The organism is Vibrio clamense (assembly GCF_050337905.1).
GTDB classification, from domain to species: Bacteria; Pseudomonadota; Gammaproteobacteria; order Enterobacterales; family Vibrionaceae; genus Vibrio; species Vibrio cortegadensis.
Genome location: NZ_JAKJTJ010000036.1, coordinates 1 through 43,563 on the forward strand (window position 1 = coordinate 1; position 43,563 = coordinate 43,563).

The window sequence follows — 43,563 nt, forward strand, 5'->3', positions numbered from 1 at the left end:
AATCTGGTGCGTCTACCAATTCCGCCACGACCGCAGCAAGTCTTTTACTCTGACTAAGAGTATAGTTAAGAAGACTTATGGTTTGTCTAAATAACGTTGTAATGGCTGGGCTACCTGGATTCGAACCAGGGAATGCTGGCATCAAAAGCCAGTGCCTTACCGCTTGGCGATAGCCCAACAGTGATATCAWTTAAGAYATCTAAATAATGGTGCGGTCGGAGAGACTTGAACTCTCACACCTCTCGGCGCCAGAACCTAAATCTGGTGCGTCTACCAATTCCGCCACGACCGCAGCAARTCTTTATAGTTATATTAACATTGGTGGTTCAATATAACGTTGTGCTCTTGGTTTTCTATTTAGCTTAAAAACAAGCTAAGTAATAAACAAAGAGTTTAAAAATGGTGGCTACTGCGGGATTTGAACCTGCGACCCCATCATTATGAGTGATGTGCTCTAACCAACTGAGCTAAGTAGCCATATTTTCTAAGCGAGACAATATAATACAATCTTATCTCTAGTTCTACCCAGTTTAAGAAAAAATCTAAAACTCAATAAAACAAATGATGGCTGGGCTACCTGGATTCGAACCAGGGAATGCTGGCATCAAAAGCCAGTGCCTTACCGCTTGGCGATAGCCCAACAATGATATCATTTAAGATATCTAAATAATGGTGCGGTCGGAGAGACTTGAACTCTCACACCTCTCGGCGCCAGAACCTAAATCTGGTGCGTCTACCAATTCCGCCACGACCGCAGCAAATCTTTATAGTTATATCGACATTGGTTATTCAATATAACGTTGTAATTCTTTAAATGAAAAATGGTGGCTACTGCGGGATTCGAACCTGCGACCCCATCATTATGAGTGATGTGCTCTAACCAACTGAGCTAAGTAGCCATTTCCAATTTTTCTGCTCTCGTTGAATCGTTGCCTTATCGCTGAGAACGGGGCGCATTATGCGTAGTTGAGCTAAACCCGTCAATAGTTTTTTTGAATAAATACGTTTTAAAGGACTGTTCGCCCTTTTTTTAAACAAAGAGACGTATTTGTGATCAAAAACCACCAACAAAAACGGATCTAAACTCTAAATTAACGGTTTTCTTTTCAATAGAAAAAGAGATAAAAAAAAGCCAACGCGAACGTTGGCTTCTTATCATTAATCAATTTGACGATAATTCGTACATTACAATTTATACGTTGAAACGGAAATGAACCACATCGCCATCTTTAACGATGTAATCTTTGCCTTCTAAGCGCCATTTACCCGCTTCTTTAGCTCCGCTCTCACCGTTAAATTCGATAAAGTTGTCATAACCGACAACTTCAGCTCGAATGAAACCTTTCTCAAAGTCAGTGTGGATCTTACCTGCAGCTTGTGGTGCTGTTGCGCCAACAGGGATAGTCCATGCGCGAACTTCTTTAACACCAGCAGTGAAATAGGTTTGCAGTGTTAGAAGTTCGTAGCCAGAACGAATTACGCGGTTAAGACCCGGTTCTTCGATTCCCATATCCGCTAGAAACTCTTCACGATCTTCGTCATCTAATTCAGAAAGCTCAGATTCAATAGCAGCGCACACTGGAACTACTACGTTGTTTTCTTTTGCTGCGAATTCACGCACAAGATCCAGGTATGGATTATTCTCAAAACCGTCTTCACTTACGTTTGCGATGTACATCGTAGGCTTAAGTGTTAGGAAGTTTAGGTAATCAATGGCGATAAGTTCTTCTTTTGTTAGCTCGATGGTACGAGCCATGCCGCCTTCCGTTAGTACTGGAAGTAGCTTCTCAAGAACCGTGATTTCGAATTTCGCATCTTTATCACCACCTTTTGCTTTTTTAGCATTACGCTGTAAAGCACGTTCACAGCTATCTAAATCGGCAAGAGCAAGCTCTAGGTTGATGATTTCGATATCTTCAAGAGGTGAGATTTTACCTGCAACGTGAATGATGTTTTCATTTTCAAAACAACGTACCACGTGGCCAATTGCGTCTGTTTCACGGATGTTAGCTAGGAATTTGTTACCTAAACCTTCACCTTTTGAAGCACCAGCAACCAAACCTGCAATATCAACAAATTCCATTGTTGTTGGTAAGATGCGTTCTGGGTTTACAATTTTCGCCAGAGCGTCTAAACGAAGATCTGGAACTGGAACAACACCAGTGTTTGGTTCAATAGTACAGAACGGAAAGTTTGCCGCTTCAATACCAGCTTTAGTAAGCGCGTTGAACAGAGTTGATTTACCTACATTTGGTAGACCAACGATGCCACATTTAAAACCCATGATAATAACCTTATTCAGCTTTGAACGTATGTAAGCGATTTTGTGCTTTGGTCAGGCCATCTTTTAATAAGATGTCGAGGCTGCGTACTGATTCATCCACTACGGCCTCTATACACTCCTGCTCTTTAGCGGGAGCTTTGCCTAACACATAACCTGCAACTTTATCTTTATGCCCAGGATGGCCAATGCCGAGCCTGAGACGATAGAATTCTTTATTATTCCCTTGCTTACTGATGATGTCTTTCAGGCCATTATGACCGCCATGACCACCACCTTTTTTAAATTTTCCTACGCCAGGAGGTAAGTCTAGCTCATCATGAGCGACCATTATTTCTTCCGGCTTAATTTGGTAGAACTTCGCCAGTGCGGCAACAGATTTACCAGATAAATTCATAAAAGTGGTTGGGATCAGTAAGCGAAGATCTTCGCCATGCACCATGATGCGACCCGTTAACCCAAAGAATTTAGCTTCATTCTTCAGAGTGACGTTATGTACACGTGCTAACTCTTCTACTACCCAAGCACCCGCATTATGGCGAGTTTTGGCATACTCAGGACCAGGATTCGCTAGTCCGACGAGAAGTTTTATTTGTTGGCTCAAGGTTAGGATCTCTCAGGAATTTCAAAAAGCGCCGTATAGTAGCATAGAAAATGCTTAAGGGGCGAGAGTCACAAAACCCTCGCATATATAAAAAAACCACCTCATGTTTGAGGTGGTTTTTATATTCATTAAACCAAAGAAGGATTAATTGCTAAACATCGCAGAGATTGACTCTTCGTTGCTGATACGACGAATCGCTTCAGCTAGCATGCGAGAAAGGCTAAGTGTGGTTACTTTGCCTGTAGCTTCCATCTCTTTAGTCATTGTGATTGAGTCAGTTACGATAACTTGATCAAGCACAGAGTTGCCGATGTTGTCTGCGGCACTGCCTGAGAATACAGCGTGAGTCGCATAAGCAAATACGCGCTTCGCTCCACGTGCTTTCAGTGCTTCTGCTGCTTTACATAATGTACCGCCAGTATCAATCATGTCGTCAACGATGACACAATCGCGACCTTCAACATCACCGATAAGGTTCATTACTTCTGAAACATTTGCGCGTGGACGACGTTTGTCAACAATCGCAATATCGATATCACCTAGGGCTTTCGCAGTTGCACGAGCACGAACAACGCCACCAAGGTCAGGAGAAACCACTACTGGGTTTTCTAGACCACGGTTTGCCATGTCTTCAAGTAAAACTGGAGTACCGAAAATGTTATCAACAGGTACATCGAAGAAGCCTTGAATTTGCTCTGCGTGTAGGTCGATAGTTAGAACGCGGTCAACACCAACGTTAGAAAGGAAGTCTGCAACAACTTTTGCAGTAATTGGTACACGAGCAGAACGTACGCGACGATCTTGACGGGCATAACCAAAGTATGGGATTACAGCAGTAATACGGCCAGCTGAAGCGCGGCGCATTGCGTCAATCATTACCACCAACTCCATTAAGTTGTCGTTGGTTGGTGCACAAGTTGATTGAATGATGAATACATCGCTACCACGAACATTTTCATTAATTTGAACAGCGACTTCGCCATCAGAAAAACGTTCAACAGTAGCATCTCCTAGAGAGATGTATAGACGATCAGCAATACGTTGGGCTAGTTCAGGTGTTGCGTTACCAGCAAATAGCTTCATATCAGGCACGGTGGAAACCTCGGTTGCGTCCAGTTTTAAATAGATTGGGTTTGGGCTGATTTATATTCAGCCAGTGTCTCTTTTAAAGGTGAAGTGTTTCGACCTTTTGCAATGAATGCAGAGACAGTGTCAGGAAGTTTTTCTAGAACAGTTTCAGCGTTTTGTTTGCTATCAAACTCAGCAAATACGCAGGACCCAGTTCCTGTCAATCTCGACGGCGCGTATTGTAACAGCCAAGAAAGTTGCTTATCAACCTCTGGGTACAGCATTCGAACAATTTTTTCGCAATCGTTTTCGTATTTTTCGCTTAGAAGCGTTGTCAAGGCTCGCTTTGGCGTATTTCTAATTAATTTTTCATGCGTGAATATGTCTACCGTTGCAATGCTAACTTGGGGCTTGATCACTAAATACCATTTTTCTTCTGGTTCCGCTTTTATCAGTTTTTCGCCTACACCTTCTGCAAAAGCAGCATAGCCATGAACAAATACAGGTACATCTGCGCCCAATTTCAAACCTATCTCTGCAAGTTGTTCATCAGAAAGGTCTAAATCCCAAAGATAATTGAGGGCAACTAAGACGGTTGCAGCATTTGAAGAACCACCACCGATTCCGCCTCCCATAGGAAGGATTTTATTTAAAATGATGTCAGCCCCAAGCGAGCATGAAGCATACTCTTGTAGTGCTGTAGCGGCTTTCCAAATTAAATTATCTTGTGTCGCCACCCCTTTGATTTCTGGGGTAATGGTAATTTGAGCTGAGTTATTTGCAGTAATTAATAGGTCATCACCAAAATCGACAAATTGAAATAGGGTCTGCAATTCATGGTAACCATTGTCTCTACGACCTGTTATATAGAGAAATAGGTTTAATTTGGCAGGGGATGGCCAAGAGGTTTGTTTGGTTATCATTCCGTAATTTTCCATTTAGACACAACAATATTGATGGTGGTATCGGCTTGCGTAAATTTTAATTTTGACGGTAAAGGAAGCGGATTTACATCGGAATTTTCCGCTAAGTTAGTAGTTTCCTTGTAAGCTTGATATTCGAGTTGCCATTGACGAAGGCCCACTTTTTTATTTAAAGAGGCTAGAGTGTTGGTCTCATTTAACTGAAATTGGTCAGCTCCCGTAGGTAAGCCAAGTAACCATTGTGGCATATGATCGATTGGGATCATCAACCCTGTAAGGTTATAAACCAATTGTGTGGCACTCTCTCCAGTAAAGGTTTCGTCGTCGTAAGTGACTACTTTTGCCCCTTGAGGGGTGATCGTCAAATTGAGTGCTGTTTGCCCCAGAAATGTGGTTAATCGTAGATGGCTAAGCTTCTCTGAGTGTTTCCACTGAAAATTCAGACTTTGTCTCTGCTGTGGAGATATGTAGGCGAGTTTACCCGTAATGTTGTAACTGGTTATCTGTTTTAGCTTCGATTGATGAGATTGCCACTCAACGCTGGTGACTGTTTCTGGAATGCTGGAACACCCAAAAAGAAGAAGACTTGCAAAAAATAGGCTAAGGGCTTGGCGAAATTTGATCATGTTTGCTCACAACTTGCTCAAAAATGGGAAGAAAGCAGGGCAACTATAGCATTGAACTCACGAACTCAGTAAAACAAATCCTCCTTGCCCTTTAAATAGATCCCTCCATCAAGTAAAATTCGCCACTTATTTATGTATCTTGATCAGAGAACCTTCAATTCATGTCCTTGCTTGCTATTGGTATTAATCACAATACAGCCTCGGTAGATTTGCGAGAAAAAGTCGCATTTGGCCCCGATAAACTGACGGAAGCGTTAAAGCAGCTAGGTGCAAATGAGAATGTAAACGGAAGTGTTATCATTTCCACTTGTAATCGAACTGAAATTTATTGCGATATAAAAGCCGCAACAAAGAATAAGCTTATTGATTGGCTTTCTAACTTTCATGATATTAGTCCTGAAGAACTAAAACCAAGTTTATACATTTACGAAGAGCAAGCGGCGATTAAGCACTTGATGCGGGTATCGTGTGGATTAGACTCTTTAGTACTTGGTGAACCGCAGATCCTTGGTCAAGTTAAGCAGGCTTTTTCTGATTCGAGAGAATTAAAAGCCGTTGACGCTTCAATGGAAAAATTGTTCCAAAAATCTTTCTCTGTTGCGAAACGAGTTCGGACAGAAACTGAAATTGGCGGAAGTGCTGTTTCCGTGGCTTATGCTGCTTGTACTTTAGCGAAACAAATTTTCGAATCATTGGCTGACTCTACAGTATTACTGGTTGGTGCCGGTGAAACTATAGAACTTGTCGCGAAACATTTAGCGAGTAATGGCTGTACCAATATGATTGTTGCTAACCGTACTCGTGAACGAGCGTTAAGTTTAGCGGAAGAGTTCGGAGCAGATATTATTGGGCTACCGGATATCCCTGATTATTTACCGCGAGCCGATATTGTGATTAGTTCTACCGCGAGTCCTTTACCTATCATAGGAAAAGGGATGGTAGAAACAGCACTCAAAGCACGTAAGCATCAACCAATATTATTAGTAGATATTGCCGTTCCTCGTGATGTAGAAGCGCAGGTCGGGGATTTAAATGATGCCTATCTTTATACGGTTGATGATTTACAATCCATTGTTGAAAGTAATCTTGAACAGCGAAAAGTGGAAGCTATCCAAGCAGAAGCTATTGTTAGTGAAGAAAGCGCGATATTCATGACGTGGATGCGCTCGTTGCAAGCCGTCGATAGCATTCGAGATTTTCGGAAGTCGGCGAATGAGATTCGAGAAGAGCTTTTAAATAAAAGTTTGCAGTCTCTTGAGGCTGGAAATGATCCACAGAAAGTATTACTAGAACTTAGTAATAAGTTAACGAACAAATTGATCCATGCTCCCACTCGCGCGTTACAAAGTGCAGCCGAGCAAGGTGAACCAGCAAAATTAACAGTCATTAGACAAAGTCTGGGTCTTGATGACCCTAGCTAAGACTCATAAGAAGTAAGAGAAGTATGAAATCCTCGATTCTAGTAAAGCTTGAAAGCCTAGTTGAACGCTATGAAGAAGTTCAGCACCTACTTGGTGACCCTGGTGTTCTCGGTGACCAAAACAAATTCCGTGCTTTGTCGAAAGAGTACTCCCAGCTAGAAGAAGTGACTCAGTGCTTCCAAGCTTACCAGCAAGCACAAGAAGATCTTGTGGCAGCTGAAGAGATGGCCAATGAAGATGATGCAGAAATGCGTGAAATGGCTCAGGAAGAGATCAAAGAAGCAAAAGCGGCTATTGAAAAATTGACCGATGAACTGCAAATTTTGTTGCTACCGAAAGATCCAAACGATGAGCGTAACTGTTTCTTAGAAATCCGCGCCGGTGCGGGTGGCGATGAAGCGGGTATCTTTGCGGGTAACTTATTCCGTATGTACTCAAAGTTTGCTGAGAAGAAAGGCTGGCGCGTAGAAGTGATGAGCTGCAATGTGTCTGAGCAGGGCGGTTACAAAGAGATGATCGCTAAAGTAAGCGGTGATGGCGTGTTCGGTACTATGAAGTTTGAATCTGGTGGTCACCGTGTTCAACGTGTACCAGAAACTGAATCTCAAGGTCGTGTACACACTTCTGCATGTACCGTTGCTGTCATGGCTGAAGTACCAGAAGCGGATTTACCAGAAATTAAATCAAGCGATCTGAAAATTGATACTTTCCGCTCTTCGGGTGCGGGTGGTCAGCACGTTAACACGACAGATTCTGCTATTCGTATTACTCACCTTCCAACGGGTACGGTTGTTGAGTGTCAAGATGAGCGTTCACAACATAAAAACAAAGCCAAAGCGATGGCTGTTCTTGCGGCTCGTATTATCCAAGCAGAAGAAGCTCGTCGTGCTGCGGTAGTATCTGATACTCGTCGTAACCTACTTGGTTCAGGCGATCGTAGTGACCGTATTCGTACTTATAACTACCCACAAGGTCGTGTTTCAGATCACCGTATTAACCTGACACTTTACCGCCTATCAGAAACGATGGAAGGCGATCTACAAAGCTTGGTTGATCCTGTAATGGCTGAGCACCAAGCTGACCAACTTGCAGCATTAGCTGATAACCATTAATCGTTGGTGACGCAGAATTAATGAACGCTAACCGCACAATCGAACATGTGCTTAAAGCTACCATTAGCCAGTTTCAAGAGAGCGGCAGTGAATCGCCCTCTCTTGATGCGGCAGTGTTACTTTGCCATGCACTCGATAAACCTCGCTCATATTTACTGACCTGGCCTGAAAAAACGCTAACCGATGAACAGTGGATTGAGTTCAATCGTATTGTTGAAAGGCGACTAAAAGGCGAGCCTGTTGCCTATATTGTCGGGGAGAGGGAGTTCTGGTCTCTGCCATTAAAAGTATCACCTTCTACTTTAATCCCAAGACCTGACACCGAAAGATTAGTTGAAGTCGCTTTGGATAAAACCTTCGAACAGCAAGGTGCCATTCTCGATTTAGGAACCGGTACAGGGGCGATAGCATTAGCTTTAGCGTCAGAGCTACCTAATCGACAAGTCATCGGGGTCGATCTCCGTCCTGAAGCGCAACAGCTTGCGACTCATAATGCGCAACAACTTAATCTTTTAAATGCGACTTTTCGCCATGGCAGTTGGTTTGAACCGATTGATAACGGCATGAAGTTTGCTTTAATTGTTTCGAACCCGCCCTACATTGAAGAAAATGATCCGCACTTAACTCAAGGTGATGTTCGCTTTGAACCCATAACAGCACTTGTTGCTGAAGATGAAGGTTTGGCTGATATTCGCTTTATATCCACTCATGCTATTGATTATATGGAAAAAGATGCATGGTTGGTTTTTGAACATGGTTACGATCAAGGGCAAGCGGTTCGACAAATAATGATCGATCTTGGCTATTGTGATGTCACAACAGAACAAGATTACGGTGGCAATGATAGAGTGACTTTAGGTCGTAATATTAAATAGCCCCAAGAACGACAATCTTTGCCGCTGAGCAAATATTGTCATAAGAGCCAACAATAAGAGAGATAATATGTACGAAGCTCTAAAACACTTTCACCTTCTGACGATTGGTATTAGTGCCGTTTTACTTTCCGTTCGCTACTTTTTGATGATGGCGAACTCTCCAATACTTGAGCATGGTTTTCTAAAACGTTTTCCTCATATCAATGACTCTCTGCTCCTACTCTCTGGCTTTGCATTGATTGCAATTACAGGCTTTATCCCTTTCACACCTGAAGCGCCTTGGTTAACTGAAAAATTAACCTGCGTTATGATCTATATCGCGTTGGGATTTTTTGCACTACGATTAGGCCGTAATAAATTGCTGCGTTCATTCTCATTTTTTGGCGCTCTAGGCTGGCTGGCAATGGCAGGAAAGATTGCGATGACGAAAACGCCAACTATCTTTGGGTAATAAAGTATGCTTAATTTATTTGATGAAGATTTCGATAATATGGAATTGGTTGAAGGTGCTTTAGTTTTAAATAAAGCGGTAAATCCTGAAACTCAGGTTAATTGGGCTGAAGAAGAACTAGAGCGCTTGGTTAAAGAGGCCAAAAACTGTCTGAATCATGAAGTCAGTGATAAGCAGAACTTTGAATCCTTTCTGAATGTTTTCTACTCTGATTGGGGCTTTAGCGGTGATAGAGAGGCGTATTTCTCTTCCGAAAATGCGTTTATCGATAAAGTGCTTGAGCGTCGCAAGGGTGTACCTGTTAGTCTAGGTTCTTTGCTACTCTTTTTTGGGCGAAAGTTGGGTTTCCCTATCGAAGGCGTCACTTTTCCAACTCAGTTTTTAATTAAAGTCACATGGCCTGAAGAGACCCCCGTTTATCTTAATCCGTATAATGGTGAATTCGTTGCACAGCATACACTTAAAGCGTGGCTGATTGGGCATGATGGCCCTTTAGCTAATTTAGAGCCTGAACATTTCAATACAGCAGACAACCCAACCGTCATTGGACGTTGGCTTGCATTGTTAAAGAGTGCTTTGTTGCGTGAAGAGCGCTATACATTAGCATTAAGGTGCACGGATCTTGCGCTAAGCTTTGTTCCAGATGACCCATATGAGATTCGCGATCGTGGATTTATTTATCAGCAGTTAGATTGCCATCAGATAGCGGTATCCGATTACCAATACTTTATTGATCAGTGCCCTGATGATCCTGCGTCTGAGTTACTAAAGACTCAAGTTAATGCATTAAGTGAAAGTTCAATTACCATTCATTAGACATGAATGTTAACTACCTAATAATTTTGAGAGAAGATAATGGAACAGAAAACAGTTCATATTGGTGATATTCCAGTAGCCAACGACAAACCATTCACCCTATTTGCGGGCATGAACGTTTTAGAATCTCGCGATCTAGCGATGCAAATCTGTGAGCACTACGTAAAAGTGACGGAAAAGCTTGGCATCCCATACGTATTTAAAGCCTCTTTTGATAAAGCGAACCGCAGCTCAGTACACTCATACCGTGGCCCGGGCCTTGATGAAGGGATGAAAATCTTCCAAGAGTTGAAAGATACTTTTGGCGTTAAAATTATCACGGATATTCACACTGAAGCGCAAGCACAAGTGGTTGCCGATGTGGTTGATGTGATCCAATTACCTGCATTTTTAGCACGACAAACCGATCTTGTTGAAGCGATGGCAAAAACAGGCGCTGTGATTAATGTGAAGAAACCGCAATTCATGAGCCCAAATCAAGTAGGTAATATTGTTGATAAGTTTGCTGAGTGTGGCAACGAAAACATTATTCTATGTGAGCGTGGTTCATGCATGGGATATGACAACTTAGTCGTTGATATGCTTGGTTTCGGCGTGATGAAAAAATCATCAAATGGTAGCCCTATCATCTTTGATGTAACTCACTCATTGCAAATGCGTGACCCATCAGGTGCTGCATCTGGTGGTCGCCGTGAACAAACCGTTGAGCTTGCGAAAGCCGGTTTGGCGACAGGTATTGCTGGCCTCTTCATTGAAGCTCACCCTAACCCAGATAAAGCAATGTGTGATGGCCCTTCAGCGCTGCCTCTAGATAAACTAGAACCATTCTTGGCTCAAATGAAATCGCTAGATGACCTGATCAAGAGTTTTGCGGATATCGATATTAAGTAATTTAATCTGAAATTATATATTTAAAAGGCTGACGAAAGTTGGCCTTTTTGCTATCGGCTTAACTAGACGAGTGTAGCGAGGTGATCTTTATGCTTATTAAGCGTTTCTTCTCTCATTCTTCGTATTAATCGTCGATCTCACAGTAAAACGTTTGCCTGTGATCTTATTTAACCTTAAGTGCAAGTTACAGCACCTATTACACCTGCATTATCTTTTTAGTGTGATTGATTCGACATTAATATGAAAACAAAATGTTACTTGGACTCTGTTAATTTAAACTAGTTCATGTTTTATAGGTCTTTCAAGCATATACACTCTATTTGTAATATTTTGTCTGTAAGCCTATTTATAAAGTAGTGGACCCCTAACCGTTCAAAAGGTATGACAATGAAGCAAAGCCTTATTCTAAAGACTGCGTTAAGCGCAGCTATTCTTGCAACTCTTGGTGGTTGTGCATCTGAACCAACACACGACTGGAATGCAGATACAACGTACAAACTAACGGTTCTTCATACTAATGATAACCACGGTCGTTTTTGGCAGAATAAATATGGCGAGTACGGCATGGCTGCTCGTAAGACACTTATTGATGAGTTGCGTGCCGATGTACGTGCAGAAGGTGGTAGCGTGTTACTTCTTTCTGGTGGTGATATCAACACTGGTGTACCTGAGTCAGATCTTCAAGATGCAGAACCTGATTTCAAAGGTATGACTAAAATTGGTTACGATGCGATGGCACTGGGTAACCACGAATTTGATAATCCATTAGAAGTTCTATTCAAACAGAAAGAGTGGGCTGATTTCCCAATGCTTTCTGCGAACATTTACGATAAAGAAACTGGCGAGCGTCTTTTCCAAGCTTACCAAATGTTCGACAAGCAAGGTATCAAAATTGCCGTTATCGGTTTAACGACTGAAGATACAGCGAAAATTGGTAACCCAGAATACATCGGTGGTGTTGACTTCCGTGACCCTAAAGAAGAAGCGAAAAAACTGATCGCTGAACTTGAAGAGACTGAAAAACCAGATCTAATTTTTGCTGTAACACACATGGGCCACTACGAAGATGGTCAACGTGGTGTTAACGCTCCTGGTGATGTAGCTCTAGCTCGTTACTTAGATGAAGGTTCTCTGGATATGATCGTTGGTGGTCACTCTCAAGAGCCTGTATGTATGGAAGGTCCAAACGTCGCTAAGAAAAACTTCAAGCCAGGTGATGAGTGTAAGCCAGACGAACAAAACGGTACTTACATTGTTCAAGCTCACGAGTGGGGCAAGTACGTAGGCCGTGCTGATTACGAGTTCCGTAACGGCGAGCTAGAGATGGTAAGCTATGATCTTATCCCTGTTAACCTTAAGAAAAAAATTAAGGTAGACGGTAAGAAGAAGCGTGTTCTTATCCAAGAAGAGATTGCACAAGATAAAGAGCTTCTTGAGTTCTTACGTCCGTTCCAAGAGCAAGGCCAAGAACAGCTAGGTATTAAGATTGCTGAGACAAATGGCAAGCTTGAAGGTGACCGTAACGTCGTTCGTTTCCAACAAACTAATCTAGGTCGTCTGATTGCAACGGCTCACATGGAACGTGCAAAAGCAGATTTCTCTGTAATGAACTCTGGTGGCGTTCGTGACTCAATTGAAGCGGGTGACGTAACATACAAAGACGTTCTAACGGTTCAACCATTTGCGAATATCCTAACTTACGTAGACATGAACGGTGCGGAAGTAATGGATTACCTAAATGTTGTAGGTACTAAGCCTATCGACTCTGGTGCTTACGCTCAGTTCGCGGGTATCTCAATGACGGTTGCAGACGGTAAAGTATCTAACGTATTTATCGGTGGCAAGCAATTGCGCTTAGATGAGACTTACCGTTTCACTATCCCAAGTTACAACGCTGCTGGTGGTGATGGTTACCCTAAAATTTCAGGTCACCCAGGCTACGTAAATACTGGTTTTGTTGACGCTGAAGTATTAAAAGATTACTTAGAAGCGAACAGCCCTGTTGATGTTAATGCATATGCACCATCTGGCGAGATTGTTTACAAGTAATTAAGGAATAGTAGGAGAAAGAGTTTGACTCTTAGTCTCTGATATTTTTTACTAAAAGCGGTGCTTCGGCATCGCTTTTTTGTATTTAAAATTCAAGCAATGATTTCTTACTCTTACCCTGTGGACAGACGAATGACTCCTGCAATTAACCTCGCGAAAAAGCGAAAGGTTCCTCATATAATCCATCAGTATCAACATGATCCAAACCATAATAGTTATGGGTTAGAAGCGGCGGAAGTATTAGGCCAAGACCCAGACACGGTATTCAAGACATTGCTATTTTGTATCAATGGAGAGCCAAAAAACCTGGCGGTTGCGATTATTCCTGTAGCACAAAAACTCAATCTAAAATTAGCGGCAAAGGCGGCTAAAGCCAAAAAGGCAGAGATGGCCGATCCGGACATTGCACAGAAAACAACAGGGTATGTTGTGGGGGGGATCAGCCCACTAGGTCAAAAAAAAGCACTGCCAACGTTTATTCATTGCAGCGCAGAAACTTTGGATGCGATATGTGTCAGTGCGGGTAAGCGTGGGCTAGAAATTGAATTAGCACCACAAGATTTGGCAGCACTAACTCGTGGTCAATTTGCTGAGTTATGCTTATAAACGGGCTTGTAAGTGATATTCGATTGGTGTCAAAGCTACTTGAGTCAAAGCAATTTGAGCCACAGGCAATAAAAAATCGCGACGTATAAGCCGCGATTTTATCAATGTCTATGAGATTCGTTTATGAGATTACTTTTTCAAGCTCAACGTACCGCTGACTCTTTTAGATGCGGGTTTATTTGGGCGCTGCCCTGAATGGCTCGGACGTGAGTCGCGCTTCCCATTTGCATCTCGGCTTGAACGTCGGTTGTCATTACGATCATCATTTGAGTATCGACGGTTCTCTGAACGTCCGCCAGTTGAACGCCCATCACTTGAGCGGCCCTCACTTGAACGACCAGAACCGCGCTTGCTGTTTGGTGCGTGTCTGAATTCATCACTACCATGACCACTATAGATTTTATGCTTAGGTGCGTTCTCAGCCTGTTGACGCGCATCGTAAAGTTTTGCATCGGTCGCTTTTTTGATGCGATGTCCTTTGCCGTCGACTTTTGAAGCCTCTTCAGTGCCGCTAGAACCCTCACTCATACGCAGTATCTCAGACACTTCATCATCCGTTAAATAGCGCCATTTTCCATTAGGGATGCCATCTAAAGAGATATTCATGATGCGTACACGACGAAGCTTAAATACTTCAAAACCTAGCGCTTCACACATACGGCGAATTTGGCGGTTAAGCCCTTGCGTTAAAGTAATGCGAAAAGAGTATTGAGTCTCTTTGGTGACTTTACATGGCAGAGTGACAGTATCTAAAATTTCAACGCCAGAGCTCATTTTATCTAAAAAGTGCTGAGTGACAGGTTTATCGACACGAACCACATACTCTTTTTCGTGATTGTTCCCTGCGCGTAAAATCTTGTTCACAATATCGCCATCATTGGTTAGAAAGATTAAACCGTCAGATGGTTTATCTAAGCGACCAATAGGGAATATACGTTTCCTGTGACCAATAAAATCAACAATGTTGCCAGGAACATCACGTTCAGTGGTACAAGTAATACCTGTCGGCTTGTTGAGAGCGATATAAACAGGGGCTTCTTTTGATTTTACTGGTTTACCATCAATGCATACTTCATCGCTAGGAAGCACTTTAGTGCCCATTTCAGGGATAGTGCCATTGATAGTAACTCGACCAGCATCAATCAGTTTATCTGCTTCTCGACGGGAGCAGAAACCTGTTTCACTGATGTATTTATTGAGGCGTTTAGCTTGGGATTCTTGTGACATGAGGTTCTCTTAGCGTTTCACAACGATTGTTTGGATAAGAAATTAGGACGATTAAAAAAGCAACTACCGAGATAGTTGCTTTGATGCTTAGGTTAATTTTAACACTAACTTTAAAAATCAGCACGAACTTTAAAGTTGTGATGATTTATTGCTGGGATCAGCTCATTCGTTTTTGATGGCGCTCTCTATTTTCGAGTTTCTGCTCGGCACTTTTTCTCAATAAAACATAAACAGCGCCAAACCCACCATGAAAATGTTGTGCGCTATGAACGCATTGAACGTCTTTAATTTGTTGTAACCAGGTTGAAACGTAGCTTTTCATTAATGCTGGTGGATTAGAGCGTTCGCCTTTGCCGTGCACAATGACAACCGTTCTAATGTCCATCTTTAAGCATTGACGTAAAAAACGAACAACCTCATCACGCGCATCTTTCAACGTGTAACGGTGTAAATCAAGACGAGCTTGAATAGGGTATTTTCCGAGTCTTAATTTTCGGTATACCCCTTCTTGGACGCCATCTCTTTTAAATTCAATCATGTCGTCCGGTTTAAGCATGGTGGCATTATCAAGAGAGAGGTACTCAGGATCACTTTCAGTCAGCCATATCGCCGCTTCACGTTTAGCGAGTTGGGCTTCGGTGACTTGATGAACCTTGGTGTGCTCTGCAGTATCGTGAGCCATTGGAGTTACGTCACTCATCATCTGTTGAAACAGATCTAAATCTTGGTCTTGAGACATAAGTGCATCTCAGTTAGTCAGTCATAGTGAAATTATATCAATTGAAATTGAAAAAGGACCAGACGGATAGAGAAGTTTTCGAAGGCGGAAATAAAAAACCGGAGTGGATATGATACCGACTCCGGAGCAAAGCGATTATCTATTTATTGGTGCCATTTTTAGAAAAATAAATGTGGCGATTAAATAGGGCTAAGCGAGCTAGTGAGGAGATTTGTCATGCGTAACTTTGTAGATGATGAAACCGCCGTAAAACAGCATCAGACCTAGAGCACTAAGAATTACTATCATTGAAGATAGTCCCACAGCATTACCAAATAGGAGATCAAGCCAAAAGTCCATGTTTCCTCCAAAGTTCGTAGACAGACTTTAAAGTAATGTGTTCAGAAGTTGTTCACTCTGATCTGGATCAATAATGTTGCTAAGGTTAAGGGAATGTTTCTTGTGGTGTGTTTTTAATCACACTCTAGCGTTTTTTGGTGCTTATCTGAGCGAACGAAATAAAAAATTAAAAAAACAAAGAAAAGCACTTGCGTAACTCTTAAGAATCCGTAATATACGCATCCGTTGACAGGCAAAACGCCTAGTTCAAACGAGTTTATGAAAGATAAACATCTCGGTGAATAGCGCAGCTTGGTAGCGCATCTGGTTTGGGACCAGAGGGTCGGGGGTTCGAATCCCTCTTCACCGACCACATTAAGAAAAAGGCCTTATCGAAAGATAAGGCCTTTTTCGTTTCTGTCGTATAATTTTGAAGTATCGCTTCAGGTGTATAGCTTGAGTTAGTTGCTAACAAGAGTGGGGTTCGCCTAGTGTTTAAATCTGGCTCTTCACCGACGGCACTAAGAAAGGTTTTATCGAAAGATAAGGCCTTTTTCGTTTCTGTCGTATAATTTTGAAGTATAGTTTCAGACGTATAGCTTGAGATGATTAAAAGGCTAAAAGGCTCGTAGGGCTAAAACTCGCAGCCTGCAGGAGTACTTTTTGATCGTTGATGAATGGCGAATCCTTTCCGTTCTAATAACGAAAGCAAGTTGCGCTCTCCCGCTAAGTGCAAAGTACCGACAACAACCAAATATCGCCCTTTTCCTTGAATGAGTTGATCGCCATCGAGCTTATCTGCCCAGTCATGGTTGCGCTGAGAAACGAATCGCTCACTTATTACGTGGTTTATTTCAGATTCTTCAGACAGCTGTTGTAGGTTTTCAATATCACCAGCCTTCCAACTCTTGATTAAGCAGTGTGTAATATCCTCACCGTCATCCCACTCTTCGAGCCCGCTGGCTAATAATTCAATTCCACCATTTGGTAACTGAGTGATGAGATCGATTTGAAATTGAAGCGACTCTAAACCGATAACAGGCTTATCTGACAGTGTGGCTTGTATCACCAGGTTGTTATCGATGCCATATTCTGAAGAGTAACCAAGTTGCTTAAACTGTTTCGCCTGGATAGTCAGCGCCGTTGCCCACGGTGGGGATTGAAGTAGATGGTCGGGTGCAATTTCAAGTTGGCGTGCAATTGTTTTTAGTTTCTGTTGCTGCTTTTTAGATAGTAACTCTTCACTAGTAATAGTGGTTGATGGGTAGCGAATGCCATGATCCTTTCTCGTATCCGTTTCTACGATAAGTCCATCACTCTGCTTTAAGTATTGGAGGATAAAACTAGGAAGAGGGTAGAGAGATGCGTTGCCCACATGGACAGAGCCAAGAATGATAAGCTCTTTATCTCCTTTAGTTGCAGACCAGTAAAGAGGTTCTGCATGAGCCAAAGCTGAAATAAAGAAACTAATCCCAAGTAAAAACGTACGAACTCTAGAAGTCTTAATCACGATTTATCATCCATTCAAATCTTATTTATTATCATGATTGTCGCTAGTCCACATTCAGGTTGTCAATTCTATTCTCCTACAAAGCGAATGCTTATCAGATTAATGCTTCTAGATTGAATCCAATAACCACTTCTTACCTGGCATTTATCTGTTTATATCTCTCCAAGTGGGCACTTCTATGATCAAAAAAAGGAGCTCAACACATCTGCTGGCTCCTTTTGGTTAATCGAAATAATTACTTCTTTGCTTCATAATGACGGTATTCGTAAACTTGCCCCTTCTCGTTGAAGGCATACACCGAGTATTCATCTCGTTTATGTCCATACTCCATACCCGGAGAGCCCATCGGCATACCTGGAACGGCAAGCCCTTTGGCATTCTTTGGTGGGTTGTCTAAAAATGCTTGTATATCTTCAGCGGGTATATGCCCTTCAAATACATAGCCGTTAATTTCAGCGGTGTGGCAAGATGCAATTTCTGGTGTGATCCCTAACTTCTGTTTTACGGGATTCATGTTTTCATGCAGTTGCTCTTTGACGTTAAAACCCGCGTCTTTCATGTGCTGAGTCCACTCTGTACAGCAACCACAGTAAGGGGATTTATGGTTAAGAACATCCGTTGCTAAAGCTTGGCCAGAGACAAAAGTGAGCGCGGTTAATGCTAAAATTTTACTATTCATAAAAACACCTTATCGATTTGTGTCGTGAGTTTGTGGTTTGAACAGACGCAAGCGGTTTGCGTTACTCACCACGGTAATTGAAGATAGCGCCATCGCTGCACCTGCAACGACAGGGCTAAGTAAGAAGCCAAAAAATGGATATAAAACACCAGCGGCGATTGGAATACCTAGCGAGTTATAGACAAAGGCACCAAATAAGTTCTGTTGCATATTTCGAACGGTAGCTTTAGACAGTTCAATGGCATTTAGTACTGCGATTGGGGATGAGTTTAGTAGCGTCATTTGTGCACTCTCTATGGCGACATCACTGCCACTTCCCATGGCAATTCCGACATCAGCTTGAGCTAAAGCGGGTGCATCATTGATACCATCACCGACCATAGCGACAATTCCGTTATTACGTTGTAGCTGTTCGATATGTTGAGCTTTCTCATCAGGCAAAATTTGCGCGATAACCTGGTCAAGGCCTAATTCATCAGCAATAGCTTTTGCGACGTGTTGGCTGTCTCCGGTGAGCATGACGGTGCGAATACCAGCTTGCTTTAATTGAGTAATGGCGAGTTTCGCATCGGGTTTAATTGGATCTGAAATGGCGATAATGCCGCTGAGCTGGTTATCGATAATGACGACAACGGGCGTCCATGCAGACTTTTTACATTGAGAAATAGCATGCTTTGCTTCGGAAAGATCGGCGTTGAGCGTTTCGGCATGCTGAAGTGATGCGATGATAATATCCTTGCTATCGATTGTGGCTTGGATCCCTTTCCCACGCAGGTTGCTAAATTGGCTATGTACCAAAGGTTCTAAGTGCCGCTCTTGAGCATATTGGCATACCGCTTTCGCTAATGGATGCTCTGAATGACGCTCGGCAGAGTAGGCGAGGGTGAGCAAATCATTATCTTCAATGTTGAACGAAAACAGTCGTTGGACGCTAGGTTTTCCTTGAGTTAACGTTCCTGTCTTATCAAACACCACCGTATTAATCTTACTGGCAGATTGTAGAACATTAGCATCTTTAATTAATATTCCTAGTTCTGCTGCTTTACCAACGCCGACGGTCACCGAAAGCGGTGTAGCGAGACCTAAAGCGCAAGGACAGGCAATGATTAGAACGGTTGTTGCGACGACTAACATGTAGCTCGCTTTAGGATCTGGGCCGACCCAAAACCAAATAAGCGCAGAGATCACCGCAATAGCAACGACGACAGGGACAAACACCGCAGAGATAGAGTCAGCAAGTTTGGCAATGGCTGGTTTACTGCTTTGTGCTTGACGTACCATTTGAATAATACGGGCGAGCATTGTATCGCTGCCAACGCCTGTCGCTTCCATGACGAGGCTGCCGTCACCATTGATAGTACCCGCAGAGAGTGCGTCACCTAGAGCTTTGACGACTGGAACGGGTTCACCTGTCAGCATTGACTCATCAAGATAAGATTCGCCATCGAGCACTTTGCCATCGACAGGCACTCTTTCACCGGGTTTTATTCTCAAATGCATACCCAGTTGGATAGCATCAACAGCAATTACCTGTTCTGAGCCATGGTTAACTAAGGTTGCTTGCTGTGGTTGAAGGTTGATTAACGCTTGTAAAGATTGAGTCGTGTGCGCTTTTGCTTTTGCTTCAATATAGTGACCAAGTGAAATTAACCCGATGATCATTGCACTGGCTTCGAAATAGACATGACGAGAGGCCATCGGAAACCAATCTGGAATGAGCACGACAAATATAGAGTAGAGCCAAGCAGCACCAGTACCGAGCGCAACTAAGGTGTCCATTGTCGCCCGTTTATGTAAGACCGACTTCCAAGCATTGATGAAAAAGTGTTTCCCTGATGTGGCGAGTAACCATAAGCAGAGTAATCCAACCATTCCCCAAATCAGTTGATCGTGAGTTGTACGGATCATCATGTTGCCGCCTAGCACTCCCCAAAGCATCAGAGGTGCACCGAGTAGCAGCGCTGTGATCGCATTTTTGCGGTATATTTTCTGTTCTTCTTGTTGTTGCTCAAGCTGTTTTTGCTGCTGGATTTCAGGAGAATGAACAAATTCAGCGTGATAGCCAGCCGCTTCTATCGCAGCAATTAAAGGTGTTTGAATCACCTCTTGCTCGGATACCGAGAAAACTAATGCGCTCTGCTCAGCAAGATTAATCTGAACGTGTGATACCGCTTCGACAGAGAGACAAGCTTTCTCGACTGAAGAGACACAACTTGCACAAGTTAAGCCTTGCAGTAATAAATGATAACTGTGATTGGATTGGGCCTTTGCTGGTGGCGCGTCTGAATGAGGTTCTGCTATTAAATCATCACTTGCTAATGGTGTTGGCTTGATGACTTTCTCAGCGATTGATTGCTCATCGGCGGCAGTTTGCTTGTCTGAGGCTTCTGACTCAAGAAGAGGAGACGCTTGGTAACCTACAGATGCGACTAAGTCGATAATTTGCTGTGATTTCAGGTCGGTCACTAACGTTAATTCGGTTGTCGTGACAGAGAAGACACCAATATGAGGGTGCTGCTCAAGGTGTTGACTGAGCTTCTTTACACAGCGGCCACAATTTAATCCCGATAGAGAGAATTGAACCTTATTCCCAGCATGGTAACCGAGTGATTCTACAGTATTGATAATATCGGTCAGCGAAAGTGGCGTGTCTACCTCAAGCATTGTCGGGCTGATATCAATGACAGTGCTTTCAGAGTGCTCTACTAATGCTCGTTTGACTTTATTCGCGCACCCCATGCAATTTAATCCATGAAGCGGAAGGGTATAGTGGTTCATGAGACAACCTTAATGGTAAGACACACGATTAAGATAAACCTTACCTTAAGGGTAAGGTCAATGTTTGATGACAAAAAAAGAGATTGGTTAGAAAAACAGTCACAATGATGATGGAGGATAAGAAATTTAAAACAGCACGATCATTGTAGATTTGCTTTAGGGTGGTAAAATGTCGCCACTTTAAATCCTTGTACTCGTAGTGAGCTAACTGAAGTCTCGCTACCCATTTATTCCTAAGGAAATCAAATGACGGTTAAAACTCGTTTTGCTCCTAGCCCTACTGGCTATCTTCACGTTGGTGGTGCACGTACTGCATTGTACTCTTGGCTTTATGCTAAAAACCAAGGCGGTGAGTTCGTTTTACGTATCGAAGACACTGACTTAGAGCGTAACTCTCAAGAAGCGGTAGATGCGATCCTTGAAGGAATGCAGTGGATGGGTTTAGAGTGGAATGAAGGTCCTTACTTCCAATCTAAGCGTTTCGACCGTTACAACGAAGTCGTAGAACAGCTACTTGCAGAAGACAAAGCATACAAATGTTACGCTTCTAAAGAGTTGCTAGACGAAATTCGTGCAGAGCAAGAAGCAAACAAAGAGATGGCTCGCTACGATGCTAACCACCCTAAAATTGTTGCAGCAAATGCAGCAGCAACGGGCGATGAGCCATGTGTTATCCGTTTCCGTAACCCTAAAGAAGGTTCGGTTGTTTTTGATGATCAGATCCGTGGCCGCATTGAAATTGCAAACAGCCAGTTAGATGATCTGATCATTCGCCGTACAGACGGTGCTCCAACGTATAACTTCGTAGTGGTTGTTGATGATTGGGATATGGGCATTACTAACGTTGTTCGTGGTGAAGATCACATCAACAACACACCACGTCAAATCAACATTTACAACGCATTAGGCGCACCAGTTCCGACTTTTGCTCACTGTGCAATGATCCTTGGCGATGATGGTGCAAAACTGTCTAAACGCCACGGTGCTGTATCTGTTATGCAATACCGTGATGAAGGCTACTTGCCAAATGCACTAAACAACTACCTTGTTCGTTTAGGCTGGTCTCACGGTGACCAAGAAATTTTCTCTCAAGAAGAGATGATTAACTTATTTACTCTTGAAGCGGTAAGCAAATCAGCTTCAGCGTTCAATACTGATAAGTTACTTTGGTTGAACAACCACTACATTAAAACGTCTGAACCTGAGTATGTTGCAAAATACCTGCAATGGCACTTAGATAATCTAAACATCAACACCGAAAACGGTCCTGCTATTACAGACGTGATCACGCTAGTGGGTGAGCGTTGTAATACATTGGTGGAATTAGCTGAGCAATCTCGTTACTTCTACGAAGATTTCTCTGAGTTTGAAGCGGGCGCAGCGAAGAAACATCTACGCGGTGTAGCGAAAGGCCCACTAGAACTTGCTTTGGCAAAAGTGGAAGCGCTAGAAGACTTCACAACAGCAAACATCAAAGATGGTGTGATTGCAGCGGTATGTGAAGAGCTAGAAATCGGCATGGGTAAAATTGGTATGCCACTTCGCGTAGCAGTAACAGGTGGCGGTCAGTCTCCTTCTGTTGATGCGGTAATGGAGCTTGTTGGTAAAGAACGCGTGATTGCTCGTATCAAGATGGCTCTAGAGTTTATTGCTGAACGTGAAGCGAACGCTCAATAAGTTTAAGCAGTAACCAAAACATAAAAAGCCTCATAACTTATCGTTGTGAGGCTTTTTTTTGATTGTTAGTTGGTCTTAAATCTTGGAGCGTTTTGAATCTTAGCTAACCGTTATTTCAAATCAATACTGTGCAGTCGGCCCATAAATTCAAGAATCTTCAAGTTATCTTTGTGTGCCACAAGTAGTGCTTTTTTCGTTTGGGTATAAGCGGCAAGTTTTCCATGCTTATTGATAGAGCATACTTTGGTGCGATAGCGGTATTTCCCGTCATCGCATAACTCACGCCACTTTGCGATATAACAAGCGTCACGATGATCTGGGTCCGCCAGTGTCGGACTTGGTTTGTAGACAATGCTTGGTTCTAAATTATGAGGGAGACGCGTCATCAAGTAAGGATCTTTGAGTAATTTTCCCCAAAATTTCCCCCACATCTCTTTACCAAGCTCATTGCGCAATGCAATTGCTTTTTTTAACCCTTCTTTCTCACCTATTTTGATGAAACCAACAGAGCGGTGCATCACCGTATCATCAGGCGTATGAATATGAATTTTAAACGCGGTCTTGCTCTGTGAGATAAAGCGATGACCTGTACTGGTTTCTAGATTGCTTTTCTTCATAAGGCTTTATTGTTTACAGTTTTGTTAATTGTAAGAGGTAACGTCTAAAAGTAGAAGTATCAATTGAGTATAGGAAAGAAAAATTGAGAAGGTGATACAAGTTTGAGAATCGGCGAACGTTGAGTTATTACTCTTGGTGCATAAGAGGTTTTATGATTGTAACTCAACGTCCGTTTAAATCTAAATGTGTGGTTAATGCTTTTTGAATATCAACGATGTATTGATGCCACCAAAAGCAAAACTTCAATGAGTATCATGCTAGTATCTCCCTATCAGCGATATGAATGTGAAATAGAACTCATTTGCTTGACTGAGCGTAGTGAAACCTACCGTGATTAACTAATGAGGATAGAAGCGATGAGCAAGTTAAATGCTGAACAGAGAAAAGCACGAGACGATGAGCGTTTTTCACAACGAGTGAATGAGCGCAGAGAGAAAGGTGAAGATGTTGTAGCGTATGCGCTTGGCAATAAGAAAGCAGTTAAATTTTTAACTAAGTCAGAGAAGAAAAATCTAAAAGAACGCCGAGCAATGATTCAAGAAGAATTAAAAATAAAAGAGCAACAAGAGCTTGAAAGAATTGAAGCCGCGTTTACGGAAGATAATGCAGAGTAGGTTGTTTATATTTTGATAACCAGCTTTCTTGGAAAACAGCAAGAAGTTTGGGGCTGTCGTTCCAACGCTAGATTTCAAACATTGCTTGTGTAGTGACAAAAAACAAAAGGGCTAAGAAGTTCACTACTTCTTAGCCCTTTCTTTATATGGCGCTCCCGACAGGATTCGAACCTGTGACCTGCCCCTTAGGAGGGGGCCGCGCTATCCAGCTGTGCCACGGGAGCATGGTGCTTATCATACTCAATAAAATGAATAAGTTAAGCACTCGTTCTGATTTTTATAGCTGTTTGTTCATAACATCACCAATTTGGATACTTCCAGCAAGGTTGGGCTGATCGACGGTGAGCTCCGCTTCATTTTCATACACACGAGATACCGTTAGTGTAATGTCACTCTTCGATACTTTATTTCGAGGCAGGCCATGTTGATCGATAAAAGAGCCAGTGTGCCAAAGGGTGAGTTTGTCGCCTACTTGAACCCCATGTAAACGGCCTAAGTCCATTGTGATGGTGTTGCCAAACACTGCCACAACTTCTGGTAAGGTAATTTTACATGACACTTCAGATTCCAAATCTAGCATGATATTTCGGCTGACTCTAAGGAGCATTTCGCCGTAGGTGGATGCCCAGAAACGAGCGCTACGAGTATCGACTTGGCTGGTTTTAGCAAAAGGCCATTTCGCTACTTCACGGTAGTTTCGGTTGTAGACTTCATTGCCTGTTTTACCGTCATAAATGTGCATTTCGAGAGCAAATTGGCGGTTGATAATATCATCACGCAATAGTTTAGATTCAATTGTTGCCGTTAAATCAGTAATGACACCACCAATAATATATTGAGCACCAGTATCTTGGGCGATCATTTTTAGCATTTCAGGTCGCTTAGCATCTATTTCGTAATCGGTGGTTCCGACAGATATAAAGCTTCGAGATTCCTGATCAAGCTGTCTATTAACTACGTGGCTAAAATCATCACCAACTCGGTAAATTTGTCCCATAACCGCTTGTTGAGGTGACGCTACGTCAATATTTCCGACTAAGAATGTCTTCTTATATTGATTGGACTGGCAACCATTTGCCGAAGGGTAGATATCAATTCTTGCTTTTACCACCATTTGATTGCCACGAGAACGTTGAGATTCAATCAGAATGTAGCGAACTTCGTGGTTGGTGAACTGATACTCCTTTCTACTTTCTTCCAGGAATGGTCTTAGAGCACTGATACTGCCGATATTTGCCCCAGAAAAGTTGACGGCTTGATAAACAGCATCTTCCAAAGCATGGACTCTTGCCACCTCATCAGACGAAACAATAGTGGCAACACCTGTAACTTCATACCAAGAGGCATTGACACTAAAAGAGGCTAGTAGTGCTAATGTTGTTGATATTATAAGAGAAAATAGTTTTTTCATTCGATTATTACCAGTTGGGTATAAATATTGCTTTAGGTTTCTGTAGCTGATTTCGGTGCTGCTTTTCTTAATTCGACAATTTATGAAAAGCAAAGAACGTTCCAATATTGTAATTCATTAAGAGAGAGTAATGTATACAAAGAGATATTGGGCAAAGCACTAGCATTTATCTGGAGAGTAAGAGAATGAAAAAGTGGCTTATAATGGCAACTGTGATGTTATTGACGTCATGTGCCTATTCACCGATATATAATGGTAAAGAACCGTATTCGGGTAGTCAGTTCATGCTGATGGATACCCCCCGACATACTATGGATTTCTTCGTCGAGAGTATGACTGAAGAGCTAATGATATCAAACACAAGCGTGTCTGCGCGTACACCTATAGCAGTGACCTCTTTTGTTGATCTGCAAAGTATGGATGCGACAAACTGGCTTGGCAACTCAGTGTCTGAAGGTTTTATCCATCAATTGCAACGCCGCGGTTTTAAGGTCGTTGACTTTAAAGCGACAGGGTCGATTCAAGTGACCCAGCAGGGTGACTTTGCTTTGAGCCGCGATTGGAAAGATCTCGCGCAAGAGCAAGATATCCAATATATTTTGACCGGAACAATGTTGCGTCAAGAAGGTGGTGTTTTGGTTAATGCCCGTGTTGTAGGTATGCAAACTCGAATTGTTGTGGCTACGGCACAAGGTTTCCTTCCTGCGGACAGAATTGGCCGTGATTTAGATACACTGAATAGTATTAGAACTCAGGATGGCGTTATTATCCGCTCTGATCCAAGAATGAAGCAGCCTTATACTGTTATTCTTCGTCCATAGGTATTGGTTATGAAAAAAGTTATATCTCTAATATTTGTTTTGATCCTCGTGGGTTGTCAGCCACTGCAAACAATGCGTGAAGATGAAGTTCTTGTCGCGGTTGGTTATGCCAGCATTAGCGAGCAAAGCGGTAGAACGGATGAAGAGAGACGAGTAAGAGCAATGAGAGCGTCAAAACTGGATGCTTACCGTGAGCTTGCTGAACAAGTCTACGGCATGCGAGTCAGTGGGCGTGCAGAGCTACAAGACCAACGCTTAGGTACAGAAGCAACATCAGGTGCCGTTGATGGTGTGATTCGAGGTGCTGAAGTGTTGAGAAGCTATCCGGTAGGCGATAGTTATGTGACTGAGCTGAAACTTGATATTCGTAAAATGGATAAGCTACGTGATTATGGTGAAGTACAACAAGTACCAGATAACCGTAGACAAACTCTGTTTTAGAAATATGAATAGATAGATGAACCAAAGTATGGTTCCAGTTTGAATCAGTCAACCAGTAGCAATATAGGCTAGTTTACGTTTTTCTCCAGAGAACCAATTAGCCATATAACGGTTATGTCCGATTTATGTGAAACTGTACAGACGGCAAAAAGCGGCTATCAAAGCCGCTTTTTTATGTTCTTATTTTAATGCACTAGCATTGCTGATGAGCTTCTGTGTCTGTTATTTAGTTTTGAATTATTCAGCTTTGAACGATTATACTTTAGACGCTTAAGTAGTCGCTTATGCTTTAATGTTGGTGCCTAGGGTGGAAACCGAATTTGTTTGGCCTCCTGCATTATAGGTCATACCAACTTTGCCTTGGCTTTGCTGCATCAAGTTATTCAGTTTATTGAAACTTAATTGCGCTCTTTGCAGGGCTTCACCATTCGCACTATTCGCTTGTTGACAATCATGAATAATAGATTGAATAAGAGAGACCATTTCAGCAAGTTCTGGGTCTTCTTTAAGCTCTGCAACATTGGTGTGTGATGCAATTCGTTGATCAGTCTGCCTTAGCTGACTAATTAGAGTCACTTTTTCTTTTGCGATGCGTTCAATATCAACGGATACACGGCTAGTGATCGCAATTTTTTCAAGATCAAGACGTTCAGACAGGTCCTGAGCATTCTTGAGTTGATAATTGACTAAATCAGTTAAAGTCGCCATCGTTTATTATCAGCCTCGATTAGGCTTCAAGCCCTGAAAATTCATTTTCAAATTTCATCATGTTATCAGCCAGTTTTTCTGGATCTACGCTGTATGATCCATTAGAAATAGCTTCTTTAATTGCTGCTACCTTAGCACTATCAAAACTCGGTTGAGATGCCATTTGTTGGTGAAGTTGACCAATCGCTTTACCTTGCTGGCTTAGCGATACTTCGTCTTGCTTACCCGTTGCTTTAGGTGCAGATTCCGAGCGACTTGATGCATTCGATTCTGCGCGTGCAGAACTACGATTTGTCGTCGTCATGGGTTGCCCGGAACGTATGTTATCAATACCTGCCATATAAGAGCCTTACTTACGAATTTAGAAACCTGTACAGTCAATATCGACGTCAGGAAGGAATACTTTAGCCTTTTTTAGTGATTATTTAATCATCATATCTTAAATAGAATAATTTAATTGCTTTTTTATTGAACGACAACGAGTTAAATAGCAAACAAATTGCACTTTAAGCATAAAAATAAAGCTTTTAGAGATTAAAAATAGATAGTGACTTCAGCAATCCCTGTCACTTGCCCATCAATTATACGCTTAGATGTATCATTTTTCACCCGGACCTGATCACCCGTTGACCCGTCCTGAAGAGAGGTTCCTTTAGTTGTGATAGTCATTCCAGATTTGACGGCTCTTATTACCACTTTTTCATTTCGACACACAATGCAGACATCGCCACGCTCAACAACCTCTCCTGGGCGAATACTTTTTTTCAATTTTGCGCCAATAACAAGCTTAGGATCCGAAAACCCTTGGCGTCTAAAGCGGTGCAGTTCTATCATTCCCATAGTGAGATCGCTTTGGCTGATCAAGTCCCCACGAGAGAGTGATCGGGTCGCGGTGACGAGCGGAACGGAAATGGATAAACGAACAGGCACATATATTCGCCAGTTATCTGCTTCGCATTGCACAAGAACATTGATGTTACTGGTAGAATTGCTAGAATTTGAGGCACTAGTTTTGAGCGGTTGAGGGCAATCACTCGCCTTCACTCGAGAATCAATATTTGCCGCTTGTACTGATAGTTCCCCCCCTGGTGGTTGCTGAATTGTATCGAAAATGTGATTTTCAGCAGCTTTCTGGATCAATTCAATTTGTTGTTCTGTAGCCGCGTGGGAGAAAAAACTAAACAAAACGAATAAAATGCCGATAGACTTAACAAAAGTTTTATAGAAAGCTCTACACTTAGTGATGGAAAATGGATCTAAATTATTCATATAATATGCCATTCTGTTTCTCTGTTCTTCACGTAGACGATAATAGACTATCATTTTTGAGATAAAAAGTTTGAGATGGAGATGAGCTTATGACGGGTGTTCTTGATTCAGTGAATCAGCGTACGCAACTTGTTGGTCAAAACCGATTGGAACTTTTAACGTTTCGTCTAATGGGACGACAACGTTACGGTATCAATGTATTTAAAGTAAAAGAAGTACTTCAATGCCCTAAGCTTACTTCAATGCCAAACTTGCACCCATTGGTTAAAGGCTTGGCACATATTCGCGGTCAAACTATTTCCGTGATTGACTTGAGTGCCGCAATTGGTGGTCGTCCTACAACAGACATAGATAAGTGCTTTGTTGTTATTTCTGAGTTCAACCGTACTATTCAAGGTTTCCTTGTGAGTTCTGTCGAGCGAATTATTAATATGCACTGGGAATCTATCTTGCCACCGCCAGACGGAGCGGGCAAAGCCAATTACCTAACCGCTGTGACAAATATTGATAATGAGTTGGTAGAAATTTTAGATGTAGAAAAAATCTTAATGGAGATTTCACCTGCTGATGAGACGATGGATACCGACCTTGTTGAAGAGATTGCTCAAGTTGAACAAGAAAAAGTTCGCCGAATCTTAATTGCCGATGACTCAACGGTTGCTCGTAAACAAGTGCAAAGAGCGATTGAAGGGATAGGGTTTGAAGTTATATCGGTTAAAGATGGTAAAGAAGCTTATGAAAAGCTGATTGAAATGGCTGAAGAAGGTAGTATATACGAGCAAATATCGTTAGTTATCTCGGATATAGAAATGCCAGAAATGGACGGCTACACGCTAACGGCAGAGATTAGACGAAATCCGCATTTAAAAGATTTATACGTCATACTTCACTCTTCACTTAGTGGCGTATTTAACCAAGCAATGGTTGAAAGGGTGGGTGCAAACTCATTTATAGCGAAATTTAACCCAGATGAGCTTGGTACAGCAGTGAAAACTGCATTAACTAATTAAAAGAGACATTAATGACTGCAATAACTATAAGTGATCAAGAATATCGTGATTTTAGTCGTTTTTTAGAATCCCAGTGCGGTATTGTGCTTGGAGATAGCAAGCAATACCTAGTTAGAAGCCGTTTAAGTCCATTGGTGACTAAGTTTAAACTCGACTCTCTTTCTACTCTTCTAAGGGATGTTGTTAGCGGAAGAAATCGTGAATTGCGAGTTGCCGCTGTTGATGCGATGACGACAAATGAAACACTTTGGTTTCGTGATACTTATCCGTTTGCTGTTTTAGCTGACAAGTTATTACCGGAAATGGCAGCAAATAAACGCCCAATTAAGATTTGGTCTGCGGCGAGCTCTTCGGGCCAAGAACCTTACTCGATGGGGATGACGATCTTAGAGACTCAAGCTCGCAAGCCGGGAATGATACCTAATGTGTCGATTACTGCCACTGACATCTCTGCAAGCATGCTTGATATGTGTCGTGCGGGTGTTTATGACAATCTAGCTTTAGGTCGTGGTTTATCTCCAGAACGTCGCCGTACCTTTTTTGAGGACGCTGGTGATGGTCGAATGAAAATCAAAGACAATGTGAAGCGTCTGGTTAACTTTCGTCCTCAAAACTTGATGGACAGTTATGCATTAATTGGTAAATTTGACATTATCTTCTGCCGTAATGTTCTTATTTACTTCTCACCAGAGATGAAGTCGCAAGTACTTAACCAGATGGCAAATAGCCTTAATCCTGGTGGTTACCTGCTTTTAGGTGCTTCAGAGTCTTTGACTGGTTTAACAGATAAGTTTGAAATGGTTCGATGCAACCCTGGCATTATTTATAAACTGAAGTAGTCGACTCTGGCGTACACAATAAGAGGCCTAGCACTGTTGCTAGGCTTTTTTTTCGTCTGGACAAATTCATCCCTTCTATACTCAAGCAATGCCTTTCTTTCAGTGATGACTACTAAAGTGGGCTCATAGCTTAATTAAAGTCAAGATGGCTCATTTATTGCTAGATATTTATCAGTAGTGAAGATGAAATGTAGATTAGTAGTATTGATTTAAAAGTTGGTACGTTAATTGCTTTTATTTAACTATACGGTCAGTTCTTTAAGTTGAGGTAAACATGGCTATTTCTTTTGACAAAGCATTAGGTATCCACCAATACACGGTTGGTGTACGTGAGCGCAACGCTGAGGTTATATCAACCAATATCGCGCAAGCAAACACACCTGGCTTTAAAGCAAAAGGAATGGACTTTCAGAAAGCATTGCAAGCGGCAAGTTCAGGGGCAAGCATTGGTCTTAGCGAAACTGACGGTCGGCATATTTCTGCCTCTACAACAGTGACTGGGGAAAAACTGTATCGAGTTCCTACTCAGCCTGATACTGGAGATGGCAACACAGTCGATGTTGATTTAGAGCGTAACTTGTTTATGCAAAATCAAATTAGACACCAAGCCTCTCTTGACTTCTTAGGAAGTAAATTCAAGAACTTAACTAAAGCACTTAAAGGGGAATAATTAGATGAGCTTATTTAATGTATTCAATGTAACAGGTTCAGCCATGAGTGCGGAATCAGTTCGTCTTAATACAACCTCTAGTAACTTAGCGAACGCGGACAGCGTAAGTAGTTCTGTTAAAGACACTTACAAAGCTCGCCACGCGGTGTTTGGTGCGGAATTAAGTAAAGCGCGTTATAACCGTGACCATAACGTGCCAGTGAAAGTATTAGGTATTGTAGAAAGTGATAAACCACTCAATGCAGAATATAACCCGGATCACCCATTAGCGAATGACGAAGGTTTTATTTACAAACCGAACGTTAACGTGATGGAAGAAATGGCAAACATGATATCAGCTTCTCGTGCGTACCAAACGAACGTACAAGTAGCGGATTCAAGTAAACAGATGCTGCTGCGTACGCTGCAGATGGGTCAATAAGGTTCAGGGGGTAGCGTATGGCCGGAATAAATAATATTGGTCAACAAAGCGGCTTGTCCTATGTTGATCAGCTAAAAAGCCTTCAAGAGAATACCAAGAAGCCAGATGAGACAACGGGGAAACAAGATCTTAAACAAGAAGATTTTCTATCTCTGCTCACCAAGCAACTTGCTCAACAAGATCCTTTTAAGCCGGTTAGCAATGACCAAATGATTGCGCAAATGGCTTCATTTGCGACGGTTGATGGCATTGGAAAAATGAATACACAGTTTGAAAGCTTGAATTCATCAATGACATCTAACCAAGCACTACAAGCGTCTTCATTAGTAGGACGTGATGTACTTGTTCCAGGTGCTGCGGGTATTAAGCAAGCAGAAGGCGGAATGGCGGCGATGGTGAAACTCCCTCAAGCAGTGGACAATTTATTTGTACGCGTTGAGAACGAGATGGGCCAATTAATTCGTACGTTAGACGTTGGAGCTAAGACTGCTGGCGATACTCGTGTTGAATGGGACGGAAAAGATGAAAACGGTAATCCATTGCCAGCTGGCAAATATAACGTGAAAGCGGCAGGTTTGTTAGATGGGGAGAGTGCTGAATTCGGCGTATCAACGTATGCGAACGTGAACAGTGTTCTTCTTGGTAAAGGTGATGGTAACGTACTGCTCAATCTGGCTGGATTTCCTTCGCCAGTTCGACTTGCTGAAGTACTAGAAGTTGGCAAAGCGTAACGCTTTATAGAGTTATAACGCTAGCTAGATTAGGAGATTTTTGGAATGTCATATATTTCGTTAAGCGGTTTATCCGCAGCTCAGTTAGATCTGAACACAACCAGTAACAACATTGCCAACGCAAACTCATTCGGCTTTAAAGAGTCTCGTGCGGAGTTCGGCGATGTTTATTCAAATTCACTGTTTACGAATTCTAAAACAGTCACGGGCGGTGGTGCTCAAGCGAACAAAGTAGCTCAACAATTCCATGAAGGTTCAAGTATTTATACGAATAACCCAATGGACTTACGAATCAGCGGTACAGGTTTCTTTGCAGTAGCAAAAGAGCGACTTGAACCAACGACGAATGAGCTTACTCGTAATGGCGCTTTCCACCTAAATAAAGATAACTACATGGTTACCTCTAATGAAGAGTATCTTTTAGGCTATACCGTAAACCCTGATACTGATGAAGTGACGTCTTACGAGCCGAAACCATTAAACATTCCTGCAGAATTTGGTAAGCCAAAGCAAACTGAGAATATTGATGTAGGTGTTAACTTACCTGCAAATGGCGATTTGAAAGATCCGGCAGCATTTGATTTCAATGACCCTGATTCTTACAACCGTTCTACATCTTCAACGATTTACGACTCTATGGGTCAATCGTACAAGATGACGACGTATTACCTTAAAGATCAAACTCAGCCAAATACTTGGAACTCTTACTACACAGTAACGGACGACCTAGGCGAGAAACCAGTCAACATTACTGGCGGTGATGCTACTAATGCAACGGGACATATTGGCCACACAATGAAGTTCAATAATGATGGTACTTTAGCCTCATTAAATAGTGGACTTCCTATGGTGTCTGAAGCGCTCGGAGCTGGTGCAAACCCTATTAATTTGAATGGTGCTGATGTTACTCAAACTCTTAGTTTCGGTTTAGATCAAGCGACTCAATTTGCCGCTCCATTTGAAGTCACCAAGTTTGATGAAGATGGTGCAACAACGGGCTTCTTGAGCAAAATTGACTTTGATGAACGTGGTAGTATTTTAGGGACTTACTCAAATGGTGAATCTGTCACATTAGGCCGTGTTGGTTTAGTGCGAGTGCCAAATGAGCAAGGTCTTGATAAGAAAGGTGGAACCCAGTGGGATTCAACTCAACTCTCAGGTGCTAAAATCTGGGGTGAATCCAACAAAGGTTCGTACGGTAGCGTGAGTAGCGGCACATTGGAGCAATCCAATATCGATATGACTCAAGAGCTTGTTGACCTGATTTCAGCTCAGCGTAACTTCCAAGCAAACTCTCGTTCGCTTGAAGTGCATAACCAACTGCAGCAAAATATCCTACAAATCCGTTAATTCTAGTGTTAACAATCATTGGTACAATATCAAACTGGGTGGCAAACTCAGTTTGATATTCTTTGCCTCTTTACGGCAATACTCTCTTCAATATTTTCCTTTCAAACAAAGTGCTCCTTTAATTATCTGAATTAAAAGGTATTTTCATATTGGCATATAAATTGCTTTTCAATAGTCAGACGATGATTTTTTGGAGCAAATTATGGATCGCGCACTGTTTCTTGCCATGAGTGGCGCTAAGCAAAACATGCAAGCATTGCAGCTTAGAGCAAACAACTTAGCTAACGTAAGTACCCCGGGTTTTCGAGCGGATTTAGCTCAAGCTCGTTCAATGCAAGCGTATGGTGAAGGTTTGCCGACTCGTGTATTTAGCATGACAGAACGCCCTGGACATAACTTCTCCCAAGGAAGCGTGATCACGACTGGCCGAGACCTTGATGTAACTATTGAAGGTGAAGGCTGGATTTCCGTTATAGATAAAACGGGAAAAGAGGGTTTAACCCGCAACGGTAACTTAAAAATTGATCAAAACGGTCTGTTACTCAATGGTAATGGTCACCTTGTTTTAGGTGATACAGGTGCTCCGATATCCCTTCCGATTCCATTGAGTAAAATTGAAATTGGACGTGATGGCACTGTTTCTGTTCTTCCTCAAGGTGCTCCAGCGACTGAGATGGAACAAATCGATCGCATCAAATTGACTCGTTCAAACCCACAAACATTGTTTAAAGATTCAAATGGTTTATTCCGTTTGAAAGATCCAAATCTGGCGTACGAAGCTGATGCTGGTGTTCACATTCTAACCGGTGCTATTGAAGGTAGTAATGTAAACGCAGTAGGCGAAATGACCAGTCTAATTGACCTTCAACGTCAATTTGAAATGCAAGTCAAAATGATGAGCACAGCAGAAGAGATGGACAAGTCGTCCGATTCACTGCTTCGTATGAGCTAATAGATTTAAGGGGATTGTCATGCATCCAGCATTATGGGTAAGTAAAACAGGTTTAGATGCTCAACAAACGAATATCTCAACCATTTCAAATAACTTGGCGAATGCCTCGACCATTGGCTTTAAAAAGAGCCGCCCAGTATTTGAAGATTTGTTCTATCAAAACATTAACCAACCTGGTGGTCAGTCATCACAAAATACCGAGCTTCCTAGCGGTTTAATGCTTGGTGCTGGTGCGAAAGTCGTCGCGACACAAAAAGTGCACACTCACGGTAATGCCCAAACGACCACCAACAGTTTGGATATGATGATTGAAGGTGATGGCTTTTTCCAAATCAACATGCCTGATGGCAACATCGGTTATAGCCGAAATGGTCAATTCACGTTGAACTCTGAAGGGATCATTGTGACTTCAGGTTCTGGCTACTCTCTTGAACCAGAAATCACCATTCCTGAAGATGCGATCTCAATTACTGTTGGTAACGATGGTGAAGTGTCCGTGCGAGTTCGTGGCCAGCAGGATAACCAAGTGGTTGGTCAAATTACCACAGTAGATTTCGTTAACCCTGGTGGTTTAGAACCTTTAGGACAAAACCTTTACTTACCGACTGGTGCGAGTGGTGATCCACAAGAAGGCGTTCCGGGGCTAGACGGTTTAGGTTCAGTTCGTCAATCAATGCTTGAAACATCAAACGTTAATGTAACGGAAGAGTTGGTTAACATGATTGAAGCGCAACGAGTTTATGAAATGAACTCTAAAGTTATCTCGTCAGTCGATAAAATGATGAGCTTCGTGAACCAGCAGTTGTAATGACTCGTATCCGATAAAGACATTAAAGATTAACTAACCAGAGAGTATCGCTATGAAACGTCTACTATGCTTAGCTTTTATTGCCTCTTTAAGTGGCTGTACTATGTTGGAACCTGTAGAAACAACAGAAGTACAACAAGGAACAACAGTAGTCGATGCAGTAGAAGGCGATAAGTCAGAAGACGAGAGCTCTGGGATTGTTGATACACTGCGTGGAAGAACCGACCCTGTCGCTGGTGATCCGGCTTGGGCTCCAATTCACCCGAAACAAAAAGCAGAGCACTACGCGGCGGCAACAGGCTCGCTGTTCAATGCCGACCAAGTGAGTAATTTATATGATGATTCGAAGCCTCATGGTTTAGGAGATATCATTACCGTTACTCTAGATGAAAGCACCAAAGCGGCAAAAAGTTCCGATGCTGATTTATCAAAAGCGAATGACTCATCAATGGATCCGATCTTTGTTGGGGGGAATGAATTAAAAATCCAAGATTATAACTTCTCTTACGAACTCTCGAATGATAACTCCTACAAAGGCAGTGCAGCCGCAAACCAAAGCAATAGCTTGAGTGGCTCAATTACAGTGGAAGTTATTGAAGTATTGGCCAATGGTAACTTGGTGATCCGCGGTGAAAAATGGCTCACACTGAATACAGGTGACGAGTACATTCGCTTGAGCGGCACGATCCGACCGGATGATGTCGCCTTCGATAACACCATCGCATCTAACCGAATTTCTAATGCTCGAATTCAATATTCAGGCACCGGAACTCAACAAGATATGCAAGAGCCAGGATTCTTGGCACGATTCTTCAATGTAGCTTTATAATCACAAAATTACAGTCGAAGTATTGGCGTAGTTTTGTCAGCTAGATATTAAGGTATTTGAAGATGAAGAAACTCACCCTATTACTACTCGGCATGATATTTTGTGTCACAAGTGCTCAAGCGGCACGAATCAAAGACGTTTCAAAAATTGCTGGTGTCCGTAGTAACCAGTTGGTGGGTTACGGTTTAGTTTCAGGTTTACCGGGCACGGGTGAGTCAACTCCCTTTACCGATCAAAGCTTTAACGCCATGTTGCAAAATTTTGGGATTCAACTACCGCCAGGTACTAAACCTAAAACAAAAAACATTGCAGCGGTAATGGTGACGGCTGAAATGCCAGCCTTTTCGAAACAGGGTCAACAAGTCGATATCACCGTCTCTTCCATTGGATCGGCAAAAAGCCTGCGTGGCGGTACATTACTGCAAACATTCCTCAAAGGTCTTGATGGGCAGGTTTATGCCGTTGCACAAGGCAATTTAGTGGTCAGTGGTTTTAGTGCGACCGGAGCTGATGGTTCAAAAATTGTCGGAAACAACCCAACAGTCGGCCTTATCTCTGGCGGTGCTACCGTTGAACGAGAAATTCCATCGCCTTTTGGCCGTGGCGATTACATTACCTTTAATCTTCTTGAGTCCGATTTCACAACGGCACAACGCATGGCTGACGCAGTCAATAACTTCTTAGGCCCGCAAATGGCATCAGCAGTGGATTCAACTTCGGTTCGAGTTCGTGCTCCTCGTGAGATTAGCCAGCGCGTTGCCTTCCTTTCTGCTGTTGAAAATATTGAATTCAACCCTGCAGATGGCGCAGCAAAAATCATTGTAAACTCTCGAACGGGTACAATTGTGGTCGGTAAGCATGTTCGCCTTAAAGCCGCGGCGGTAACACATGGTGGAATGACCGTTGCGATTAAAGAAAACTTGAACGTGAGCCAGCCAAATGGATTTTCTGGTGGACAAACGGTTGTCGTGCCTGATTCCGATATCGAAGTCACAGAAGAGCAAGGGAAAATGTTTAAATTTGAACCTGGCTTAACTCTTGATGATCTTGTTCGAGCGGTAAACGAAGTGGGTGCAGCTCCTTCCGATTTAATGGCTATCCTTCAGGCGCTGAAACAAGCTGGCGCGATTGAAGGTCAGTTAATCATTATCTAACCAACAGAGGTTTTCCTATGATCAAGAATCCTACCGATGTTGGCTTTGTGCATGATATTTCAAGCCTAGACCGTTTACGTCAACAAGCTGTAAATGGAGAAGAGGGCGATGAGAAAGCTGCATTAACCGCCGCCGCAAAACAGTTTGAATCTATTTTCACGTCGATGCTGTTTAAATCAATGCGTGATGCTAACTCAAGTTTTAAGTCTGACATGATGAATAGCCAGAATGAGGACTTTTATCGTCAAATGTTAGATGATCAAATGTCGACAGAATTGAGCTCCTCTGGATCGCTTGGTCTTGCTGATATGATTGTGGCGCAACTCAGCCAAGGTCAGAGTTCTGAAGCGGATAAAACCGAAGTTCGTATGCGTAATGAAGCGTTTGATACTTCCTTACGTTTGCCAGTTAATGAAGAAAAAGCACGCTTGATCGCGGATCGAGTCCTTAAAAAGCAACAAGTCAGTCAAGTAGAACCGACGTCATTTGAATCTCCACAATCCTTTGTGCAATCTATGCGTCCATACGCTGAAAAAGCGGCAAAAACTCTTGGTGTCGAGCCTTCATTATTACTTGCTCAGGCGGCACTTGAAACGGGCTGGGGGCAAAAAGTCGTTCAAAATTCGGTGGATAACAGTAACAACCTATTCAACATTAAAGCTGATAGAAGCTGGAAAGGTGACAAAATTGCCACTCAAACATTGGAGTTTCATGATAATACGCCAGTTAAAGAGAGTGCTTCATTCCGTTCTTACTCTTCATATCAAGAAAGCTTTAATGATTACGTTCGCTTCTTGAATGATAACCCGAGATACAAAACGGCACTTCAAGTCGGAAATGGTGATGAACTTTCCAGCTTAAACGGTCAAGGTGAAAATGGTGATAACTCTGAAGTATTCATCAGAGGCATTCATCAGGCTGGGTATGCAACAGACCCTCAATATGCAGATAAAGTGTTGCGTGTTAAAGCGAAAATCGACCAAATGAATTAAGATAAATCAATCAGAATAAAGGCTTATAATGACATAAGCCTTTTTTATTATTCCCTTCAAAACGCCCTCCTAAATATCTGGTACATATCTTGCTTTATATCCCTTAAGCATCGGCAATTGCTGATTTTTGTTTGAGTTTTTTGGGGGCTTTATGGCATCGGATCTTCTGAATGTAGGTACTCAGAGCGTACTTACCGCTCAGAGACAGTTGAATACCACTGGTCATAACATTTCTAACGTAAATACAGAGGGTTACAGTCGTCAGTCTGTAGTTCAAGCTGTAAATGCACCGCGCCAGTACGGTGGGGAAACCTATGGAATGGGTGTGCATGTGGAAAATGTTCGCCGCTCTTGGGATCAATTTGCCGTTAAAGAACTCAATATCGCAACAACCAATGCCGCGAAAGCTGAAGATGTAGAGTCTAATTTAGATATGCTCTCTAGCATGCTCTCTTCTGTCGCGTCTAAAAAAATTCCAGAAACATTAAATGACTGGTTTGATTCGATCAAAACGCTTGCAGATAGCCCTAATAATGTTGGTGCAAGGAAAGTAGTACTTGAGAAAGCCGACCTAATCAGCCAAAACTTGAATAATTTCCATGAAACCGTTCGCCAGCAATCTGAAGCCGTAAATAAAAAACTAGACATGGGTATCGAAAGAATTAATCAACTCGCGGTTGAAATTCGAGATGTCCAACGTTTGATGATGCGCACCCCTGGACCACATAATGATCTACGAGATCAGCATGAAACGCTCATTAAAGAGTTATCCGAATATACCAAAGTGAGCGTGACACCACGAGCTAATGCCGAAGGCTATAACGTTCATATTGGCGGCGGACATACATTAGTATCAGGCTCGGAATCCAGTCAATTAAAGATGGTTGGTGGCTACCCAGATGTCCACCAACGACGTTTAGCTGTGGTAGAAGGCAAAGCGGTCAAAGTAATTGATAGCCGATCGATTGATGGAAAACTTGGTTCGATGCTGGATATGCGTGATAACCAAATTCCAAATATCATGGATGAACTTGGTCGACTGGCCACTGCTTTATCTTATGAAGTGAATGGATTGCAAGCACAAGGCTTAGATATGAACGGGAATGTAGGTGGTTTGATCTACACCGACATTAACTCGGAAATCGTCGCGAGTTCGCGTGTTGTGACTAAAGGTGATTCAGAAGCCGATATTGCGGTGTTTATTGCCAATACCAGTGAACTAAAAGGCGGAGAATACGGATTACGCTACGATGGCAGTAATTATGTAGTGACAAAACCAACCGGTGAAAGTGTCACTGTTCAGGTTGATGACTCTGGCTCATTTTATTTAGATGGGATGAGAGTTGAGGTTCGTAATGCACCTGAAGAAGGTGAACGAATTTTACTGCGCCCAACGCGATCTGGTGCGGCTCAAATGCAGCTGGAAACGAACGATCCAAACGCAATTGCAGCACAAAGCTATGAAGCGTCGACCACCTTTGCACAAGGGACGGCTACGTTCAATATTTTAGCCGCTGGTGATCTTCGAGAGTTTGAAGTTATCGTTTCACCGAAGGGCGATCAATTTGCGGTGATTGATACGAAAGGTAAAGTTCTTTTAGATCCGCAACCTTATCCACCAAATACACCTATTACTGTTATGGGTACTACATTTGAATTATCAGGCGGCGCGATTGCCGATGATAAATTTACGGCAAACCTTGTCCCTTCTGAAGGGGATAACGGCAACTTACGTAAAATGCAGAACATTCAAACGGACAAAAAGTTAAATGGCAATGAAGCGACGGTTTTAGATGTTTACCACAACTTGAACACCGATGTGGGGCTGAAAATGTCCACCGCTACACGGCTAAATGAGATCGCGACGTTAGAAAAAGAGTCCGCGTCGGAACGTCTTGCTTCAATATCTGGGGTTAACCTCGATGAAGAAGCTGCCAATATGATGAAGTTTCAACAAGCTTATATGGCGTCGTCAAGAATCATGCAAGCGGCAAATGACACTTTCAATACCATTTTGGCCTTGAGATAGGGGGATCGTGAATGTTGAATCGAATTTCTAGCTTTCATAATTACCAATCCGTTCAAAATGATTTTCGTCGTCAAGAGAATAAGGTTTTCCATAACCAAGCTCAGCTAGCGTCAGGAAAAAAATTACTTTCGCCAAGTGATGACCCACTTGCGACGCACTATTTACAAAATATTAACCAGCAGTCAGAGCAACTCAAGCAGTACTTGGATGCCATTGTTTTGGTTCGTAACCGTTTAGAACATCATGAAGTGGTGATTGCGAATACCGAAGAGTTTACAGATGAAGCGAAACGAACCGTTATGGAGATGATTAACGGTGCGTTATCCCCTGAAGATCGGCAAGCAAAGGCACGCGAAATCGAAGAATTAGCTTCAAATTTTTTGAACCTAGCCAATACACAAGATGAGTCTGGTAACTATACACTGGCGGGGACAAAGCCTAAGAATCAACCGTTTTTCCGAGATAATGATGGAACGGTAACGTACTCCGGTGACGATTATCAAAGAAAAATGCGTATCTCTAACAGTCTAGAAATGGCCATGAATGATCCAGGTAGCAAGTTATTCATGGAAATTGAAAATCCATTTGGTGATTTTGAACCACAATACGAGCTACAAAATGGTTCGCACTTACTGTTAGATAAAGCAGTCAACAGCAACTTTGGTGATACCTCGGTCTATAAGGTCACATTTGTCGATATGAACACCGGAAAATTTGGCTATCAGCTTGAGAAAGACGGCAGTGTCGTAAAAGCAGACGAATTTGACCCGGGTAAAGGCATTGATTACGAAGGCGTCAATATACGTGTTCGAGGCCAGATAACCAAAGGTGATGCCATTTCACTGGAGCCAAGATCAACGTTCAGTGTTTTTGATAGCTTTAAAGATGCGATGGAGTTGTCCAAATCTTCAGTTTCCGATACTTCGGCTACCGCAAAGCTGCATCAAGTGACAGAAGAGTTCCATGCCGCATTTATTCATTTAAATAAAGCAAGAACGGATGCTGGTGCTCGTTTGAATACACTTGATATTCAAGAGCAGCAGCATGAAGACTTTAATTTAACGTTAGCAAAATCCAAAAGTAAGTTTGAAGATCTTGATTACTCTAAAGCAGTCATTGAATTTAACGAGAATTCAAGAGCTTTGCAGGCATCTCAGCAAGCTTTCGGAAAAACAAAAGATCTTACGTTGTTTAATTACATTTAAGTTATCGATAACCAGAGATGATGCGTCTTGCCGATCTGTGGCTAGAAGTGAGTTGACCTTATTTTTGATGGTGCCTTATGAGCTATGCCTTAAGTGCAAAAAAATGAGATTGAACATTGAAGGAATGAGTTTGCCGCAAGATGATTGACGGTAAATGAGCTGTCTATAAAGGCGGCAATAGAACGAGAAAGGTGAATGGAGTTCAAGCGAAAGAAAAGAACATTCACTTAGCTGGTTTCTTTTGTAAGTAATTGTATTTAAGTGTTTATTTTATTTTTAAATAAATAAATAAAAACTTGGCACACAAATCGCATATATTAAATCAGTACGAATTACACAATTTTAAACCTATTGATGTATCAATAGATTTAGCGAGAATTTTTACGGTCAGTGCTTTTCCAAATGAGAGTAAAGCTGGCCGCTTCGCATCAAGCTTGCGAACTCAAAAGGAGAGCAACTAATGGCTGTAACAGTAAGCACAAACGTACCGGCGATGACGGCACAACGTTACCTCAATAAGGCGAATGATGAGCTAAGCGTTTCAATGGAACGCCTATCTTCAGGCCATAAGATTAACAGCGCAAAAGATGATGCGGCTGGTCTACAGATTTCGAATCGTCTAACTGCGCAATCTCGTGGTTTAGATGTAGCAATGCGTAACGCGAACGATGGTATATCTATCGCTCAAACGGCTGAAGGGGCGATGAACGAATCGACCAATGTACTTCAACGTATGCGTGACCTAGCCCTACAATCTGCGAATGGTACTAACTCAGACGCTGAACGTCAGGCGATTAACGAAGAATCTCAAGATCTTCAAGATGAGTTGAACCGTATAGCAGAGACAACCTCTTTTGGTGGTAGACGTCTGCTGAATGGTTCGTTCGGTGACGCTTCTTTCCAAATCGGTTCGAATGCGGGTGAAGCAATGATCATGGCGCTGACCAGTATCCGTGCAGATGATAGCCGAATGGGTGGTAGCACTTTCTTTGCTGAAAACGGTAAAGACAAAGATTGGGGTGTGGCTCCCGATAAAAAAGATATAAAATTTGAGTTTATTACCAAAGAAGGCGAAGAGATTTCAATTAACATTGACGCAAAAGCGGGTGATGATATTGAAGAACTTGCGACTTCGATTAACGGCCAAACGGCAATGGTCAATGCTTCAGTTAGTGATGAAGGTAAACTGCAGATATTCGTCGCAGAACCGAATTTACAAGGCGATATGTCGATTTCTGGTAGTTTAGCATCGGACTTAGGCTTAAGTTCTGAAGGTGTACATACAACGGTTCAAGATATCGATATGCGCACAGTGGCTGGCTCGCAAAATGCGGTGAGTATTGTGGATGCAGCACTTAAGTATGTTGACTCACAACGTTCAGACCTCGGTGCGAAACAGAACCGTTTAAGCCATAGTATTAGTAACTTAGCGAACGTTCAAGAGAACGTAGATGCTTCTAACAGCCGTATTAAAGATACCGATTTTGCGAAAGAAACAACGCAAATGACGAAAGCTCAAATTCTGCAACAGGCAGGGACGTCAATCCTTGCTCAAGCAAAACAGTTGCCAAACTCTGCAATGTCACTATTGCAGTAGCTATAAGGAATCCTTATCAGCAATGTTCAGACGTGAGCGCGCTAATAGGGATAACTTGGCAAAGTATGCTTACTATTGAATGAAGAACTCTCTCACTTTGTTCTCCATTTTTACAGTAAACATACACTCGGTCAGCCAGTAATGTGTTCATTTCTCTTGATCTCCACATAGGCTCTGGTTACCAACCGGCCCCGGTTCTCTCAAAGGAAAAGGGGCTTTTCTCTATCTGCTACTTAATAAAAACCTGCTACTTAATAAAGTCTGTTACTTAATAAAAAATTTGCTACTTGATAAAACCTGTAATTGAGTAAATATTTTATTCAGCAACGCTGCCTGAAAATGAGTGAAACCACCCCCAAAAACTCATAATCTGACGACTACTATCTTTGTCATCCTCTCCGAAATATCAAAAAATCACCGTCCTTCACTGCTATGTCTTTCCT

42 protein-coding genes and 8 tRNA genes are annotated in these 43,563 nt (G+C 42.3%); 27 read left to right on the forward strand and 23 right to left on the reverse strand.

What is annotated here, in order from left to right; all coding sequences use genetic code 11:
- Positions 1-102 precede the first annotated feature (102 nt).
- The 11 genes from L4C39_RS18525 to lolB form a co-directional block, all read right to left on the reverse strand.
- Positions 103-177, reverse strand: a tRNA-Gln gene (locus L4C39_RS18525).
- Positions 178-207: 30 nt separating this feature from the next.
- Positions 208-292 (reverse strand) — tRNA-Leu (locus tag L4C39_RS18530).
- 108 nt (positions 293-400) lie between these two features.
- Positions 401-477 (reverse strand) — tRNA-Met (locus L4C39_RS18535).
- Between the two features lie 88 nt (positions 478-565).
- A tRNA-Gln gene (locus L4C39_RS18540) sits at positions 566-640 on the reverse strand.
- Between the two features lie 30 nt (positions 641-670).
- Positions 671-755 (reverse strand) — tRNA-Leu (locus L4C39_RS18545).
- Between the two features lie 67 nt (positions 756-822).
- Positions 823-899 (reverse strand) — tRNA-Met (locus tag L4C39_RS18550).
- Between the two features lie 293 nt (positions 900-1,192).
- Positions 1,193-2,284, reverse strand: a complete 1,092-nt coding sequence (gene ychF, locus L4C39_RS18555) for a redox-regulated ATPase YchF (protein ID WP_017054208.1) — start codon at positions 2,282-2,284, stop codon at positions 1,193-1,195.
- Between the two features lie 10 nt (positions 2,285-2,294).
- Positions 2,295-2,885, reverse strand: coding sequence for an aminoacyl-tRNA hydrolase (gene pth, locus L4C39_RS18560; RefSeq protein WP_017054209.1), 591 nt, complete (start codon positions 2,883-2,885; stop codon positions 2,295-2,297).
- Between the two features lie 144 nt (positions 2,886-3,029).
- Positions 3,030-3,977: a ribose-phosphate pyrophosphokinase gene (locus L4C39_RS18565; RefSeq protein WP_017054210.1), complete on the reverse strand. Its 948-nt coding sequence runs from the start codon at positions 3,975-3,977 to the stop codon at positions 3,030-3,032.
- A gap of 26 nt (positions 3,978-4,003) precedes the next feature.
- On the reverse strand, positions 4,004-4,876 hold the full coding sequence (gene ispE / locus L4C39_RS18570) for a 4-(cytidine 5'-diphospho)-2-C-methyl-D-erythritol kinase (RefSeq protein ID WP_429747394.1): 873 nt from the start codon (positions 4,874-4,876) through the stop codon (positions 4,004-4,006).
- The gene (lolB, locus tag L4C39_RS18575) at positions 4,873-5,502 is read right to left on the reverse strand and encodes a lipoprotein insertase outer membrane protein LolB (protein ID WP_113795372.1); all 630 of its coding nucleotides are present in this window, start codon (positions 5,500-5,502) and stop codon (positions 4,873-4,875) included. The genes ispE and lolB overlap by 4 nt, the downstream gene beginning before the upstream one ends.
- A gap of 161 nt (positions 5,503-5,663) precedes the next feature.
- Between lolB and hemA the strand changes: the two genes are divergently transcribed.
- From hemA to ybaK, 8 genes are all read left to right on the forward strand, one after another.
- Positions 5,664-6,923, forward strand: coding sequence for a glutamyl-tRNA reductase (gene hemA / locus L4C39_RS18580; protein WP_017054213.1), 1,260 nt, complete (start codon positions 5,664-5,666; stop codon positions 6,921-6,923).
- 23 nt (positions 6,924-6,946) lie between these two features.
- Positions 6,947-8,035 carry a peptide chain release factor 1 gene (prfA, locus tag L4C39_RS18585; RefSeq protein ID WP_429747397.1) on the forward strand — a complete coding sequence of 363 codons (1,089 nt, stop codon included), beginning with the start codon at positions 6,947-6,949 and terminating at the stop codon, positions 8,033-8,035.
- Positions 8,036-8,055: 20 nt separating this feature from the next.
- A complete protein-coding gene (gene prmC, locus L4C39_RS18590; RefSeq protein ID WP_429747399.1) occupies positions 8,056-8,910 on the forward strand; it encodes a peptide chain release factor N(5)-glutamine methyltransferase in 855 nt (284 codons plus the stop codon).
- A 67-nt stretch (positions 8,911-8,977) separates the two neighbouring features.
- Positions 8,978-9,361: a SirB2 family protein gene (locus tag L4C39_RS18595; RefSeq protein ID WP_017054216.1), complete on the forward strand. Its 384-nt coding sequence runs from the start codon at positions 8,978-8,980 to the stop codon at positions 9,359-9,361.
- A gap of 6 nt (positions 9,362-9,367) precedes the next feature.
- Complete coding sequence (locus tag L4C39_RS18600) at positions 9,368-10,177, forward strand: SirB1 family protein (protein ID WP_113795370.1); 810 nt, start codon at positions 9,368-9,370, stop codon at positions 10,175-10,177.
- 39 nt (positions 10,178-10,216) lie between these two features.
- A complete protein-coding gene (gene kdsA, locus L4C39_RS18605) occupies positions 10,217-11,068 on the forward strand; it encodes a 3-deoxy-8-phosphooctulonate synthase (protein ID WP_017054218.1) in 852 nt (283 codons plus the stop codon).
- Between the two features lie 387 nt (positions 11,069-11,455).
- Positions 11,456-13,117 (forward strand): bifunctional UDP-sugar hydrolase/5'-nucleotidase UshA, encoded by a 1,662-nt coding sequence (ushA, locus tag L4C39_RS18610; RefSeq protein ID WP_261888450.1) that lies wholly within the window; start codon positions 11,456-11,458, stop codon positions 13,115-13,117.
- Between the two features lie 132 nt (positions 13,118-13,249).
- On the forward strand, positions 13,250-13,723 hold the full coding sequence (gene ybaK, locus L4C39_RS18615) for a Cys-tRNA(Pro) deacylase (protein WP_429747402.1): 474 nt from the start codon (positions 13,250-13,252) through the stop codon (positions 13,721-13,723).
- Between the two features lie 129 nt (positions 13,724-13,852).
- On the opposite strand, the gene rluF is transcribed toward ybaK, so the two are convergent.
- The 3 genes from rluF to L4C39_RS18630 all read right to left on the reverse strand — a co-directional run bounded on the left by rluF (position 13,853) and on the right by L4C39_RS18630 (position 16,028).
- Positions 13,853-14,950: a 23S rRNA pseudouridine(2604) synthase RluF gene (gene rluF, locus L4C39_RS18620; protein ID WP_429747404.1), complete on the reverse strand. Its 1,098-nt coding sequence runs from the start codon at positions 14,948-14,950 to the stop codon at positions 13,853-13,855.
- Positions 14,951-15,107: 157 nt separating this feature from the next.
- A complete protein-coding gene (gene smrA / locus L4C39_RS18625; protein WP_113795367.1) occupies positions 15,108-15,689 on the reverse strand; it encodes a DNA endonuclease SmrA in 582 nt (193 codons plus the stop codon).
- A 198-nt stretch (positions 15,690-15,887) separates the two neighbouring features.
- Positions 15,888-16,028, reverse strand: a complete 141-nt coding sequence (locus tag L4C39_RS18630; RefSeq protein WP_017054223.1) for a DUF3149 domain-containing protein — start codon at positions 16,026-16,028, stop codon at positions 15,888-15,890.
- Positions 16,029-16,303: 275 nt separating this feature from the next.
- Between L4C39_RS18630 and L4C39_RS18635 the strand changes: the two genes are divergently transcribed.
- A tRNA-Pro gene (locus L4C39_RS18635) sits at positions 16,304-16,380 on the forward strand.
- A 261-nt stretch (positions 16,381-16,641) separates the two neighbouring features.
- Here the strand turns inward: L4C39_RS18635 and L4C39_RS18640 are convergent.
- The 3 genes from L4C39_RS18640 to L4C39_RS18650 all read right to left on the reverse strand — a co-directional run bounded on the left by L4C39_RS18640 (position 16,642) and on the right by L4C39_RS18650 (position 20,974).
- Complete coding sequence (locus L4C39_RS18640) at positions 16,642-17,517, reverse strand: TraB/GumN family protein (protein WP_429747407.1); 876 nt, start codon at positions 17,515-17,517, stop codon at positions 16,642-16,644.
- A gap of 235 nt (positions 17,518-17,752) precedes the next feature.
- Positions 17,753-18,196 carry a DUF411 domain-containing protein gene (locus L4C39_RS18645; RefSeq protein ID WP_017053319.1) on the reverse strand — a complete coding sequence of 148 codons (444 nt, stop codon included), beginning with the start codon at positions 18,194-18,196 and terminating at the stop codon, positions 17,753-17,755.
- Positions 18,197-18,205: 9 nt separating this feature from the next.
- The gene (locus tag L4C39_RS18650) at positions 18,206-20,974 is read right to left on the reverse strand and encodes a heavy metal translocating P-type ATPase (RefSeq protein WP_429747409.1); all 2,769 of its coding nucleotides are present in this window, start codon (positions 20,972-20,974) and stop codon (positions 18,206-18,208) included.
- Between the two features lie 246 nt (positions 20,975-21,220).
- Here L4C39_RS18650 and gltX point away from each other — a divergent pair, with 246 nt between their 5' ends.
- Positions 21,221-22,651, forward strand: a complete 1,431-nt coding sequence (gene gltX, locus L4C39_RS18655) for a glutamate--tRNA ligase (protein WP_017053317.1) — start codon at positions 21,221-21,223, stop codon at positions 22,649-22,651.
- A 110-nt stretch (positions 22,652-22,761) separates the two neighbouring features.
- Here gltX and L4C39_RS18660 read toward each other — a convergent pair whose 3' ends face one another.
- Entirely contained in the window at positions 22,762-23,268 is a 507-nt protein-coding gene (locus L4C39_RS18660; protein WP_113795364.1) for a Fe3+-citrate ABC transporter substrate-binding protein, read from the reverse strand.
- Between the two features lie 357 nt (positions 23,269-23,625).
- Here L4C39_RS18660 and L4C39_RS18665 point away from each other — a divergent pair, with 357 nt between their 5' ends.
- Positions 23,626-23,883, forward strand: a complete 258-nt coding sequence (locus L4C39_RS18665; protein WP_113795363.1) for a DNA polymerase III subunit epsilon — start codon at positions 23,626-23,628, stop codon at positions 23,881-23,883.
- 147 nt (positions 23,884-24,030) lie between these two features.
- Here L4C39_RS18665 and L4C39_RS18670 read toward each other — a convergent pair.
- Positions 24,031-24,107 (reverse strand) — tRNA-Arg (locus tag L4C39_RS18670).
- Between the two features lie 53 nt (positions 24,108-24,160).
- The gene (locus L4C39_RS18675) at positions 24,161-25,294 is read right to left on the reverse strand and encodes a flagellar assembly protein FlgT (protein WP_113795375.1); all 1,134 of its coding nucleotides are present in this window, start codon (positions 25,292-25,294) and stop codon (positions 24,161-24,163) included.
- A 185-nt stretch (positions 25,295-25,479) separates the two neighbouring features.
- On the opposite strand from L4C39_RS18675, the gene L4C39_RS18680 reads away from it, so the two are divergent.
- Both L4C39_RS18680 and flgP read left to right on the forward strand, forming a co-directional pair.
- Entirely contained in the window at positions 25,480-26,115 is a 636-nt protein-coding gene (locus L4C39_RS18680; RefSeq protein WP_029203444.1) for a FlgO family outer membrane protein, read from the forward strand.
- Between the two features lie 9 nt (positions 26,116-26,124).
- A complete protein-coding gene (gene flgP, locus L4C39_RS18685) occupies positions 26,125-26,556 on the forward strand; it encodes a flagellar assembly lipoprotein FlgP (RefSeq protein ID WP_017053312.1) in 432 nt (143 codons plus the stop codon).
- Positions 26,557-26,838: 282 nt separating this feature from the next.
- Here flgP and L4C39_RS18690 read toward each other — a convergent pair whose 3' ends face one another.
- From L4C39_RS18690 to flgA, 3 genes are all read right to left on the reverse strand, one after another.
- Positions 26,839-27,264, reverse strand: coding sequence for a flagella synthesis protein FlgN (locus tag L4C39_RS18690; RefSeq protein WP_429747413.1), 426 nt, complete (start codon positions 27,262-27,264; stop codon positions 26,839-26,841).
- Between the two features lie 19 nt (positions 27,265-27,283).
- Positions 27,284-27,604 carry a flagellar biosynthesis anti-sigma factor FlgM gene (gene flgM / locus L4C39_RS18695; protein WP_017053310.1) on the reverse strand — a complete coding sequence of 107 codons (321 nt, stop codon included), beginning with the start codon at positions 27,602-27,604 and terminating at the stop codon, positions 27,284-27,286.
- Positions 27,605-27,798: 194 nt separating this feature from the next.
- Positions 27,799-28,545 (reverse strand): flagellar basal body P-ring formation chaperone FlgA, encoded by a 747-nt coding sequence (gene flgA / locus L4C39_RS18700; protein WP_017053309.1) that lies wholly within the window; start codon positions 28,543-28,545, stop codon positions 27,799-27,801.
- A 77-nt stretch (positions 28,546-28,622) separates the two neighbouring features.
- Here flgA and L4C39_RS18705 point away from each other — a divergent pair, with 77 nt between their 5' ends.
- The 14 genes from L4C39_RS18705 (at position 28,623) to L4C39_RS18770 (ending at position 43,120) form a co-directional block, all read left to right on the forward strand.
- On the forward strand, positions 28,623-29,543 hold the full coding sequence (locus tag L4C39_RS18705) for a chemotaxis protein CheV (RefSeq protein ID WP_113795361.1): 921 nt from the start codon (positions 28,623-28,625) through the stop codon (positions 29,541-29,543).
- Positions 29,544-29,554: 11 nt separating this feature from the next.
- Positions 29,555-30,382 (forward strand): protein-glutamate O-methyltransferase, encoded by an 828-nt coding sequence (locus L4C39_RS18710; protein WP_017053307.1) that lies wholly within the window; start codon positions 29,555-29,557, stop codon positions 30,380-30,382.
- Between the two features lie 274 nt (positions 30,383-30,656).
- A complete protein-coding gene (gene flgB, locus L4C39_RS18715; RefSeq protein WP_017053306.1) occupies positions 30,657-31,052 on the forward strand; it encodes a flagellar basal body rod protein FlgB in 396 nt (131 codons plus the stop codon).
- A gap of 4 nt (positions 31,053-31,056) precedes the next feature.
- Positions 31,057-31,473 carry a flagellar basal body rod protein FlgC gene (gene flgC / locus L4C39_RS18720; RefSeq protein ID WP_017053305.1) on the forward strand — a complete coding sequence of 139 codons (417 nt, stop codon included), beginning with the start codon at positions 31,057-31,059 and terminating at the stop codon, positions 31,471-31,473.
- A gap of 17 nt (positions 31,474-31,490) precedes the next feature.
- Positions 31,491-32,204 carry a flagellar hook assembly protein FlgD gene (flgD, locus tag L4C39_RS18725; RefSeq protein ID WP_017053304.1) on the forward strand — a complete coding sequence of 238 codons (714 nt, stop codon included), beginning with the start codon at positions 31,491-31,493 and terminating at the stop codon, positions 32,202-32,204.
- Positions 32,205-32,249: 45 nt separating this feature from the next.
- Positions 32,250-33,554, forward strand: a complete 1,305-nt coding sequence (gene flgE, locus L4C39_RS18730) for a flagellar hook protein FlgE (protein ID WP_017053303.1) — start codon at positions 32,250-32,252, stop codon at positions 33,552-33,554.
- Between the two features lie 202 nt (positions 33,555-33,756).
- Positions 33,757-34,506 carry a flagellar basal-body rod protein FlgF gene (flgF, locus tag L4C39_RS18735; RefSeq protein ID WP_136994403.1) on the forward strand — a complete coding sequence of 250 codons (750 nt, stop codon included), beginning with the start codon at positions 33,757-33,759 and terminating at the stop codon, positions 34,504-34,506.
- 19 nt (positions 34,507-34,525) lie between these two features.
- On the forward strand, positions 34,526-35,314 hold the full coding sequence (gene flgG / locus L4C39_RS18740) for a flagellar basal-body rod protein FlgG (protein ID WP_017053301.1): 789 nt from the start codon (positions 34,526-34,528) through the stop codon (positions 35,312-35,314).
- 52 nt (positions 35,315-35,366) lie between these two features.
- On the forward strand, positions 35,367-36,143 hold the full coding sequence (gene flgH / locus L4C39_RS18745) for a flagellar basal body L-ring protein FlgH (RefSeq protein WP_136994402.1): 777 nt from the start codon (positions 35,367-35,369) through the stop codon (positions 36,141-36,143).
- A gap of 62 nt (positions 36,144-36,205) precedes the next feature.
- Positions 36,206-37,297, forward strand: coding sequence for a flagellar basal body P-ring protein FlgI (locus L4C39_RS18750; RefSeq protein ID WP_017053299.1), 1,092 nt, complete (start codon positions 36,206-36,208; stop codon positions 37,295-37,297).
- 17 nt (positions 37,298-37,314) lie between these two features.
- Positions 37,315-38,289, forward strand: a complete 975-nt coding sequence (gene flgJ, locus L4C39_RS18755) for a flagellar assembly peptidoglycan hydrolase FlgJ (RefSeq protein WP_171757350.1) — start codon at positions 37,315-37,317, stop codon at positions 38,287-38,289.
- A 151-nt stretch (positions 38,290-38,440) separates the two neighbouring features.
- On the forward strand, positions 38,441-40,318 hold the full coding sequence (gene flgK, locus L4C39_RS18760; protein ID WP_113795356.1) for a flagellar hook-associated protein FlgK: 1,878 nt from the start codon (positions 38,441-38,443) through the stop codon (positions 40,316-40,318).
- An 11-nt stretch (positions 40,319-40,329) separates the two neighbouring features.
- Entirely contained in the window at positions 40,330-41,523 is a 1,194-nt protein-coding gene (gene flgL / locus L4C39_RS18765; RefSeq protein WP_113795355.1) for a flagellar hook-associated protein FlgL, read from the forward strand.
- Positions 41,524-41,983: 460 nt separating this feature from the next.
- On the forward strand, positions 41,984-43,120 hold the full coding sequence (locus tag L4C39_RS18770; RefSeq protein ID WP_171757349.1) for a flagellin: 1,137 nt from the start codon (positions 41,984-41,986) through the stop codon (positions 43,118-43,120).
- Positions 43,121-43,563: the final 443 nt, after the last annotated feature.

Bases quoted from the DNA above. Each gene is read 5' to 3' on its own strand.
- ychF (WP_017054208.1), bottom strand. From the start codon at position 2,284: ATGGGTTTTAAATGTGGCATCGTTGGTCTACCAAATGTAGGTAAATCA.
- ispE (WP_429747394.1), bottom strand. From the start codon at position 4,876: ATGATAACCAAACAAACCTCTTGGCCATCCCCTGCCAAATTAAACCTA.
- lolB (WP_113795372.1), bottom strand. From the start codon at position 5,502: ATGATCAAATTTCGCCAAGCCCTTAGCCTATTTTTTGCAAGTCTTCTT.
- hemA (WP_017054213.1), top strand. From the start codon at position 5,664: ATGTCCTTGCTTGCTATTGGTATTAATCACAATACAGCCTCGGTAGAT.
- prfA (WP_429747397.1), top strand. From the start codon at position 6,947: ATGAAATCCTCGATTCTAGTAAAGCTTGAAAGCCTAGTTGAACGCTAT.
- prmC (WP_429747399.1), top strand. From the start codon at position 8,056: ATGAACGCTAACCGCACAATCGAACATGTGCTTAAAGCTACCATTAGC.
- L4C39_RS18595 (WP_017054216.1), top strand. From the start codon at position 8,978: ATGTACGAAGCTCTAAAACACTTTCACCTTCTGACGATTGGTATTAGT.
- L4C39_RS18600 (WP_113795370.1), top strand. From the start codon at position 9,368: ATGCTTAATTTATTTGATGAAGATTTCGATAATATGGAATTGGTTGAA.
- kdsA (WP_017054218.1), top strand. From the start codon at position 10,217: ATGGAACAGAAAACAGTTCATATTGGTGATATTCCAGTAGCCAACGAC.
- ushA (WP_261888450.1), top strand. From the start codon at position 11,456: ATGAAGCAAAGCCTTATTCTAAAGACTGCGTTAAGCGCAGCTATTCTT.
- ybaK (WP_429747402.1), top strand. From the start codon at position 13,250: ATGACTCCTGCAATTAACCTCGCGAAAAAGCGAAAGGTTCCTCATATA.
- rluF (WP_429747404.1), bottom strand. From the start codon at position 14,950: ATGTCACAAGAATCCCAAGCTAAACGCCTCAATAAATACATCAGTGAA.
- smrA (WP_113795367.1), bottom strand. From the start codon at position 15,689: ATGTCTCAAGACCAAGATTTAGATCTGTTTCAACAGATGATGAGTGAC.
- L4C39_RS18630 (WP_017054223.1), bottom strand. From the start codon at position 16,028: ATGGACTTTTGGCTTGATCTCCTATTTGGTAATGCTGTGGGACTATCT.
- L4C39_RS18645 (WP_017053319.1), bottom strand. From the start codon at position 18,196: ATGAATAGTAAAATTTTAGCATTAACCGCGCTCACTTTTGTCTCTGGC.
- L4C39_RS18650 (WP_429747409.1), bottom strand. From the start codon at position 20,974: ATGAACCACTATACCCTTCCGCTTCATGGATTAAATTGCATGGGGTGC.
- gltX (WP_017053317.1), top strand. From the start codon at position 21,221: ATGACGGTTAAAACTCGTTTTGCTCCTAGCCCTACTGGCTATCTTCAC.
- L4C39_RS18660 (WP_113795364.1), bottom strand. From the start codon at position 23,268: ATGAAGAAAAGCAATCTAGAAACCAGTACAGGTCATCGCTTTATCTCA.
- L4C39_RS18665 (WP_113795363.1), top strand. From the start codon at position 23,626: ATGAGCAAGTTAAATGCTGAACAGAGAAAAGCACGAGACGATGAGCGT.
- L4C39_RS18675 (WP_113795375.1), bottom strand. From the start codon at position 25,294: ATGAAAAAACTATTTTCTCTTATAATATCAACAACATTAGCACTACTA.
- L4C39_RS18680 (WP_029203444.1), top strand. From the start codon at position 25,480: ATGAAAAAGTGGCTTATAATGGCAACTGTGATGTTATTGACGTCATGT.
- flgP (WP_017053312.1), top strand. From the start codon at position 26,125: ATGAAAAAAGTTATATCTCTAATATTTGTTTTGATCCTCGTGGGTTGT.
- L4C39_RS18690 (WP_429747413.1), bottom strand. From the start codon at position 27,264: ATGGCGACTTTAACTGATTTAGTCAATTATCAACTCAAGAATGCTCAG.
- flgM (WP_017053310.1), bottom strand. From the start codon at position 27,604: ATGGCAGGTATTGATAACATACGTTCCGGGCAACCCATGACGACGACA.
- flgA (WP_017053309.1), bottom strand. From the start codon at position 28,545: ATGGCATATTATATGAATAATTTAGATCCATTTTCCATCACTAAGTGT.
- L4C39_RS18705 (WP_113795361.1), top strand. From the start codon at position 28,623: ATGACGGGTGTTCTTGATTCAGTGAATCAGCGTACGCAACTTGTTGGT.
- L4C39_RS18710 (WP_017053307.1), top strand. From the start codon at position 29,555: ATGACTGCAATAACTATAAGTGATCAAGAATATCGTGATTTTAGTCGT.
- flgB (WP_017053306.1), top strand. From the start codon at position 30,657: ATGGCTATTTCTTTTGACAAAGCATTAGGTATCCACCAATACACGGTT.
- flgC (WP_017053305.1), top strand. From the start codon at position 31,057: ATGAGCTTATTTAATGTATTCAATGTAACAGGTTCAGCCATGAGTGCG.
- flgD (WP_017053304.1), top strand. From the start codon at position 31,491: ATGGCCGGAATAAATAATATTGGTCAACAAAGCGGCTTGTCCTATGTT.
- flgE (WP_017053303.1), top strand. From the start codon at position 32,250: ATGTCATATATTTCGTTAAGCGGTTTATCCGCAGCTCAGTTAGATCTG.
- flgF (WP_136994403.1), top strand. From the start codon at position 33,757: ATGGATCGCGCACTGTTTCTTGCCATGAGTGGCGCTAAGCAAAACATG.
- flgG (WP_017053301.1), top strand. From the start codon at position 34,526: ATGCATCCAGCATTATGGGTAAGTAAAACAGGTTTAGATGCTCAACAA.
- flgH (WP_136994402.1), top strand. From the start codon at position 35,367: ATGAAACGTCTACTATGCTTAGCTTTTATTGCCTCTTTAAGTGGCTGT.
- L4C39_RS18750 (WP_017053299.1), top strand. From the start codon at position 36,206: ATGAAGAAACTCACCCTATTACTACTCGGCATGATATTTTGTGTCACA.
- flgJ (WP_171757350.1), top strand. From the start codon at position 37,315: ATGATCAAGAATCCTACCGATGTTGGCTTTGTGCATGATATTTCAAGC.
- flgK (WP_113795356.1), top strand. From the start codon at position 38,441: ATGGCATCGGATCTTCTGAATGTAGGTACTCAGAGCGTACTTACCGCT.
- flgL (WP_113795355.1), top strand. From the start codon at position 40,330: ATGTTGAATCGAATTTCTAGCTTTCATAATTACCAATCCGTTCAAAAT.
- L4C39_RS18770 (WP_171757349.1), top strand. From the start codon at position 41,984: ATGGCTGTAACAGTAAGCACAAACGTACCGGCGATGACGGCACAACGT.